Below are 57671 nucleotides of genomic sequence, written 5' to 3'. Positions count from 1 at the left end.
TTCCTCAGCCACGGCGACCTGTACGCGCTGAGAACCTACCTCGTGGGCCAGTGCGGAAAGATCGTCGCGCTGCGCGGCGGCACCCACGCCCTGGTGGAGCTGGAGGAGTCGGTTCCCGCTCCGGGTGGCCGAGCGCACCGCTTCACCTTCCACCTGGAGGACTTGGCCATCACGCCCGCCGCGCCTGAGCCCGCGCGCCCGCCCGAGTACGGCACCGCCCTGACCGGCGACCGCCTCCGGCACGCCGCGGGGCTCCCGCTCCGGCACCGCAACGGACCCGTGACCGCCGCCTGCGGCACCCGCGCGAACCTGATCCTGATCGGGGAGTGGTCACCGCCGTTCGACCCTGACCTGGAGCGCACCTGTCCTGCCTGCGCCACCGCCATCAACCGGCAGGAGCGTTCCCTCACCTCCGCCGCCTGACCGCGGAAGGAGACACGATGATCAATGGTGAGGCGTCCGCGCCTGCCTGGCCCACCGCCGCGACACGCCGCCCGCGCAGCTGGCCCTACCGCGAGCCCCCGCTGGTGTCGACGACCCTGTTCAGAGCGCACCGCGACTTCCTGCGATACGCCGCCGCCCTTCTGGTCGACTCCGGCATCGAGCAGTACCTGCAGGTCCCGTCCGGGCTGCTGGACGGCACCAGCGTGCACGAGATCGTCCAGCGGCGCCGCCCGGCCGCCCGGATGCTCTACCTTGACGACGAGGCCGAACCGCTGCGCTACGGCCTGGCCTACCTGACTCCGGCGGCCACGCCGTACGTGCATATGGTGCCGGGTGGTCTCGGTGACATCGCCGCGGCGCTGGCGCGCGAGGACGCAGCGACGGTGCTGGACTTTCTCCGGCCTATCGGAATCATCCTGGGCGGGATCACCGCCCACGAGCCCGAGCCGCGCGCGATCGCCGCGGCGCTGCACGAGCGTGCGGCACCCGGCAGCCGGCTGGTGGTCTCCCAGGCGGTCCACAACGACGCCGAGTCATCGGCCGAATCGTCGGCCAGGACGGTCAACGCCCTGCCCGCCCCCTCTGCCGAACCCCACACCCGTAAGTACGTCCGGGAACTGATGGCGGGCTGGGCGCTGCCGCGCCCGGGCATGACCGACGTGCGCGTCTGGCGGATGCCCGGCTACCGGCCGAGCACGTCGACTCATCGGCACTACCGGGTCGTCGGTGCCATCGGCAGGCGAGAGCCGTGACCGCCCGGCGCGTCTCGGGCCGGGCGCATGACCTCCGAGGCGCGGTCCGGGCTCCGCCCGCGGACGCCATGCCGCACCGCCGCCTCAGCGGGTTGACTGTGATATTGACTCTATGCGCTCTGACATGGATTGCTGTGGGAATTAGCGCTGAGGGCGAACCATCATGCCCGTCGCTTGGGTGCCCGCTCGCTGACTCTTTGAGACGAGATGTCGAAACCATCCTGATTTTCTTGTGCACTCACCTTTCATATGGCTTTGCACATGGTCCATAATTGCCACCCGTACGGACGATCAGGTGGTTTTCGTTAGCCATGGGAGTTGCCCGCATGAACTATCTCGCAGCGCGTCAGGGCATGCGCCGGGAGGCGGAGATGACGTGCGGTAACAGGAAGAGCGCGTTACCAGATGCACGGCAGGGGCAGCCCGGTGGACGCTTTTCAGCGACAGCCTCATCACCCTGAGCTATCCCCTGTCCTGACACGGCTGCCGGGCGTGATGCCGGTGCGGCTTCATCCACCATCATCACGCAGGCCGGTGGACGCCCGACTGCTCTGCGCATGGGATACGAATGACCGACAAGATATTGAACCTGAAAACGCCGAAAGCGCCGGTAAGTGGCGGTAAACGGGAGATTGACTCCCCTCTTCGCGTCCCCGAGCTTCCCGGCTGCCGCCTCACCACGGCAGCCTGACCTCCAGACCAGCGCGGCGGACGGACCCCACGGGGCCCGGCGCGGCCGCCGCGCTTCCCGCTCGCACGCCCCCGACAAGTTCGGCTCTCAGGGCGTGCGCGTGCGGGCCGGCCGACACCTCCCCCATGGTGTCGGCCGGCCCGCGTAACCCCGCCGCACCAGGACGGCATCACCCCCCAAGCACCAGCCGCGGCAGGCATGACACCGCGCCCGGCCCATCCGCTCTCGACCCCGAGGACCTCCCATGTCACATCTCCTGATCGAGGTGCTCCTCACGCTGTGCCTGGTGGTCACCGCAGTGGTCGCGGTGCGCCAGTGGCGCCTGTCCGCCGCCCTGCACCGCCGGCACGCCGAACTGCTCGGCGAGCTGCGTGCCCGCGATGAGGAAACCCGCCACCTGGTCGAGACCCGGCTTCCCGCGCTGGCCGAGTCTCTGATCCAGCCGTCGGTGCCGGTGCCCGGGCTGCTGCATCCCCATCTGGAGTCCTCAACGTTCGGCCGCAGCGTGCAGGCGGCGATGGGGCTGCTGGAGCACCACGTCCGCGCCGCGCTGGGCCGCGCCGACCAGGCGGCACGCGCCACACTGGCGGCCACGATGCGCGGCATGCAGAGCCTGGCCGGCGAGCAGCGCCACGCCATCTCCGCCATGCAGCGCCGCTACGACCACCCGGACATCCTCAGTGACCTGCTGGGAATCGACCACATGAACGCCCAGCTCGGCCGACGCGCCCAAGCGATCGCGGTCTTGTGCGGAGCCTGGCCGGGCCAGCAGCGCGGCGATGTCCCCCTGGAGAACGTGGTGCGCGGCGCCACCTCCCGCATCCGCGACTATCCGCGCGTGCGCACCACCGCACGGCCCGACCTGGCGCTCCTCGGCCGGGTGGTCGAACCCGTGGTGCTGGCCGTGGCCGAGCTGCTGGACAACGCCGCCCGCCATTCGCCGCCTACCACCGGTGTGGAGGTCAGCGTCTACCCGGTGCACACCGGGGCAGTCATCATGATCGACGACGGCGGCATCGGTATGCATGAGCACGAGCACCGGCACGCCACCGAGATCCTGTCCGGCGCGCAGCCGGTCGACGTCACCCGGCTCGGCGATCCTCCGAAGATCGGGTTCGCCGCCATCGGGGCGCTGGCCCACCGCTACGGCTTCCAGGTCAGCGTGGATTCACCCTCGCCCTATGGCGGTGTGCGCGCCGTCATCCTGCTGCCCACCGAGCTGCTCGCCCACCCCAGCGTCCCCGAGGTGCCCACCTTGCCGCCCCCGACTCCCGCCCCGGCCGCCTTGGCCGCCCCGGCGGCGGGCCTCTACCCGCAGCGGCGGCGCCGGGCCGCCGACCCGGCGCTTCAGCAGGCCCAGCCACCCGCCGCCGCCGCGCCGCCGCGCTCGCCGCAGCAGGCCGCCGCCGTCGCGGGTGCTTTTCAACGGGCTCCGCGCGAGGCCCGCACCACCGTCTCGCCGTCACCGGAAGGGAATCCGTCATGACCAACACCCCCGTTTGGATGCTCGACGATCTGGTGAACCTGCCGGGCGTCCGGCACGCGGTCGTCTTCAGCGCCGACGGCCTGATGCAGGCGCACTCGGCCGGGATCACCCGGGATGCGGCCGACACCTTCGCCGCGGCCGCCACCGGCCTGCAGTCCCTCAGCCGCGCCGCCGCACCCTTCAGCGCCGACAGCCCGAACGCCCTGTGGCGGCAAACCCTGGTGGAGTTCGACAGCGGCTACCTGATCGCCGTGGCCGCAGGCCCCGGCTCCTACCTGGTGGTCTCCTGCACCAGCGAGGCGGACCTGGAGATGATTCTCTTCCGCGTGCACCACCACGTCGGCCGGCTCGGCCAGGAGATGACCAGCCCGCCACGCAACGGCGCCCCGATTCACTCATGACCGGGGCCGGGCGCGATGACGATCTGGTGCGGCCGTATGTGGTGACCGGCGGCCGGGCCCGCAGCCGCATCTCCTTCGACGTGGTGACGCTGGTGGTCACCGTCGCCGGCGCACCCGCCGCAGGCCATGACGCGCACGCAAGCCCGGAAGAACGCCGGATGCTGGCGCTGTGCCGCGGCGGCGCCCTGTCGGTGGCGGAGATCTCCGCCTACCTGCACCTGCCCACCAGCGTCACCAAGGTCGTGCTCGGCGACCTGACCGAGGCCGGGCTCGTAGCCACCCGCGCGCCCGCACCCGTGGTCACCGGACCCAGCGTCGAACTCTTACAGGAGGTACTGGATGGGCTCCGCGCCCTGGTCTGAACGCCCCCAGGCGGCCTATCTCGGCGCCACGGTAGAACGCTCGGTGAAGATCCTCATCGCCGGGCACTTCGCCGTCGGCAAGACCACCCTGGTCGGCGCTCTGTCAGAGATCCCGCCGCTGCGCACCGAGGAGGTCATGACCCAGGCCGGCGCCGGCGTCGACGACCTGGCCGGGGTGAGCGACAAGGCCACCACCACCGTGGCGATGGACTTCGGCCGCCTGACCCTCAACCCTCACCTGGTGCTGTACCTGTTCGGCGCCCCCGGGCAAAAACGCTTCCAGCCGCTGTGGCGCGACCTGGCCTACGGCGCGCTCGGGGCGCTGGTCCTGGCCGACACGCGCCGCCTTCAGGAGTCCTTCCCGGTCATGGACATGGTCGAAGAACACGGCCTGCCCTACGTGGTGGCGGTCAACCAGTTCGACGACGCCCCCGCCGTCGACCTGCCGGTCCTGCGCCGGGCCTTGGACCTGCTGGAGGAGACCCCGCTGGTCGTCTGCGACGCCCGCCACCGCGCCTCCGCCGGCCAGGCCCTCATCACCCTCGTGCAGTACCTGCTGACCCGCGCCGTCAAGGAGCCCGTATGACACCCGCCCGCCACCGCCTCCCCGGCACCGAGGCCGCCCCGCCCGCCGGCACCGGCCCACCGGCGACCACCCGCGAGGCCGGCCACCGAGCCGGGGTGCCGCTGTACGGGCCCGAATTCGCCGCCGACCCCCACGACCTCTACGACCGGCTGCGCCGCCACTACGGGGAGGTGGCGCCGGTCGAGCTCGCCCCCGGCGTGCACGCTTGGCTGGTGCTCGGCTACTACGCCGCGCTGGAGGTGCTGCGCAGCCCGCACCTGTACTCCAAGGACCCGCGCACCTGGCGCGCCCTGGCCTGCGGTGAGGTGCCCGCCGACAGCTCCGTCATCCCGATGATGGGCTATCGGCCCAACGCCTTGTTCTCCGATCCGCCAGCGCATGACCGCTACCGCCAGGCCATCGCCGACAGCCTCGCCCGCATCGACGACCACGTGCTGCACACCTCCGTCGCACGCACCGCCGACCGGCTGATCGCCTCCTTTGCCTCCCGCGGCCGCGCCGACCTGCTGATTGAGTACGCCGCCGTGCTGCCGGTGCTGACCGTCAACGCCCTGTTCGGCCAGGCCGACGACGCCGGCCCGCGGCTGGTGGCCGCCCTGGCGAAGATGTTCGAGGGCGGCGAGGACGCCATCGAGGGCGACCGGCTGTTCACCCGGTACATGATCGACCTGATCGCCTCCAAGCGTGATCGGCCGGGCCCGGATGTGACCTCCTGGCTGATGGCGCACCCGGCCCGGCTGAGTGACGAGGAGATGATCCACCAGTGCACCCTGCTGATCGCGGCCTCTGCCGAACCGGTGCAGAACCTCATCGGCAACGCGCTGCGGCTGCTGCTGGCCGACGACCGCTTCGCCGGTGACCTGTCCGGCGGCATCATGTCGATCGAGGCCGCCCTGGAACAGGTGCTGTGGCAGGAACCGCCGATGGCCAACTACGCCGTCCACTACCCCCGCCGCGACCTCGTCCTGCGCGGCGCCACGCTGCGCGCCGGGGATCCGGTCGTCGTCAGCCTCGCCGCCGCCAACATCGACCCAGCGCTGAATCCGGCCGCCAGCCGGGCAGGCAACCGCGCCCACCTGGCCTTCAGCGCAGGCCCGCACGCCTGCCCCGCCAAAGACCCCGCCCGCCGGATCGCCACCATCGCCATCGAACGACTCCTGGACACCCTGTCGGACGTACGGCTGACCGTGCCCGCCACCGACCTGCAATGGCGCATGGGGCCGTTCCAGCGCGCCCTGACCGCTCTGCCCGTGCACTTCACTCCGGTCCATCCCCCTGCCATTGGAGACCCCACGTGGACACCGTCCCCGCTCCCGCCTGCCCCTTCCGCATCGACCCCACCGGCGCCGACATCCACGGCGAGGCCGCCCGCCTCCGCGCCGCCGGACCGGCCACGCGGGTGGAACTTCCGGGCGGCGTTCAGGCGTGGGCGGTAACCGACTACGAGCTGCTGCGCACCCTGCTGGCCGACCCGCGCGTCTCCAAGGACCCCAGCCGGCACTGGCCCGCCTTCGCCGCCGGTGAGATCCCGCAGGACTGGCCGCTGTTCACCTGGGTCGCCGTGAAGAACATGTTCACCGCCTACGGTGACGAACACCGGCGGCTGCGCCGCCTGATCTCCCCGGCGTTCACCCCGCGCCGCACGGAAGCGCTACGGCCGCGCGTCCAGCAGATCACCGACGCTCTCCTCGATGACCTGGCGGCCGTTCCGCCCGGCCAGACCGTGGACCTGCGCGAGGCATTCGCCTACCAGGTGCCGATGCGGGTCATCGCCGAGCTGTTCGGCCTGCCCGACAGCGCGCAAGATGACATCCGCCGCGTCGTCGACAGCGTCTTTCACACCTCCGCCGACGCCGAGGAGATCCTCGCCACCCAGCGCGACGCCTACGCCATCCTCAGCGGCCTGGTCGCCGCCAAACGGGAAAACCCCGGCGATGACATGACCAGTGACCTGATCGCCGCCCGCGACGACGACGGCGACTCCCGCCTCAGCGAGGAAGAGCTCGTCGACACGCTCTTCCTCATGATCGCCGCCGGACACGAGACCACCGTCAACCTCATCGACAACGCCCTGTACGCGCTGCTCACCCACCCCGAGGAGCTCCAGTCCGTCCTCGCGGGAAAGACCACCTGGGAGGACGTGATCGAGGAGGCGCTGCGCTGGCGGGCACCGGTGGCCAACCTGCCGCTGCGCTACGCCGTCGAAGACATCACTCTCGACGACCACGGCATCGTGATCGGCAAGGGTGAGCCGATCCTCGCGGGCTACGCCGCCGTCGGCCGGGATGCGGCCCTGCACGGCAGCGACGCCGACCAGTTCGACCCCGCCCGCGCGACCCGCCGCGAGCACCTGGCCTTCGGCTATGGCGCCCACTACTGCCTGGGCACCTCCCTGGCCCGCCTGGAGGCCGGCATCGCCCTGTCGTCGCTGTTCGCGCGCTTCCCCGACCTGGCCTTCGCCGTTGCTGCCGAGGACCTGCAGCCGCTGGCCTCCTTCATCGCCAACGGCCACCGCGCCCTGCCGGTCGTCCTGACGCTCGGCACCGACCCTCACCGGTAATCCCGCGCGTTCCTGGGGTCGGGCCGATCAGCCCGACCCCAGGAGCAGTGATCGGCCGGTCGACCTCACCCGAGCGGCGTACTCTTCGCAGAGTGACTGCTCAGGCGGCAAGCAGACAGGTGCCCGGCGGCGTCGCCGGTGATCTCGTCCATCTTGCGGAGGCGTTCGGGCTCGGGGAGATCCTCGAGGCGGTGTTCCTGCCCGCGGGGATGATGAACCGCAACTGGCGACTGGAGACCCCGCACGGGACGTTCGCGCTCAAGCAGATCACCGACGTGCCGGTAGAGCACGCCCGGCGCAGCCTGGGCGTGCAGCAGGCGCTGGCCGCCGCCGGCCTGCCGGTGTGCGCGCCCCGGCGCACCACGACAGGGCAGGCGGTGGCGGAAACCGGCGGCCGCGCCTACTGCCTGCTGCCCTGGGCCGGCGGGGAGCACCGCGCCGGGACCGACCTGGCGGCCGGGGAGGTCTTTGATCTCGGGGCGCTCGTCGGCCGCGTCCACCACGCGCTGGCCGCCCCCGCCGCAGGCCTGGACCCCGCCGCCGACGGGCTGCGGGTGAAGGCGCGCACACCGCAGGACGCGCTGGCCGAAGCCGACCGCTTCCTGGCGATCATCGCTGGCCGCACCACCCCGGATGCGTTCGACGCCGCGGCGGACGCCGCATTGCGCGGGCGCAAAAAGCTGATCATCACTCACGCCGGGCAGCGTCCTGAAAGCGCGATCGCGCGAGGGCCGGCGGGCTGGACCCACGGGGACCTGCAGCCGCTGAACCTCCTGTGGGACAACGGGGTGATCACCGCGGTGCTCGACTGGGACCGGCTGCGGATCCGCCCCTACGGTGAGGAGGTCGTGCGGACGGCGCGGGTGCAGTTCGCCACCGGCGACGGCTGGGACCTGGAGAGGGTGGCGGCGTTCACGACCGGGTACCGGTCCGTGGTGCCGATCTCCGCCGCGCAGGTCGCGGACGCGGTCGAGCGCCAGTGGTGGGCGTGCATGACCGAGTTCTGGCAGCTCCACTGGCACTACGACAAAGGCGATCACGGCCCTGACCACCTGTGGGCGCCGGGGGAGCGGTTGCTGCACTGGTGGAGTCAGCGCCGGGAGCAGGTCAGATCCGCGTTCACGGAAAGCCGGTAGAACCCGCAGCCAGACAGGGCGGTCCGGTGGCCGCAGCGGCATCGGCCACCCCGTCGCGGCCTGAAGTGGAGGAACCATGACCGATGCCGCTTCACCCTCTGATACGGCCACCGGTGACACGACCGCGGGCGTGACCGTGGGCGTCGCGGCCTTCGACGCCAAGGGCCGCATCCTGCTGCTGCGCCAAGCGCCCGGCAACATCCTGCCCGGCCTGTGGGAGATACCGCAGGGGCCCGTGGCCGCCGGACAGTCCCCCGAGCAGGCGGCACGACGCGCACTGCGGGACATCGGCCTGGCCGACGTCCAGGCGGCCACCTACGCCGGACACCTCGACTACCTCACCCCCACCGACAGCACTCGGCAGGTGGTGGTCACCACGCGTGTCGAAGCCCATCACCTCCGTTCGACCGGCATCACCCTGCCGCCCGGACACGATGCCTCCACCTGGCGGCACGCCGACGCCCTTCCGGCCGTCAGCGCGCACGCCCTCGACCTGATCCGCCGCATCGCCCCGCCGAAGCCGCTGCTGGACCCTGAGGAATGGCAGAATGCTCTGCCGCGCTGGCACGTCGGCGCCAACGCGCTCGTCCGCGACCAGCACGGCCGGATCCTGATCGTGCGGCCCACCCGCAGCCGCACCTGGCAGCTGCCCGGCGGCCAGGTCGATGCGCACGAGACGCCCCAGGACGCGGCCGGCCGGGAGCTGCGGGAGGAAACCGGGCTGGGTCTTCCCGTGGGGGCGCTGCTTGCGATCTCGTTCGAGCACCCGAGCCCCGGGTGGGACCATCCGACCCAGATCCTGCTGTTCGACCTCGGGATCATCGACTCGGCCGCAGCCCGGATCACCGCACACGATCCCGATATCGCCGAGCACCGCTGGGCTCACCCCGAGGAGGCGGAGCACCTCCTCGGCCCGGCGCGCACGCAGCGGCTACGCGCCGGATTTCTCGGCATCCGCCAAGGCCACCCGGTCCTCCTCACCATCACCGACCCGGAAATTTGAGGGGTGCCGATCCAGCACCCGGGCAGGCTAGCGCGGGCCTATCGTGCTTGTGATTTCTGCTTGGGCTCAACGGCGACCTCTGGCGGCAGCGGCGGCCAGGCATGACTGGGGGCTCCGTTCGGTGGGGATGCGCTGCTCACGCCGACCGAGCTGGGGATCGCGGCAAGCTGGACGTAAGGAGAGCGCCGCATCGGGCGGATCGACGAAAAGACAACGGGGGCGGAGGATGGGCGGGCCGAAGGCTGGCGGCGGTGATACGCGGCCAGTGGCGTACCTGCTGGTCGGGCCGACCGGTTCGGGCAAGACCACCTATGCCCGCCGGCGGCTGGAGCCGGCCGGGGCGGTGCGGCTGCCGGTGGACGAGCTCGTCTACGAGCGTCACGGCCGCTACGGCGTGGACTATCCCGAGCAGGAGACTTCGCCCGAGAGGCGCCGGTGCTCGCTGAGGTTCGCCAGCGCCTGGCCAGCCTGCTGGAAGCTGGCCAGGACGTCGTCGTCGACCACGGATTGTGGCTGCGGTGCGACCGCGAGGCATGGAAGAGGCTGGTGGAGCAGGCCGGGGGCCGGTGGCGGCTGTTGTACTTCGATCTGCCCCGTTGCGAACTGCTGCGGCGGCTGACTGAACGCAACCTGCGCGATGACGCCAACGCCTTGACGGTGACGCCCGAGGCGTTGGAGGACTTCTACGCCCGCTTCGAGCCTCCCGGCCCCGACGAGGGCGCCGAGGCCCCGCCCGGATGGTGAGCGCGGGCGTACGGGCCTGGTCTTCAGCACGACCCTGATGCGTGCGGCCACCACGGCGGCGTCGCGGCCAGTTAGGCCGGGCGGAAGGCGACCGCCCCGCCACGTCGATCCGCCCGCCATGGGCCTGCAGATGGTCCAGGATGGTCGTCAGCCAGGCGTCCGCGCGCAGCGTCGCGCTCGCGGCGATCGGGACGGCGAGATTGTGTAACACGTCGGTGTACGCGCCGCCGCTTATGGCTTGCGGCCGACGGGCCTTCTGCGCGGCGGTGGTCCTCTTCTTGGGCATGATCGACTCACGTCCCTGGCGGTCCCCCACGCCGACTGCCGGATCGTCAGATCCGAATCCGGGCAGCACGCAATCTGCGCGGGACTCGAAAGCCCTTAAAACCGGGAAGCGGTGTCGGCGAAGGCGTGGGACCTCATCGACGGCCCGGGGGCATGTGTGGCTTGCCCTGCGCCCATCCTAGAGTCCAGTCCCGGCGGGGCCGCTGGATACCGCCCGGGCAATGACCTCATCGTGTGTTCGATGTCGGCCGCGCCTTCCAGGCCCGTAGGCTCACCACGAACAGCGGCCGCGCCGGAAAAGGGAGCCACATCATGATCACAGTGGATGACCAGCTGATCGCCATACTGGCCGAGCGAACCGGACTTACCCGCGACGCCCTGTTCATGCCCGTGACGGGAACCCGCATCCAAGGGGCGTTCTCCTATCCCCTGCACGACGATGAGATCGAAGACGTCGTGCGCCGAATCGTCGAGGACCTGACCCGGGTGATCCCCCTCGGGTCTGCCACCGAGGCCGATCCGGCATCACGGTATGTATCGCTGCACGAGATGACCCCGTACTACGCCTCCGCGCAGACCCGCCTGGTCATCCTCCGCATCAGCAGCGCCGGTGAGATGCCGGCCCGGCGATCGCCAGGCGACGTCTACGACCCGCTGACCGACGGCTGGGACCTGGACCCGGAAGACTACGACGACGAACTCGTCCGGGCCGCGCAGCAGTGGACCTGGTGGAAACACGTGAAGGCAGCCGGCGCGCGCGAGATCTGGCAGATGCCGGAGCCGTACGTTGGAGCCGACAGCGATGTCCCGCTCGATCGGGCCCTGGACGAGCGCGACCGTACCGGTGACGAGGCCGCCTACCGGACGGCGCTGCAGCAGATCTGTAACGCGAACTACCGGGACATCGACGCCTGGGCGCACTCCGGACACGAAGCGCTCGCCCGCGCGAACGCCGTCACCGGCACCTCCCCCACGGCCAAGCGCCGGCGTTCCGCCGCGCTCAAGGAGGCACTGGGCTACTACCAGACCGGGGTCGCCGTTGGCGAGCTGAGCCTTCCAACCTGCTTCACCGGCGTTCTGCCCTGGTCATTGATCCAGAATCGCCCCTTCCTCCGCGCCCGCCACGGCCTCGCGCTCGCTTTGTGGCGACTCGGCGACTTCGACAACGCCAGCACGGTCCTGAGGACGAGCCTGTGGATCAACCCTGCGGACAATCAAGGGCTGCGCGACCTGCTGTCGCCCGTTGAGGCACACACTCCGTATGAGAAAGCCTCAATCGACTGAGTGCGCGGTCACGGCCCTTCAAGCCATGACCGTACTTGATCGAGTAGGGGCGCTGCGGGCGGTTCGCGTCGATCTCAGCCCACCTTCGTCGCTGACGTGCGGCCCTGTACGGGTTGAGCTGTACCCGCGTCGTCCGGGCCTTTGTCCGCGAGGCGCTGAGGCGCCCCGCATACGATGTCCCCCTGCCTGTTCCCGTGCTCTCGACGGGCACGTAGGAGACCGCTGCCTGACGCGACATGAGGAGCCCGCTGCCGTGCCCTACGCCCACGATGTGCCCATGTGCCGCCAGCTCGTCGATCCCGCCGAATGGGACCTGCACGGAGGATGGGTGCTGGGCGACCGGATGGAGTGGTCCAACCGGGCCTGCGGCATGGCAGCGCTACGGATGATCCTGCTGGCCTACGGCCGCGACGCACCGTCGGTCACCGAACTGCTGAAGCTCGGCGTCAAGCACGAAGCCCTGACCGAAAGAGGCTGGCTGCACTCCGGCATCGCCGAGATGGCCACCGGCTTCGGAGTCCCCGGCCGCGCCGAACCCGTGGCAGCCGAGACCCTGACCGGCGCTCTCGACGCCGCCCCCCTGATCATCTCGATCACCGAGCAGTTCCCCGAAGACGGCCGCAAAGGCGGCCACCTCGTCATCGCCCGCGGCTACACCAACGACGGCCCTGACCCGGACATCCTCATCCGTGACCCATCCGCCTGGGGACAGACCCGCGACCGGGTGCCGCTGCGCCGGGTAGCCGCCTCCTACACCGGGCGGGCCATCACCTTCGCCCCTCTGCCTGCCGGAAGGACTACCGCATGATCACGCTGACGCACGCTGAGATAACCAAAGCGGCCCGCGGCACCGCTCCCGCCTCCCAGCCGTGGGTGAGCGGCCGCAGCGCCAGTAACTCCCGCGAACGGGCACGGACCAGTGCGTCATGACGACGTGGCGGTCTTCACCCAATACATGAGCCCAGAGAAAATCGCGGCCATCGCCTACCAGGGCGCCGATGCGGCCGACGATCCGCGCTGGGAGGCCTCCGGCGCCCACTCTCGCGAGGAGTACGGCCGCTGGTGCCGGCACTGCTGCGGCATGGCGTGCCTGCAGATGGTCCTGCACCACCGCGACGGACACGCGCCGCCGTTGCTGGAGCTGGCCCGCACCTGCACGGCCTACGGCGGGTACATCGACGACGGCTCTGGCGGCATCCGGGGCTTGTTCTACGCGCCGTTCACCGCGTTCGTCCGCGCCGAGTACGGCCTGGACGCTGAGGTTCACCCGCACCTGACCATGGCAGAGATTGGTGAACTGCTGGCCAGCGGCCACCTGGTGATGGCCTCGGTGCACAAGGAGATCCGCCGCCCCGAGCGGCCCGCCCCCGGCCGAGGCGGACACCTGGTGCTCCTCACCGGCCACGGATGCGGCGTCCTACAGCTGAACAACCCCTCGGGCCACACCCCGACTGCCCGCCGCGCCGTCGTACCCATCAAGGTGTTCGAGACGTTCTTCGGCGGCCGGGGCATCGCCCTGGCACCGCGATAGGAGACCCCTGAAGACCTTGAAGGCGAGGACCTCACGGATCGTCAGCTGCCCACGTACAGGATGGGCATCCCGCCTCGCCATTTCCGGCCGGTCGAGCCCGCTCCGGATCAGCGGCGAGACGGTAGCGGCGGCGCGACGATGGCCGTAGCCTCCATGAGCATGCGGGATGTACGGATCAGCGCCGAGGTTCTGGCCGCCCTCACCCCGGACAAGGTCCGCGCCCTGCGCGCAGGCCCGGAGCCGGGACGCACCCAGTGCGTGCGCTGCGAGCAGATCGCCGACGCCGACCTCGACCCGATCAGCGTCGTGGTCATCCGGCACCCCACCCCCGGCGGCGGCACGGTCACCAACATCGTGTTCGCCCATGCCGAGTGTTCACCGTCCACGCTGTCCGACAGTGACGTGCCCGTCGACGTCGAACAGGTGATGACGCGCATGCACCTGATCCCCACCCTGGCCCACCGCCAGCCCAACGGCCCTGTCATCACCGGGCTGCTGATGGAACCGCTGATCCCTATCGTGGAAGCCGTCGAAGCTCCAGCCAACGCCTACCTGCAGACGTTCTTGAGCCACGGCCTTCCGCTCCTGGGACCGTATGACGTTGATATGGAGTACCTGGCGACGGTGCCCGACTGGCGAGCGGTCCTGGCCCCCGGGGAGTCGCCAGAGGAAACCCGGGTGACGATCCTGTGCGAGCGTCCCGGCGAGGAGCACCAGCCTCTCGCCGTCATCTCCGATCTTGTGGTCCGGCCAGGACCGCAGTGGCGGCAGGCCGCAGCCGCCACCGGCGAGCTCGCCCTGTATGCCGGACTCATCGGACTACGCCAGACCCGTGACCGGGACATGATGACGGTGGCGCGGGCGATCTTCGCCGCCGCCCGCGCCGGGAACCTGTGCGGCGGCCTCATCACCGCGGCCGTCATCAGCCCGTGAACCGGTCCCGACACCCGCACACCGTGCCTTGCTGGTGGTTACCGACCAGGTGAACGAGGGCCTGGATCGCTTGGCGAATCGGTTCGGCTGCGGGGGAACCCGGCGCATCAGCCATGATCAAGGAACGTTTTGAACCGCACTTCCCGGGACGCGGCCGCCCCCGGGAAGGAAGGGGATGCGCGGCCATCCGGCGGCGGCGAGCCCGCCGTCGACCATCTGATCCCAGCGCGAATCCAGTGGCCGGCTCATCGCCGCGATGATCTCTGTGCGCCGAGTGCGGGTCTCCACTGCAGGGCGCCTACCGCAACGCCAACCACATCTGCGCTCGCGGGCCTCGCCATGTGGAACGAATGCTCAGCGGCATCGGCTGTTCGTTGGCCAGCTCGAGGCCGTCGGATCGGTGCACAGCCGCGAGCGACCAGGCCGATGGCTCCACAGAGGGCCCCTGCCCAAGCAAATGGCTAGCCACCGGCCGGCGGCTCCTGGTTGGCTGGAACACATGAGAACCCAGCGGCGTGATTGGACCGAGCTGCCGGAGATCGTGAGGCAGGACGTCGAACACCGGCTGGGCGCCGCCGTGCAGAGCTTCGAGGAGCGCCCGGGCGGGTTCTCCTTCGGCGTTCTCGGAGTCGCCACGCTGTCCACCAGCGAGCAGGTGTTCATCAAGGCCGTCACCGACGATACGGCCAACGCGGACGACTACCGGACCGAGGCGGTCGTCGCGGCGGCGTTGCCGAACACGGTGCCCACGCCCCGGCTGCGATTCACCTGCGAGCAAGCCGGATGGCTGCTGCTCTGCTTCGACCTGGCGCCCGGCGGGCTGCCGCACGAACCGTGGCGGCCCGGCGAGCTGTCCGCCGCGCTGGAAGCGCTGGCCGTGTGCACCCGGCAGCTGACACCGGCACCGATCGGCGGCCTGCCGACGCTGGCCGAGCGGATGGCCGGACGGTGCGAGACGTGGCGGGCGCTGGAACGCCACGGCGTCTGGGACAGGCTCACCATCGACGGCATCGGCGGCTGGGAACGCGCCCACCTGCCCCGGCTCGCCGCAATGGAGGCGACATGGGCCGAGCTCGCCGTCGGCGAGACGCTCCTGCACTTCGATCCCCGCTTCGACAACATCCTCATCAGCCCCGGCGGCACCGCGCAGCTGGTCGACTGGGGACGCGCCTGCACCGGCCCGGCCTGGAGCGACCTGGTCTGCCTGCTGCTGCAGTCCGATCTCGGTGACGCCGACCCCGCAGAGATCTTCGCCGCTCACCCGGTCGGTCAAACCGCCGACCCCATGCACGTCGACGGGTTCCTTGTCGCGCTGGCCAGTTACTGGACCCACACGGCCGCCCTTCCGGGACTGGCGCACGCCCCGCATCTGCGCAACCGACGCGAGTACTCCCGGCAGGCGACGATCAGCTGGCTCCAACGCCGCTGGGCATGACATCACCCACCGCAGTGCGCTGAGACGGCACCAACCGATCGATGCCCCGCCGCTCAGCGGGGCGTAGATCGGGGGAGCCGGTTCCGCTTGACGAGCGCGGTGACCTCCTCGGGCGTGCCCCTACCGCGGGCCCGTCGGTGATCGTCTGCGTCCAGGTGAGTTCCCAGCGGGGGCATCACCACAGGCCCAGCATGGCTATCACATCGGAGGGCTGCGCCAGCGCCTGCGCGGGGTGCCCGCATGACGCAACCGGCACCGTCAGGCCGGTGCGCATCCATCCCCTGGGCGTTCCCCCCGGGGCGTGGACACCTGCTGGTTCGTGTGCGGTGGCGAGACTCGATTCCTCGCACCCGAGTGGTCCCAGGAGTGATCAGCCCTGGTCGGTGCGCCGGGAACCTCCCTGGCTGCGCCTATTTCCAGGGACGGCCGGACGGTGCGGAGCGGCAGGCCTGAAGTCGGCTGGTTCCCGGATGATCTCGGTGCGCAGGATGACGGCCTCGTCGTCGCCGTGACGGTCACGGAGCGCGGTGAGCATCTGCCCGATGCTGGGGCCGCAGGAGATCCATTTGCCAGCCAGCTCGAATCCGGCGTCTTCCGGCGGCAGGTCTGGCAGGGTGAATAGCTCTCGGATGGGCTCCTGCGCCGGGCCGGTGACGCATTCACCGACTGGGGCGTCGTCTCCGAGCAGGCGGTAGGTGATCCAGACATCCATGTCGTCGTCCGCCTTCCGTGGGTCCGGGTTCCAGGCTAGACGCGCAAGCCGTACCCGTTCCAGGGATCGCTTGAAGAGCCTGGACCTGGGGCGGAAGGCCGAGAGTCGAGGACTACCAGTCCAGCTCTCGGTCCCTGAGCATGGCAGCTGCGGAACCCGCACGCTGGGGACACTCAGGGGCAAGGGGCCGACCATCGCCGACGGGCATCCCGCGCGAGCTGTACCAGGTCGGGGCGCGCATGGTGCTGCGGATGCCATACGACGGGTGCTCTCGCTCAAAACCATCGCCACCACCTGACGATCGAAGGCGCCGAGGTGGGTGAGCTACTGGCCGACCACACCGCGCTCCGCCTCAGCGACCCCGCTGACCAACCGCTCGCCCACACCGACTCTGTCGCCGCTGACTTGGCGCAAAAGCGTTACGGCCGGTGGTGGAGAATCGCGGCCACGCCCCTCCTCCAGAGGGCGACATGCGCGAGCAGACGGACGCTCCAAGCAGGCATGACCGGACGGGTGGGAAAACATCCCGGTGAGGAACAGACGCAAAAGCCCCACTCCGAGGCGGGGCTTTCACGTTGCTTTACTTCACTAGTTGCAGCGGCGGATGCGCCGGTGAGGTCGTCTGGAAAACGGTCTCACCCGGGAGCGCTTTCACCGGTATCGCCGGCGTTAGGCCGAATACCTCGTCGCTGAGCTCGTTCAGCCTGATGTGCAGCGCGTCGGCGATCTGCACGGGGGTGACGCCCTCGGTACGCAGAGCCGCGAAGACCTTGGAGAGCAGCTGAGAGGACTCCCGGGCGATGCCCTCGGGTTCTCCGCGGCGATATCCCATGCGGGACAGGTTGGTCGCCAGCGTGCGATATCCCCACTCGGTCACCAGATTGAGCTCTTGAAGCCGGTAGGTCAGCGCCATCGCTGACACCTTCCAAACGGATCGGGCCGCCAGGACGCGATCCACAGTCGCATTGTGAAGCCGTCTGGCGATCACCGCTGGTTCGGGCATCAGGAACGCGGAGGCGAAACGCTGGGCCTGCTGCTCGGCATCCTTGCCGTGCGGAATCTCATGCTGGGCATGAAGCACCAGGTGGCCGAGTTCATGGGCGGCGTCGAACCGGCCACGCTCACCCGACTTCCTGGTGTTGAGGATCACATACGGGGTGCTCTTCCAGTAAAAGGAGAACGCGTCGACCTCCAAGCACTCCTCCGCCAGGGAGAACACCCGTATCCCGCGGGCTTCGAGCAGGTGCACCATGTTGCTGATGGGAGCCACACCCAGCCCCCACTGGTCGCGTACATGTTGCGCGGCCCATTCTGGATCCCGCCCGGGAAGGCTCGGCAGATCGGCGAGCGGAAGCCGGAACCGGTCCTCGATCCACTCGTTGATCATGATGGCGATGCGGGCCGCGGCTAAGGCGGCGTCTCGCTGGCCAGCGGTGAGTTTGCTAGGCGCCCGGAAACTCACCGCCTCTGCGGGGACCTCCTCGATCTCTTCCGCAGTGAGGAAGGCCACCGGCACCTCAAGGGCGCCAGCCAGCGTCTTCAGCGCCGCGGCGGTAACTCGTAGTTCCTTGACCCGGCCGTTTTCGTAGTCCGACAGCGTGCGGGTGGTGATGCCGGTGACCTGTTCCAGGCGCACCAAGGTCATGCCTCGCCGCTTTCGAGCCAGCTTCAGCCGGGATGGGGTATATGGGTATTTTTCTGTCATGGTGCCGTCTTTCACCCTCGTGGGCGTCAGCGGCGCTCAACAGCAACGTCGAAGCCCTGTCCGTCCTCGCCGGGCAGGTCTTTGTCGATGCGTTCGTCGCGCACGTCCTCGAAGGGAAGGAACGGGATCAAGATCCGCTCCCTCCAGCGGTCAACGTACCCTTGCGGCGTGATCGATCCGGCGAGGGAGAGTTCTGCGGCGATGCCGAGCACCGTGACGTGATATAGCAGAATCCAGGTGGCGCGTTTCGCCTCGACGACGTCGTGGAGCTTGGGACCGACCTCGGCGTCAACGAAAAGCGGCAGCTGGCCGTTGTCCTCTACGACCTTGTGATACGTCGCCCCCTTAGCGTACTTGGTCGTGGGGGCCGGCCCCTCCTCCTTGCCGGTCTGCGCGTCACCGGTGGTCGCGACGATGGCGAACCCGACCGAAGGATGGACCGTGAGCGGAAGACCGCCGGGGTTGTCATACGTCCACCCGTCGCGGCCTTTGCGGATGCGGAAATGCTCGTTGATCCGTCCCCAGCGAGCCATTCCGGGCATCACCCGGGGAGCGGCTTCCGACCATGACCGCGCTTCACCTTGGCCAGCGCTCAGCGCGGCGTGGATGTCTTCCACCGTCAGCCCAAGCTCTCCAAGCCGCTTGGCGCTTCCATCTCCCTGACGGATGACCACAGGCCCTCCCTGGTATCGGCTTCATGAAATCCTCCCTCAAATGAGGGAGGAAAACAAGAAGATCGACAGGTGTTGGAGCGGCATAGTTTCCTGTCCCGTGACGAAGAAGCGGTGGCGATACCGTGTAACTGTTCCAGTAGAAGGCAACCGGCAGCAGGACGGCGAGGCGGGCACCGAGATGGGCGGGGATGTAGATGCAAGCACATAGGCGGCGCACCGCCCTGACAACGGCGGCCCGATTCGGCGGCGCAGAGCCACACGCTGGCCGCTATCACCGTGTGGTGCCGGTTGCCCGGCATCAACAGTGACCTGGCCCACCTGGTGACCGCTCCGCAGGATAGGCGCGGTCACCACAGGTCCAGCGCGGTCATCACCTCGGCGGGTTTCGGTAGGTCGGAAGCAGGATGCCCGCACGGCAGCAGTGACACGACCAGGTCGGTGCGCAGCCGCACCATGTCCCGCCAGGTGAGCACCTGGGCGAAATGCTCTCTGACCAGCCGTCCGGCGCGGCCGGTCAGGCGGTCCGAGTCCGGAAGATCCTCGATGCCGAGACCGCCTTCCAGCAGGCGGGCGGCGGTCTTCGTTCCGATCCCGCGCACCCCGGCGATCCCGTCGGATGGGTCGCCGACCAGCGCGACCCGATCGCACCAGCGGCGCGGAGCCACCCCATAACGGGCCTCGATCTCCTTGGGGCCGATCACCCGGCATCCGGGGTGCATCGCGGTGTTGAGCACGCGAATGCGGTCGGTGACCAACTGGTAGAAGTCCCGATCGGAGGCCATGACCCACACATCCCGGTCGGGACCGGCGGCCGCCGCCAGCGTGGCGATCACGTCATCGGCCTCGGCGTCGTCGAACTCCACCCACGGCACACCCACGACTTCCAGGGCCCGTTTGACGTCCGGCAGCGTCCGGATCGGCGCCAGCGCCGCCTCATCAGCCGGCCGGTGCGCCTTGTAGGCGGGGTCGAGTGCGCGCCGCCCGGCCACGCCGTGCTCGCCGTCGAAGACAACGATGACCTCCGGCGGCGCAGGCAACTCGGAGCGGATCGCGACCCGCAACAGCGCCATGAACCCGAACCCGCCGGTAATGTCCCGGCTGCGGTCACGACTGAGGACGCGAGTGGGGAAGCCGAACTCGGCACGCCACAGCAGCCCGTGACCATCGACCAGCAGCAAGGGAACATCAGACATGTGATCACCCATCAGGCTTTCGTCCTCCGCACCGCCGGGCGAGCGGGCAGGTGTGATCTGCGGGATTCAGCCAGACAGCGCCACGGTCATGCAGCACCATAGCCTCACCCGATCTGTTCCCTCACCGAAACGACGCAGCCCATGACCGCCATCGCCGACCACACCACCTACTGGGACCGGTACGCGGCCAAGACCTCCGACCGGACGCCCCAAGATGCCCTCGAGGGCGCCTTCGGCTGGACGCAGTACCCCGGCCACGGCCCGGGCGCCGAACTGTTGGGGGATCCGGTCACCGCGCTGGAACTCGGCTGCGGCCACGGCGACGCCGTCGCCGCGCTGACCCTCAACGGCGTGGAGACAACCGGTCTCGACCTGTCAGCGGCCCACATCACCAGCGCCTATGAGACATGGGGACACCTGCCGAGGGCGCGCTTCCAGCAGGCCGACGCCATGGACTACCTCGCCGACACCTCTCGCCATTGGGAGGCGATCTACTCCATCTGGGGCGCGGCCTGGTTCACCGACCCCGAACAACTACTGCCGGCGGTCCACGACCGGCTCACCCCCGGCGGCCGCCTCGTCTTCTCCCACGCGCCCGCCATCCCGGGCAGCTACGGCTGCCAAGGCACCTACGGCGCGGGATACGCCGGCCCGCAGGTGTGGATCTACCGGTGGGCCTACGAACCCGAGACCTGGACGGAGATCCTCCACCGGCATGGCTTCCGCCGCGTCCACGCGCGTGTGGAGCCCGCGCCCGAACCCGATCACGTCGGCACTCTGCTGGTGGAAGCCGTCCGGCCATGACGGGTGCCGTCCATCCCCGCTCACCCACGCGTCCCCTCCCTGCCGGTGACCGGCCGCCCACTCTCAGATCACGGAGGTGTTCATGAGCACCAGCAGGTTCACCGGCGCCGCCCCCTACTACCGCCTGTTCCGCCCCGGCATCCCGCCCGAGGCCGTCGCCGTGCTGAACGCAGAGACCGACCGCCTCGGTACGGTCCGCCGGCTGCTGGACCTGGGCACCGGGACCGGGCAGGTGCCCGCGGCGCTGCACGCGGCCTTCACCGAGATCGACGCCGTCGAAGCGGACGCAGGCATGCTGACTGAGGCGGATGCGGTCCTGCGCGCCGCGGTGGGGGAGCGCACGGTGCTGCGCCTGCACCACCAGCACGCCGAGGACTTCACGCCCCCGTATCCGGGTTGGAGCGCCGATATGGTGACGATCTGCCGCGCCTTCCACTGGATGGACCAGCCCGTCGTGCTGGACGCCTTGGATCGGTACACGGCACCGGCCGGTGTGCTCGCCGTCATGGGCGACGGCAGCCTATGGACTGCCCGCACCCGGTGGACCGACGCCCTGCGCGAGCTCATCCAGGACCACCTCGGCCCGCAGCGCCGCGCCGGCACCGGCACCTTCACCTCTCATGACCGGTCGTATGCCGACGTGCTGGCCGACTCGCCGTTCCCCCGCGTGGAGAAGATCGTCATCCCGGTGCGCCGGGTCTGGAATCCGGAGCAGGTGATCGGCTACCTGTACTCCACCTCCTTCGCCGCGCAGCACTTGTTCGGTGAGCGTCTGGCAGCGTTCGAGACCGCGGCCCGGCGCCTGCTGGACGAGTTGGCCTGCACCGGCCCTCTGGTCGAGCCTGCCGAGTTCCAGATCCTGCTCGCCCGCCGCGAGGCGGCCTGACCGTGCCGGGCGGCCTCCCTTTCCCCGCCGGCAGCGGCCCGGCGGGAGCCCACATCGTCGAGACCCGCACACCCGCCCGCCACGCGGCCACCTCTGGAGGAGATCCCCGTCATATCATCCCAGCCATGGACGAGCGCGCCTCTGGTCGCGCTCGATCTGGAAGGCTCCGGCAGCCATGAACGCGACCACCAGGCGATTGTGGAGGTCGCGTTCATTCCTCTCACCCAGGGCCGCCCGAATGTCCAGCATGCCTACGAGACAATCGTGAACCCTGGACGACCCATCGCCCGCCGCCCTTGGTCCTCACCCGGTCTCACCAACGACGTCCTGGCATGCGGCGCCCCCTTGGAGGCCGTCCGGCCGCATCTGGCCGCCCACCTGGACGGGAAATGGATCGTCGGCCACAACGTTGGCACTGATGGGCGGCTGCTGGCGCTGCGCTGCCCCGAACTGCGCCCGGCCGGACTGATCGACACGCTCCGTCTCGCCCGGGCCGTCCACGCCCGCACCCGACAGCTGACCTTGACCGCGCTGCTGGCCCACTACGGCCTGGCCGATGAGGTGACCGCGCTCGTCCCCGGCCGACAGCCGCACCGCGCCCTATGGGACGCCGTGGGTGCCGCCCTGCTGCTCGGCGCGCTCATCCGTGATCTCCCCGATGCCGGCCGCCTCACCGTCACCGGCCTGTGGCACCTGGCGGGCATGCCCTACGGCGACGTCGGCGAGCAGCTTCCCCTGCCGCTGTAGCCGCGACCGCACCAGACCCGGACCCGGAGTCGCGGCCGCGACAGCAGCGGGAGCGGCGACCGCGGGGCTACGGCCGCCCGACGCTGAGGTAAGTGAAGCCGAGCGCGCGCATCCGGGCCGGATCCAGCAGATTCCGCCCGCCGAAGAGCACCGGCTGGCGCATCGCGGTGGCGGCTCGCGCCCAGTCCACGTCCTTGAGCTGCGGCCACCCGGTCACCACGATCGCCGCATCCGTACCTTCCAGGACCACCTCCGGACTCGTGTGACGGGTCGTCGACGTCCACGGCTCTACCTCAGCGGGACGGGCCAGCGGATCCCAGCACCGCACCCCGCCCCTCGGCCAGCAGCCGGGCCGCCAGCACCGTGCTCGGCGCCTCCCGCATGTCGTCGGTCCCCGGCTTGAACGGCCGTCCCCAGCAGCGCCACCCGCGCGCCGGTCAGCGTGCCGAGCTCGTCCTTGAGCCTCTGGATCGCCCGGCGTTTTTGCAGGTTGTTGACATTGATCACGGCCGACAGCAGCGGCAGGTGGTAACCGGTGTTGCTGGCCAGCTGCCGCAGCACCACCGCCTGAAATGCGCCTTTGCGGGCCGGATACCGCCGAACCGCGCACGGGCGATCAGATGCCTTGACGGCCTTCCCATCCGGTATCGGCCAGGCGGCGGGCGATCACCCCGGCCGGCTCGCCAAGCAATCCGGCGGCCCAGGCCAGCAGCGGATCGACGAGGTCGGGATGGTCACCGCGGCCCGCCGCCACCAGCAGTTCCGCGGCGGCGAACACCTGTACTTGGCGTCCGTGCGAGCCGGTCAGCTCATCGGCGAACACTGCCGCGACCTCATCGGCGACCTCGGGACGCAGCAGCGAGTAGGCGCGCAGCATGGCCGCATCCGTGCCCGCCGGTTGCATTCCCCATCCTTCCCAGTCCAGCAGCACGCATCCGGGCGCGGTCAGGTTCGCCCAGTGCACATCGGCGTGCCCGCACTCCCAGGCGGTGACGTTCGAGGTGAGCGCCCCGCCGCTGATCCACTCCAGCCGGCGCCCCACCAGGTCCTCACGGATCGCGACCCGGTCGGTTCGGGTCGCGGCCACGGCCGCCAGCGACACCCGCAGTTCCCGCCACCAGGCGGACGCCAGCCGCACCGGCGCCCGCAACTCCGGAGCCGCGGAGACCGACCGGGCCGTCACGAACGTCGACAGCTCCGCCCGCCACCGCAGCCGGTGATCGAACCACTCGCAGACGTCGAGCAGCTCCGGCCGGGCCACCCCGGTGATCGCCTGGGCGGCCTCCACACCCCGCCACAACCGGGTCTCGGCCTGATCGGCCGCAGCCGCCACAACGCGCAGCCACCGGGCGACGCCCGCGCGCTCCACGCGGCCGCTCACCGCACGGCCCCGCCACCCGGCCACCGTGTCTCCCGCGAGCACACAGGCGAAGCACACCGCGGCACGGGCGAAGGCCCGCCGCATGCGCCGGTGGTCATCGGCCACCGGTATCCGCACCCCGAGACCACCTTTCTGCCAGCCGCCGCACTCAACGGAACAATCCCACGGTGGCCGCCCCGGGGCGCGGCCACCGCTCCGATCCGGCAGTCCAGAGAGACGCAGGCGGCCTGCGGCCCCGTGCGGGCAGCCCGGTGGGGGAGGGGTAGCGTACGCGGGCGAATCATCACGGACGATGTCCGGCCTGACCCTTTTCGAGCCCCGCCATCCGGGAAGTGACGTGAAACTGCTCATCGTCGTCGTGGCTACAATCGCCGCGGCGGTCCACTGGTCCGGCAGGGTCCGGCCGTACCGGATCGAGTCCTTCACCCACCGCCACTACGTCGCGATCACCCCGGTCACCGAACCGGTCATCCGACACTACCTGCGGCTCACCCGCAGGTGGCGGTCGACGGGACTGGCCGCTGGAATCCTCCTGCCCGTCGTGATGCTCGGCTCTGACCTGCCTCCGGTCGGTGATCACCTGGCTTTCGCCGCCTGGCCGATCAGCCCGTTCACCGGCTGGTTCCTCGGCGCGATCGGCGCGGAGCTGGTGCTCGCGTGCCGGCGGCGCACCGGTCCCGGCGCGACGCCGGCCTTCCTGCCCGCGCTCATCTCCCCTGCCGCGACCTGGTCGCTGCGCACCGGGATGGCCCTCGCCGGAACCTCCCTGCTGGTGTGGGCCGCCGGAGCGGCCTCCGGTACCGGGCTGCTGGACGGGCTGCCGGTCGGACTGAGCGTGGCAGGGGCGGGCATGGCGGTACTCCTGGTCCGGTCCCTGCGGGAGCGTCCGATCCCCTTCGCCCCGCTTGAGGCGCTCACTGCGGTGAGCGCTACCCGGTCCCGCTCAGCGCACGTGCTGGCCGCCGCGTCCCCCGTCTTCGTCCTGTGCTGCATGGCGCCCGTGGTGGAGCTGCGCATCTGGGGCGAGCCCGCCGTATTCCTAATCCTGCCTGCGGCGGGGGTCGCCGTCGTGAAGGTCGCCACGCCGCCGTGGGAATTCTCCATGCGGTACCCTCTTGCGCTGGAGATGCTCCAGGCCGACGAGCCGCCCGTCGCACAGACGCCGGACCCGGCCGGCATGGACGAGGAACTGTGGCGCCTCCACGGTGAGGCCTGGTGGGGCGGGACGGAAGAGGACCCCGCGGAGGATCCCGGGGAACCCACGACGCAGGCGCCCACCGATCAGTAGAAGGCCAGGAAAGTGCAGCAGGCCCATCGCATCGCGTTCTCGGCGCATACGCGATCCGCCCTCTACCTGACCGATCCGAAATGACCCACCCTTCGCCCCCCCGCGATACGGCCATGAGCGGGACCGTACCGCAGCGGGCGAGGGCTGATCGCTGACGATCACTGCGGGGTACCGAACAGCGTCTCGGCCACGATGTCCAGCCCGATCTCCACCATGGCCATGGCGTCTTCGACCTCGTAAGGGCTGGCGATCTGCGGCCAGTAGCGACGCAGCGCGTCAAGGGCTCCGCGGTCTTGCGCCAGCGGTGCCTGCCGGGTCGGGCGCTCAAGCGCCTGTGCAGTGAAGGCAACCACGATCCCGATGATCACCGGCCACAGCGAGGCGATGAACCGGTCCGGCTCCGGCCCGACGGCAGGCCCCTTCTCAGCTCCGATGAGTTCTTGCCAGCTGTCGTTCTGGGTTGTGCGCACACGCTGGCGCAGGTGCGGATACGCGGCGTCGACGGCATCGACGAGCACGTCCAGGCGGGCGCCCGGTCCCAGATGCCGCAGCGCGGCCGGCCGCTGCTCGGCCGCAGGAAGCCAGATCCAGGCCGCACCGGGATCAGACCACCGCTCGTAGGCGAGGAAGGCCACCCCGCCGCGCTGGGCGGTGGCGTGCATGCGCTCAACGAGCCCGTCCCCGGCGGCACAGGCCAGCAGCGCGCCCATGGCGCTCCACCCGGCGGGTACGGCCAGATCGGCGAACTCCAACTCGTTGATCTGCGTGGCCAAGTGGACGAGGTCGGCGTCGAAGACGTCACCGTCGAAAATGCATAGCGGACACAGCAGCATCTCAACGGCACGGCTCGGCGTCAGCAGGTGTGCTCGCGGGTAGGCCTCACCGCAGATGGAGCAGGTGCTGTCGTCGCAGACGGCGGCCAACGCCGCGCTCCGGCCGGCGGCCAGCAGCTGCCGGGCTTGAGCGACCAGTTCAGCCGCCGGCAGATCACCGGGCAGGGTGAACTCGACGATGCGCGCGAAAGGTTCGGACGGAGCTGCCATGAAGACCATCGGCGGCCGCGTCAGATCAAGCGCCGCATCATCGGGATCCTCGTCACCGGACCAGGAGACGCGCTGATCGTTGCGACTGATCACAACGCACAGCGGGCCGAAGTAGGACAGGTACTCGCCGAATTCGACGGCCGCTTCCATCTCGACCGGCCAACCGTCCATGCGGAACGCTGCAGCCAGATCGGTGTGCAGGTCCCGAGCACGGACGATCTCTCTAGCGGCCGGAGTCGCGGCCCGCTGGAGGTGACGGCGAGCGGCGGCGTAGGGTTCACCGCTGGCGCGGCTTCGCCGCCGGATGGCCTGCTTACGCGCTCTGTCCCTGGTCATGTGCGGATCCTTCACGGCCAGCCCACGCACTGCGCCGTTGGTCGAGAGCACATACCAGTCAGCGACGTCACGGGAATCGGTGATCCTTGGCCGACGCGTCCGGTGGCGGCGTGGCACCGATGGACGCAGGCTCGGGCGGCCGTGATCCGCCCAGTGCAACTATAGCGACCTCACCTGGGTGATCGCTGGTTCTTACCCAGAGCCACGAGCTCCCTGGCTGCTCCGGTGATCGCTGGGGCAGCACGAACGCCCCGCCACAACGTGGTCTTGGCCTGATCGGCTGGAGTCGCCATGACGCGCGGCCCCTGCCTTATCTCGTGCTGCGTGGCGTCCATCCTCAGTGCGGAGCGCGCTTTCACCGGGCCGTGCGGGCAGGCGCGTACTCCTCGTCGCCGAGGGCGTCCAACGCCTCGGTGACCACTCCGTCGATTGCGGCCACGGCCTCTTCCTCAGCAGCGCCAGCCCGCGCCAGCGACGCCTCGGCCGGAGAAAGGGAAGGGGGTACCGGCTCAGCCGGTGACCTCGGCGGGGGCGTCAGCAGACTGGATGAGCAAGCAGACGCCGCCGTCGTCCAGTGCTCGGCGAATGACGCCGCTTAACGGTGAGTACCTGGGATGAGATGAGGCCCCAGGCTGCTTCGCTGGCCAGTGACATATTCTGACTTGAGGGTGTAACGGCCGGTGGCCGCACGATGATGAACGAGAAGAAACGATCAGTGAATCCATACCGGCCGGCGCGCCAGGCCGATAGCGTGCTTTCCCACGAGATCCAAAAAAATCGTGAGATACGGGCGGGGATGGACGTCTTCAAGGTTCATGAGCACCTGATCGCTGACTATGCGGCGTTCACCTCGGGGTTCACGGAGATCCAGAACCGGCGGATCAGAGAGCACGTGGAGCGGCAGCAGGCCGCCGGCGAGCAGTGGCCCGACCCCTACCTGTCGCTGAACCCGAACTTCGCCCCCGGCGGCTCCGTCTCCGACCTGGTGCAGCGCGGTCTCCTCACTGCCGAATGCGAGCGGATCTTCCGCGTCGGCAAGGACGACGGTAACCCGGGGCAGATCCTCAACCTGCACCGGCACCAGCGCCAGGCCGTGGAGATCGCCCGCACCGGCGCGAGCTACGTGCTGACCACCGGCACCGGCTCGGGCAAGAGCCTGAGCTACATCGTGCCGATCGTCGACTGGGTGCTGCGGCAAAAGGAGAGCGGCGCCTACCGGCCGGGCGTGAAAGCGATCATCGTGTACCCGATGAACGCGCTCGCCAACAGCCAGGTGCACGAGCTGGAGAAGTTCCTTCAGCGCGGGTACGGGCCCGGCCGGGAGCCGGTCACCTTCCGCCGCTACACCGGCCAGGAAAAAGGGGAGGAGCGCAAGCGGATCCTCGCCGACCCGCCGGACGTCCTGCTGACCAACTACGTGATGCTGGACCTGGTGCTGACCCGCCCCGGCGAGCGCGAAAGCCTCATCACCGCCGCCCAAGGGCTGCACTGGCTGGTCCTGGACGAGCTGCACACCTACCGGGGGCGGCAGGGCGCGGACGTGGCGATGCTGGTGCGCCGGGTGCGTGACGCATGCGGGGCCACACAGATCCAGTGCGTGGGCACGTCGGCGACGATGACGACCGAGGGCAGCCAAAGCGTCCGGCGGCAGAAGGTGGCCGAGGTCGCCGGTCGGCTGTTCGGCGTGCCGGTGGCGCCCGCCCACGTGATCGGCGAGACGCTGGAGCGTGCCACGACCGGCGACCCTGAGGCCGTCACGGCGCTGACGACCCCGGACGGCTACGAGGAGTTCATCGCCGACCCGCTGGCCTCCTGGGTGGAGACCCGGTTCGGGGTGACCGAGGAGCTGACCCGTCCGCCCCGGCCGCGGACCGTGCCCGAGGCCGCCCGCGATCTTGCCGAGCTGACCGGGCGCCCGCATCAGGAGTGCGCCACCGCGATCCAGGACGCGCTGAAGCGGGGGGCGTCCCTGACGCATCCGCGGACCCGGCGGCCGGTGTTCGCGTTCCGGCTGCACCAGTTCCTGTCCAAGGGCGACGACGTGTATGTGAGCATCGAGCCGGAGGCGACCCGCTACATCACCAGCCGCTACCAGACGGTCGTCCCCGAGCCGGGCAAGGAGGACCACCTGCTGGTCCCGGTCTCGTTCTGCCGCGAATGCGGCCAGGAGTACCTGACGGTGCGGCGGATCGAGGAGGCGGGCGCCACCCGCTTCACCTCCCGCCGCGAAAGCGACGCCAGCGGCGAGGAGCTCAACGGCTACCTGTACATCTCCGAGGACTTCGCCTGGCCCGACACGCTGCAGATCGCCATCGACGAGCAGCGGCTGCCCGAGTCCTGGCTGGAGACCCTGTCGGACGGCACCCCTGATGTGGTGGGCGCGAAGAAGCGATACCTGCCCGAGGTGGTGCACCTCGCCCCCGACGGCCGGCTCGACGCCGAGGGCGCCAAGGCCGCCTACGTTCGTGCGCCGTTCACGTTCTGCCTGCGCTGCCGCACCTCGTATGAGCAGGTGCGCGGCAGTGATTTCGCCAAGCTGGGCTCACTGGCGGTGGAGGGGCGCAGCTCGGCCACCAGCGTGCTCAGCTCCACGGTGGTGCGCACCCTGCGCGAGCACGACCCGGTCTTGGACAAGGAGCAGCGCAAGCTGCTGGCCTTCACCGACAACCGCCAGGACGCCAGCCTGCAGGCCGGGCACTTCAACGACTTCGTCCAGGTCGTCCAGCTGCGCGGCGCGCTGTACCGGGCCCTGTTGAACGCCCCCGACGGCCTCACCCACGAGGTGATCGCGCAGAAGGTGACCGACGCGCTCAACCTGACCCTGGCCGATTTCGCGCAGAACCCCGAGGTGCGCTTCACCGCCGAACGCAACACGTGGAAGGCGCTGCGCCAACTGATCAGCTACCGCCTGTACATGGACCTGGAGCGCGGCTGGCGGATCACCATGCCCAACCTGGAGCAGACCGGCCTGCTCAAGGTCGACTACCTCGACCTGCCCGACATCGCCGCCGCTCAGGACCTGTGGGACGGCGCGCACCCCGCGCTGCGCGACGATGTGCCCGAGCACCGCGAGGAGCTGCTGCGCATCCTGCTGGACGAGCTGCGGCGGGTGTTGGCCATCGACGTCGACAGCCTGACGGCGACCGGGTTCGAGCAGATCAAGGAGGAAAGCCGCCATTATCTGAAGGAACCGTGGTCGATGGAGCCGACCGAGCAGGTCGTGCCGACCGCGGTCGCCTACCCGCGCGCGGGCCGCCAGGGCAGCCGCGACCTGCACCTGACGGGTTACGGCGTGTACGGCAAGCACCTGCTCAAGCAGAAAGAGTTCGCCCGCCACGGCCTGGTCCGCGACGACGCCACCGCGATGATCCGCGACCTGCTGAGCATCACCGAACGGTGCGGGGTGCTGACCATGGAGCGGGACGGCTACCAGATCAAGGCCTCGTCGATCCTGTGGCGGCTCGGTGACGGCAAGGGTGCCGAGGACCGGTTGCGCAAGCAGGTCGCCGCCGACAAGGGGCCGCGGGTCAACCCGTTCTTCCAGGACCTCTACCGGCAGAAAGCGGCGAACCTGGCCGGGCTGCAGGCCCGCGAGCACACCGCCCAGGTCACCAACGAGGCCCGCGCGCTGCGCGAGGAGCAGTTCCGCGACGGTGACCTGCAGGTGCTGTACTGCTCACCCACGATGGAGCTGGGCATCGACATCGCCAGCCTGGGTGCGGTGGCCATGCGCAACGTGCCGCCCACCCCGGCCAACTACGCCCAGCGCGCCGGGCGGGCCGGCCGGTCCGGGCAGCCCGCGCTCGTGGTCACCTACTGCGCCACCGGCAACGCGCACGACCAGTACTACTTCCGCAAGCGCGACCAGATGGTCGCCGGGTCGGTGGCCGCCCCGCGCCTGGATCTGACCAACGAGGACCTGATCCGCTCGCACGTGCACGCGCTCTGGCTGGCCGAGACCGGCCTGGCCTTGGACAGCTCCATCGCCGGCATCCTCGACATCGACGCTCCCGGGTTCCCGCTGCTCGCGGAAGTCGCCGCGGCCGCTGTCCGCGTCGATGCGCGCTCGCGGGCCGCTGAGCGGGCCCGGTTCGTCCTGGCCGAGCTCGTCGGCGAGCTGGAGGCCACCTCCTGGTGGCATCCGGACTGGATCGACCGCGCCGTCCAGGACGCGCCCGGGGAGTTCGGCGCGGCCTTCGACCGCTGGCGCGACCTGTATCGGACCGCGCAGGCCGAACGCGAAGAGCAGCACCGCATCATCGGCGACCACTCCACCGGCAAGAGCGCCCGCGATATCGCGACCGCGCGCCGCCGGGAAGCCGAAAACCAGCTCAAGCTGCTGCGCAACGAGGACTCCTCCGACTTCCAGACCGACTTCTACTCCTACCGCTACCTGGCCTCCGAGGGGTTCCTGCCGGGCTACTCCTTCCCGCGCCTGCCGCTGCGGGCCTACATCTCGGCGCGCAAGGGCAAGAACACCGAGGTCGAGTTCATCCACCGCCCCCGGTTCATCGCGATCCGCGAGTTCGGCCCCGACGCGCTCATCTACCACGAGGGTTCGCGCTACCAGGTCAAGGAGGTCCAGCTCACCCCGACCGAGCAGGGCGGGGGCGGCCTGGACACCCGGGCGGCGCGCCGCTGCGAGTTCTGCGGCTACCTGCACGATTCGCAGGTCGGCACCGACGTCTGCGAGTCCTGCGGCGGCCGGCTGGGCAAGACCATGCACCGGCTGCTGCGCCTGCAGACGGTCAAGACGATCCGCCGCGACCGGATCTCCTCCGATGAGGAGGAGCGCCGCCGCGCCGGCTACGACCTCATCACCTCCTACCGGTTCAACGACCACGGAGTGCGGCCCGGCCGCCTGGACGCGGCGGCCGTTCACGGCGGGCGGGCGGCGCTGGAGTTGCAGTACGGCGACACGGCCACCGTGCGGGTCACCAACATGGGCCGCAAGCGGCACACCACCGACGGGTTCTGGATCAACGTGCGGACCGGCCGGTGGCTGTCGGAGAGCAACGCGCTGACCCCTGACCCGCACCCGGTCGACGACGCGGGCCTGGTGCAGACCAAGCAGCTCGTCATCCCCTACGTCGAGGACCGCCGCAACATCCTCATCACCCGGCTGGAGCGCCCGGTCACCGTGCAGGAGGCGACCAGCTTCATGTACGCGCTGGAACGCGGTATCGAGGCCGAGTTCCAGCTGGAGGACAGCGAGCTGGTCAGCGAACTGCTGCCCGATGATGAAAGCCGCGGGCGGGCGCTGTTCATCGAGAGCTCCGAAGGCGGCGCCGGCGTGCTGCGCCGCCTGGTGATGGAAGACGACGCGCTGGCCCGGGCCGCGCGACGGGCGCTGGAGATCGCCCACTTCGACCCCGACACCGGCGCCGACACCGGCGGCGCCATCAACGACGAGCGCTGCGCCAAGGCCTGCTACGACTGCCTGCTGTCGTACGGCAACCAGAGCTACCACCAGCTGATCGACCGGCACCTGGTCCGCGACCTGCTGCTGGCCTGCGCCCGCGCCCGCGTCCCCGAACCTGCCCTCACCAAGCCGCACGAGGCGTGGGAGCCGGTACGGCTGGGCGTCGAAGGCGACGATCCGCGGCACGCGTTCACCGCCTGGTTGCAGGAGCACGAGTACCGCGCCCCCGACAGGATCAGCCCGGAGCCGGCCGGCTGCCCGGCCCGCCCGGACCTGCTCTACGGCACCGTGGCCGTCTTCGTCGACGGCCCTGACGACGCCGGCGCGCCCGGCCGGGACGCAGACGCCGAGGACGAGCTGCGTGATCTCGGCTGGAGCGTCATCCGCGTCCCCTACGGTGAGGACTACACGCAGATCGTGAGCAAGTACCCGAGCGTCTTCGGCGCCAGCAGGAGGAAGTGACGTTGCCCGTCTTCACCCCCGGATCCCTGGTCAACGCCCGAGGCCGCGACTGGGTCGTGCTGCCCGACAGCGACGAGGGCTTCCTCATCGCCCGACCGCTCGGCGGAGGCGACGACGAGATCGCCGCCATCCTGACCGGCGTCGAAGACGTCACCCAGGCGACGTTCCCGCCGCCCCCGCCCGGCGACGCCGGCAACGCGGTCGGCGCGGGCCTGCTGCGCACGGCGCTGCGCGTCGGTTTTCGCGCCACTGCCGGACCGTTCCGGTCCCTGGCCGGCCTGGCCGTCGAACCGCGCCCCTACCAGCTGGTGCCGCTGCTGATGGCGCTGCGCCAGGAGACGGCGCGGCTGCTGATCGCCGACGACGTCGGCATCGGCAAGACCATCGAGGCGTCCCTGATCGCCACCGAACTGCTCGCCCAGGGCAGCGCCACCGGCCTGACCGTGTTGTGCAGCCCGGCGCTGGCCGAGCAGTGGCAGCAGGAACTCGCCGACAAGTTCCGCATCGACGCCGAACTGGTGCTGCCGACCACCGTCAAGCGGTTGCACAAGAACCTCATCGGCGACGACCAGTCGATCTTCGACTTCTACCGGTACACGGTGGTCTCCACCGACTTCATCAAGTCGCCCCGGCACCGCGACGACTTCGTGCGGGCCTGCCCCGACCTGGTGATCGTGGACGAGGCGCACACCTGCGTCGCCGACGACTCGACCGGCGGCGGCCGCATGCTCCGCTACGACCTGGTCCGCAAACTCGCCGCCGACCCCGACCGGCACCTGCTGCTGGTCACCGCCACCCCGCACAGCGGCAAGGACGAGAGCTTCCGCAACCTGATCGGCCTGCTCGACCCCACCCTGGCGAAGTTGAACCTCGACGAGGCCAAGGGCCGCGAGCAGCTCGCCCGGCACATGGTCCAGCGCCGCCGCGGCGACATCCGCACCTACCTCAAAGAGGACACCAAGTTCCCCTCCGCGCGCGAGACCCGCGAGGAGCGCTACCACCTCACCGACGACTACCGCGCCCTGCTGCGGCAGGTCCTCGCCTACGCCCGCGAGACGGTCCGCGACACCTCCGGCGGGCAGCTGCGCCAGCGGGTCCGCTACTGGTCGGTGCTGGCGCTGCTGCGCGCCCTGGCCTCCTCGCCCCGCGCCGCCGCGGCCACGCTGCGCACCCGCGCCAAAGGCGTGGAGACCGAGACCCCGCAGGAGGCCGACCGGATCGGCCGCGCGACCGTCCTGGACATGGCCGAAGACGAGGCGGCCGAATCCGTCGACGTGATCCCCGGCTCCGACGACCTCGACGAGCACGACCAGACCGAACGGGCCCGCCTGGTCCGCTTCGCCAAGGCCGCCGACGCCCTGGCCGGACGAGGGGACACCAAGCTGAAGGCGCTGGGCGGCGTGGTCCAGGGGCTGCTGGCCGACGGCTACGACCCGATCGTGTTCTGCCGGTTCATCGACACCGCCGAATACGTCGCCGAGCACCTGCGCACCGCTTTGGGCACGGCCGCGACCGTCGCGTGCGTCACCGGGACGCTGCCGCCCAGCGAACGCGAGAACCGCATCGACGAGCTGCGCGCCGTCGAGGGCCGCCACGTGCTGGTCGCGACCGACTGCCTGTCCGAAGGCGTCAACCTGCAAGACGCCTTCCAGGCCGTCGTCCACTACGACCTGGCGTGGAACCCCACCCGGCACGAGCAGCGCGAGGGCCGCGTCGACCGGTTCGGCCAGACCGCCGAGAAGGTCCGCGCGGTCACGATGCTCGGCGCCGACAACCTGATCGACGAGATCGTCATGCGGGTACTGATCCGCAAGCACGAGGAGATCCGAAGGAGCCTCGGCGTCAGCGTCCCGGTGCCGAACTTCTCCAACCAGCTGGTCGAGGCGCTGATGGAGGAGCTGCTCACCAGCAGCACCGAGACCTGGGAGCAGGTGCCGCTGGAGGGGTTCACCGCCACCGACCTGCACGCCGAATGGGACAGCTCCGCGGCCAAGGAACGCACCTCCCGCACCAAGTTCGCCCAGGCCGGCATCAAACCCGACGAGGTCGCCCGGGAACTGGCCGAGATCCGCGCCGGCCTCGGCTCCTCGACCGAGATCGAGACCTTCGCCCGCGAGGCGCTCGACGCGCTCGGCTCCTCCATGACCGCGCGGGAGGACGGTTTCGCGGCCGTCACCGCGACCCTGCCGCCCGGGCTGCGCGACGCGCTGCCGCCCGGCCACCCCCAGCCGCTGCCGTTCCACCGCGACCTGCCGGTGCCGCGCCGCCACGCCCACCTGGACCGCACCGACCCGGCTGTGGGCGCCATCGCCCGCTACGTGCTGGATGCCGCACTCGACCCGAAGACACCCGGACCGCGCCCCGCGCGGCGCTGCGGCGTCATGCGCACCAATGCGGTGCAGCGCCGTACCACGCTGCTGCTGGTCCGCTTCCGCATGCACTTGACCCTCCCCGGCCGGCAAGGGCCCCGGCCGCTGGTCGCCGAGGAAGCCCGCGTGCTGGCCTTCCGCGGCCGGCCGGACAACCCCGAGTGGCTGCCGCCGCAGGACGTGGAGGCGCTGCTGGCTGCTGAACCCAGCGGCAACATCGCCCCCGACCTGGCCCGCGACGACCTGGAGCGGCTGCTGGCCCTGGAGACCCGCCAGGCACCCGATCGCGAGCCCGCGACCAAGCCCCGGCTGCTGTGGCACCTGGAAGACGCACTCGACGCCGAGGCCGACGCCGCAGCCGAGCAGCTACGCGACTCGCACGCCCGCGTCCGGGAGGCCAGTCGGCAGAGCGGCACCAGCAAGATCACCGTCATCGCGAACAAACCCGCTGACCTGCTCGGCGTCTACGTCTACATGCCCGCCGCCGCCGGAGGCCTGCCGTGAGCCGCTCCCCCTTCCCCGCCGTGCGCATCGCGGGCGGCCTGCTGCCCCCCGACCTGTTCACCCGGGCCCTGGCGGACAAGGACCTGCCCGGCCGCGAACCAGACGCCTACGGCCTGTCGCCGCACGAGAGCGTCCGCGAGGCCGCCGCCCGCGCGTTCGACTACCTCAACGGCGCCTGGCAGGCCTTCACCCGGGAACGAGGCAAAGCCGCCCAGGAGGGACGTTCACCGCGCACCCGCGGCCACTGGCTGCTGCCGCTGTTCGATAAGCTCGGCTACGGTGTGCTGCAGCCTTCGGGCGGGTTCAGCGTGGGCGACACCGATTTCCCGGTCAGCCACTGCTGGGGGCGCGTGCCGATCCACCTGCTCGGCTGGGACGCCGATCTGGACCACCGCACCAAGGGCGTCGCCGGTGCGGCGCACAGGGCACCGCAGTCCATGGTCCAAGATCTCCTCAAGCGCAGCGACGACCACCTGTGGGCGATCCTCGCCAACGGCGGCAAGCTGCGGCTGCTGCACGACTCCCGCGCGCTGGCCGGCTCGGCGTATGTCGAGTTCGACCTGGAGCTGATCTTCTCCGAACAGCTCTTCCCCGACTTCGTGCTGCTCTACCGCCTCGTCCACGCCACCCGCTTCGCCGTCCCCGAAGGCAAGACCTCGGCCGACTGCTACCTGGAGCAGTGGCGCGCCGACGCGGCAAAGAGCGGCGAACGCGCGCTGGCGCGGCTGCGCAAGGGCGTGGAGCTGGCGATCAACACGCTCGGCACCGGGTTCCTCCAGCATCCCGCCAACGACCTGCTCCGCAAGCGGCTCGCCGGGAACGCCACCGCAGACGACCTCTCCTCATCGCCGCTCTACGGCACCGAGCAGAAACGCGACTTTTACGGCGACCTCGACAAGCTCACCACGCTGAGCAAGGAGGACTACAACCGGGCGATCCTGCGCCTGGTCTACCGGCTGCTGTTCTGGTTCGTCGCCGAAGACCGCGACGTGCTACTCGAGCCGGTGACCGCCGACGAGTCCGCTCCCATGCTGCTGGCCGCACGCGACCGGTACACGAAGTACTTCTCGGCGCAGCGCCTGCGCGACCGGGCCCTGCGCGGCGGCGCCGATCCCCACGACGACCTGTGGCAGGCGGTCAAGTTGGTCTTCGACGGCCTCGGAACCCAGACCGGACTCTCGCAGCTCGCCGTCCCCGGCATCGGCGGCCTGTTCGAGCGGATCACCGAGCTGCCCGACGGCACCCGCTGCGAGCCGAGCCTGCCGGACGAGCTGGACGCGCCCCTGGAGGGCATGCGGATCTCCAACAGCCGCCTGCTGCAGGCCGTGCGCCACCTCGCCGTGGTCGACTCGGGAACGCAGCGGCGGCCGGTCAACTTCCGCGAGCTCGACTCCGAGGAACTCGGCAGCGTCTACGAATCGCTGCTGGAACTTCACCCCGACCTCGACGCCGACGACCGCACCTTCACGCTGCGGCGCGCGGCCGGCAACGAACGCAAGACCACCGGCTCCTACTACACCCCGTCGTCCCTGACCGAGGCGCTGCTCGAGACCGCGCTCAACCCGGTGCTGGACGAAGCTGCCCGCGGCGCCGAGCCCGCCGAAGCGAAGGTCGAGGCCCTGCTGGGTGTCACCGTGTGCGACCCGGCCTGCGGTTCGGGCCACTTCCTGGTCGCCGCGGCCCGCCGGATCGCGCGACGCATCGCAGAGGTCCGCTCGGGTGAGGACGAGCCCTCCCCGGATCTCGTACGGCACGCGATGCGCGAGGTCGTCTCCCGCTGCATCTACGGCGTGGACATCAACGAGATGGCCGCCGAGCTGGCCAAGGTTTCGCTCTGGCTGGAGTCGGTCGAGCCCGGCAGACCACTGGCGTTCCTCGACGCCAACATCCGCGTCGGCAACGCCCTGCTCGGCGCGACGCCTGCGCTGATCAGCCGGGGCATCCCGAAGGAGGCGTTCAAGCCGATCGAGGGCGACGACAAGAAGGTCGCCTCGGCGGTGGCGAAAGAGAGCGAGACCGAGAAAGCCCAAGCCGCCAAGGGCGTCATCCAGGACAGCCTGTTCGGTGAGGAGGCGATCGACCGGTCCAACACGCGCCTAGCGGCACGCACTCGCGAACTCGTCGGTGAGCTGCCGGAGGATCTGGCCGGTCTGGTCGTGCAGCGGCGCAGGCTCCGCGCCCTCGACGCCGAACGCCGACCGATGAAGCGGGTGGCCGACGCCTGGTGCGCCGCGTTCGTGCAGGAGCTGACCTCCCAGACCCGACTGTCGGCGATCAAGCACGGCACCCTGGCCTGGATCGGCGGCGACGATCTCGACGAGCGGCAGCGGACGATGACCGAGAAGGTCGACGAACTGGCCCGCGACTACCGGTTCTTCCACTGGCACGTGGAGTTCCCGCATCTGTTCCGCGTCCCGGAGAACGGGCCGACCGACCCTCAGACCGGCTGGGACGGCGGGTTCACCTGCGTCATCGGCAACCCGCCGTGGGAGCGGGTGAAGATCCAGGAGAAGGAGTTCTTCGCCGCGAGGAACGAGGACATCGCGAGCGCCAAGAACGCCGCCGCGCGGAAGAAGGCGATCGCGGCGCTGAAGGACAGCGAGGAGGAGGCCGACCGGCGGCTGTATGCCGAATTCGTCGGCGAGCTGCGGCAGGCCGACGGCGCGACGCTGCTGCTGCGCGACTCAGGACGGTACCCGCTGACCGGCCGGGGCGACATCAACACCTACGCGGTATTCGCCGAGACCGGCCGAACCCTGCTGGCCCCGCACGGCCGAGTCGGCATGGTGCTGCCCACCGGCATCGCCACCGACGCCACCACCCAGTTCTTCTTCAAGGACATGGTGGAGACCAAAACCCTCGCCTCGCTCTACGACTTCGAGAACGAGGAGAAACTCTTCCCGAACGTCCACAACCAGTTCCGGTTCTGCCTATGGAGCGCCTCAGGCCGGCGCGCTCCGCAGGAGCACATCCGCCTGGCGTTCCGGCTCCGGAAGAAGCAACAGATCACCGAGCGCGAGTTCGTCCTCACCCCCGGAGACATCGTCCTCCTCAACCCGAACACCGGCACCTGCCCGGTCTTCGACCACAAGCGGAACGCCGACATCACCGTCGGTATCTACCGCCGCGTGCCGGTGCTGTGGAGGGAACCCACCCAGGATGGTGAGGGGCTCAACCCGTGGGGTCTGTCGTTCATGGCCATGTTGCACATGGCGAATGACTCAGGCCTGTTCCGGCCCAGCGCCGCCAACGGCGAGACGCTGACAGGCATGCTCGACGAGGGATGGGAGCTGAAGGGCAACGTCCTCATCCGGAACGGCGAACGGCTGCTGCCGCTGTATGAGGCGAAGATGCTCCACCACTTCGACCACCGGTTCAGCACCTACCTCAACGCGACCCAGGCCCAGCTCAACAAGGGCACGCTCCCCAGATCCACGCCTGAGCAGAAAGAGGATCCGGCCTACGTTGGAATGCCCGAGTACTGGGTGCCAGAGGAGGCAGTTGAAGATCGTCTTTGCCCGCAGGACGCTGTTCGAGGTGACCGCCGAAAGCGGAGGTGGGAGCACGGTTGGCTGCTGGGCTGGCGCGACATCTGCCGCAGCGCCGATACCCGTACCGTGATCAGTACAGCGCTCCCTAGGGCAGCGGTAGGTGACAAGTTTCTTCTCGCCCTACCGGAAAGAGACGGCGCTCTTCTTCAGGCCAACCTGACCTCGCTCGTTCTCGACTTCTGCGCTCGTCAGAAGATCTCCGGCACGTCCCTCAAGTACTTCATCTTCAAGCAGCTTCCGGTACTGCCGCCTGAAGCCTACGAACGGGACTGCCCGTGGTACCCGGACGAACGCCTCGACCGGTGGGTCCGGACGCGGGTGCTGGAGCTGACCTACACCTCCTACGACATGGAGGCCTTCGCCCGCGACCACGGCGACGACGGCCCGCCGTACCGGTGGGACGAGGAGCGGAGGTTCTGGCTCCGCGCCGAACTGGACGCCGCCTACTTCCACCTGTACGGCGTGACCCGCGACGACGTCGACTACATCCTGGGCACCTTCCGCGCCTTCCAGAACGTCTCCCCGGACCTGTTCGCCCGGACCAGGAAGGCGATCGGCGAGATCTACGACGCCATGGCCGACGCGATCGCCGGGCGCGCGCCGTACCGGACCGTCCTTGACCCCGCGCCCGGCCATGGGCCCCGCCATCCCGCCCGACCGGCCCTCGAGGCACCTGGGAGCAGCTGACCGTGACCGATTCCGTCCGCATCGAAGCCATCTTTCGTACCGCGATGGAAGTGCTGCGCGACAGCGTGGAGCCGCTCTCCAAGCAGCAGGTCGTAGACGCCGTCGCCGGACGATTCGACTTCACGCCCTACGAGGCCCACCTCGACGAACGCGGTCGTCCACGCTGGCAGGTGGCGCTCGGCTGGCGGAGCGGTGATGCCGCGACCATCGGCTGGATCATCAAGCGGGGACACTGGTTCCTCACTGAGGCCGGGATCGAAGCCCTGGCGACCTATTCGGAATCGGAGCTCTTCGCCGAACTCCTCCGCAGATATCAGGAGATCCGCCGCCACCGCACCCATGCCCTCAAGCAGCTGTCCGGCAGTGAGCAACTGCTCGTCGAGGCGCTCGGGTCGGTACCGGCCGGCGCATGGACCTCATACCGTGACCTCGCAGAAGCGACAGGCCTGCCCGAGGACCAGCTGCCTCACTTCCTCGCCCAAGTCGACGTTCCCGGGGCCTACCGCGTGGCCTACGACGACGGCACGCTTCCCGGCGAAGGCATGCGCCACTTCAGATACCGGGGCGGCGACATCGCTCAACGGCTCCGATCGGAGAGCGTGACCTTCGACCCCAGCGGCCGTCTCTCCCAGACGGATCGGGTCCAGGGCTGGGAGATCAAGGAGCGGCTGGAGGAGCTCCCGTCCCTGAACCCCGAGCCGGGGAACCGCCGGGCCTGGCTGGTGCGCGGATCGTCGGTGGACGGGCGGGATCTGGTTCCGGTGTGGCTGCACAGAGGGTCGGTGTCGCTGGCCGCCTCCAGCCTTCGCGAGATCCCCTCACCGATCGAACGTGACCTCCTCAAGACCGCCATCGAGGAGGACTACCAGCACAAGTCGTACGCGGTGCGGCAGGCCAAGCTGGCGGAGTTCGACGCGTTCTGCAACCGGATGCGCCCCGGTGACTACGTGCTCACCACCACCCAGGGCAAGGCGTACGTCGGCCGGATCACCGGTGAAGCCGTCTACGTGCACTCCTCCGATCAGCGCTCCAACCTGCGCCGCGCGGTGGCGTGGCTGAACGAGACCCGGCCGGTGCCGTTCGCGAACCTGCCCCACCCCCTGCCGGCGAAGCTGCACAGCCAGTCCGACGTGGTCGAGCTCACCGAGAACCTCACCGCGGTCGAAGAGCTGCTGACCGCGCTCGGCGTCGAACTCGACGATGCCCAGGCCGGACCGCCGAAGGACCTCGCCTTCGGCGAGGTCGGCGAGGAGCTCGCTGAGGAGACCTTCATCGACCGCGCGCAGCTTCAGCGCCTGGCCGACCTGCTGTGGGAGAACAAGCAGATCATCCTGTACGGGCCGCCCGGCACCGGCAAGACGTTCCTGGCCCGCAAGCTCGCCGGGCGGCTGGCCGAGCCGAGCGCGGTCAAGCTCGTGCAGTTCCACCCGTCCTACACCTACGAGGACTTCTTCGAGGGGTTCCGGCCGGTGCAGCGGGCCGACGGCCAGCTCGCCTTCGAACTGCGGCCGGGGCCGTTCCGGCAGCTCGTCGAGGCGGCCCGCCAGCACCCCTCCGACCCGTACATCCTCATCATCGACGAGATCAACCGCGCCAACCTGGCCAAGGTCTTCGGCGAGCTGTACTTCCTGCTGGAGTACCGCGACGACGCGATCAGCCTGCTGTACTCGGCCGAGGCGGACTTCACCCTGCCGGAGAACATCTTCGTCATCGGCACGATGAACACCACCGACCGCTCCATCGCCCTGGTCGACGCCGCCATGCGGCGCCGGTTCCGGTTCGTCGAGCTGCACCCGGACCTCGTCCCGGTGCGGGGCCTGCTGGGCCGCTGGCTGGAACGGCTCCGCGAAAGCGATCCTTCGGCCGTGCACAACCTGGACGCCCCCGCGCTGCTGGAGGCGCTCAACGCCCGCATCGAGGACCACGACCTGGCGATCGGCCCGTCCTACCTGATGAAACCCGGCATCTACCATCGCGTCGACGGCCTGGAGACGGTCTGGGAGACCTCGATCCTGCCGCTGCTGGCCGAACACCACTACGGCAGCCCGCCCAGCGTCCTGGACCGCTACCGGCTGTCGGCGCTGCGGCAGGCGGCCGCCGTACCGAAATGACCCGGATCGAGGTACCCGAGACCGGGCAGGTCCTGGCCCGGCTCTCCGCCGAGCAGGGACGGCACCTGGCCGGCTCCGACGTGGTCGACGCCCGGCCCTCACCGTACGAGGAAGGCGTGTGGGAGGTCACCCCGCGCGGCAGGGTCGGAGTCGCGCTGATCGGCGACGTTGAGGTGTGGGTGACGCCGAAACTCGCCATCGACCGACTGCTGTTCCTCGTCGGGTACGCGGCCGACCCCAAGGGATGGCGGCAGGAGACCATCGGATTGGACGCCCGCGACGGGCTGGTGCCCGCGGTGGCCCAAGCGCTGTGGCGGCAGGCCGAGCAGGCGCTGCGCCAAGGACTCCTGCAGGGATACCGGACGGTGGAGGAGTCCTCCTACGTGCTGCGCGGGCGGCTGCGGGAAGGGGAGCAGCTGCGGCGCCATCACGGGCGGGTGATCCCGATGGAGATCCGCCACGACGACTTCACCGTGGACGTCGCCGAGAACCGGATCCTGCTGGCCGCGATCACCCGGCTGCTCACCGTCCCCGGTATCGACGCCGAATCCCGGCGGCGCCTGACCGCGCTGCGGGGACGGCTGGCCGGAGTGACCAGCCTGGTCGGCGGCACGGTGCTCCCGCACTGGCAGCCGTCCCGGCTCAATGCCCGCTACCAGGCGGCGCTGCGCCTGGCGGAGATCATCTGGCGGGCCACCTCGCCCGAGCACACCCCCGGCGCCATCGCCGCCAACGGGTTCCTGTTCAACCTGCCCAAGGTGTTCGAAGACTTCGTGACCGTCGCGATCTCCGAGGAGCTGCACGCTCGCCACGGCGGGGCCGCCCGCCCGCAGTACCCCTGTCACCTCGATGACGCGCTGGCGGTGCGGATGCGCCCGGACCTGGTGTGGGAGCTGCACGGGCGACCCGCCGCGGTGGCCGACGCCAAGTACAAGCGGGAGAAATCCGCCGGCTACCCTGACGCGGACCTGTACCAGATGCTGGCCTACTGCACGGCGTTACGGCTCCCGCAGGGCCATCTGGTCTACGCCAAGGGAAACGCGGCGGCGGCCCGGCACGCCGTCCGGCACACCGGCATCGAGATCATCTGCCATGCCCTCGACCTCACCCTGCCACCGGAGCAGTTGCTGACCCAGGTAGGAGGCATCGCGGCCGAACTGGCCGGCAGGCAGAGCGCCCCCTGAACGGCATGGCCCAGCTCCCGGTGATGCCCGGCACGGTGGTTCCGCTTCGTCGAGCGGGGTTACCGCAGGTCCCACATCCGGAGTGTGGCGTCGGCATTGGCTGAGACGGCGACGAGCCGGCCGTTCACCTGCCCGGCGGCCACGGACATGACCTGGATGAGACCGCCGAGCGGAAGTTCGCTGAGCTGCTCGTGCGTGGTCAGGTCCCACACCCGCACGGTGGCGTCATAACCGCCGGAGACGGCGACAGGCCGGCCGCCCAGTGTGCCGATCGCCACCGAGGAGACGATGTTGCCGTGGGTGAACGGGCGGCCGAGCTGCTTGCGGGTGGCCAGGTCCCACACCCGGATCTGGTTGCCGGTGTCACCCGACACCGCGATGGGCCGGCCGTTCAGCGCTCCGACCGCCACGGAGGGCACGAGGTTGCGATGGCCGGTGAACGGCCGCCCGAGTTGTTCGCGGGTGGCCAGGTCCCACACCCGGACGGTGGTGTCCCAGCTGGCCGAGACGGCGACGGGCCTGCCGTTCAACCGGCTCAACGCCACCGAGGTCACCGCTTGGCGGTGGCCGGTGAACGGTTCGCCCCGTTGTTCGCCGGTGACCGGATCCCACACCCAGACCGTGCCGTTGTCGCTGCCGGCGACGACGACGGCTCGCCCGTCCAGCTTGCCCAGCGCCACCGAGTAGATCGCGGTGTAGCCGTCCAGCGGCCGGCCGAGCTGCTTGCGGGTGGCCAGGTCCCATACCCGGACCATGCCTCTTGAGTCTCCGGAGACCGCGATGGGTCGGCCGTTCAGCTGCCCGGCTGTCACCGTCATGATCGGCACGGGCCGATCCCCGCCGGGGGGCAGTTCGCCGAGCTGCTCGCGGGTGGCCAGATCCCAGAGCCGGATCGTGCCGTCCCAACTGCCGGAGACCGCGATGGGGCGGTTGTCCAGCCGTCCGATCGCCACCGAGGAGACCAGGGTACGGTGGCCGGTCAACGGTGCGTCCGGCGAGGTCGTGTCGGTCGCCGGTCCGGGCAGGGAGCCCGCATCGGAGGGGGCGTTCGCCGCGCGCATGACGAGCACGACGACCACCATCGCCACGCAGGCCGTCACCGCGGCGAGGGTCAGGACAAGGGTGCTGCGTCCACCTGGTTCGCGCAACCGTCTCCTCCTTCAGCGTCGGCTGCCCGGATGGTCGCGGGGAGCTGCTCCCGGCGCCCTGACGCCGCCACCCCGTATCGCGCGTTCTGGCTCATCACGGTCACGGTCGCGGCACCCGACAGGATCATCCCTTAATCGAGGGGAACTGGACAGGAGTATGAGGATGTGGCCAAGGCCGGGCCGTAGCCGGGGATCGCGTGCCGCACGTCACGGACGCAGGCGACGGCGGCCCCGCTCAGGGCCAGGGCGGCGCAGCCCCACAGCGTCGGCCGCACCCCGGCCAGGTCCGACAACGGGTCGGCGAGGGCGTAGCGGACCGGCGTGAGCAGCGTGTCGAGCGCCGTCGTGGTGGCGAGGACGCGACTGAGTTGAACGTCGGGAATCCTCCGCTGGAGGAAACTCATCCAGGTGATCAAGCTTGATGTGCCGGCCGCTCCGGTCATCGTGACGGCCGGAAGAACCAGCAGCAGCGGCGCGTCAGCGGCCATGGTGATCAGCAGCAGCCCTTCAGGGACGGCCGCCGCGCAGCCGATCGCATCGGCCCGATCAGGGCGCGTCGGCAGCGATGTGATCGAGCCTATGATCAGGACCTCTCCGGCAGGTGCAAGGCTTCCCGCTGCTCGGGACGGCCGGAACGGAGCGCGAGCACCATCAGGACCACCGCGGCGAGCTGGTAGAGGTCCCCGCCGACCGCAGAGAAGACGGGCCACTGCGGGCCCCCGTCCATGAACTCCGCCGACCCCTCCACCAGGAAGAGCACGAGATGCAGGCTGTACATCGGGACCAGCGCGGCCGCGAGGAGTCCGGCGGCGACCCGGCCGGTCCGCGGCCGGCCCAGCCGGGCGCCGAGCAGGCACATCCCGAGCCCGAGCAGCACGTACGGCGCGACACCGAGGATCCCGGTGAACTGCACCTGGCGGATCAGCACGAACGCTTTCAGGCGGAAGCCGCCGGAGAAGAACTGGACCATCCCGTAGATGTTCCCGTCGTACTCCCCCAGGGGAGCCGGGAGAGCCGGCGGGGTCAGCAGTTCCTGCAGCTCCAGCCAGGCCAGGTAGGCGGCCGGAACCGTCGCCCACAGCAGGGCGGCGGCCCACAGCATCCGAGATCGTCGTGTCACGCCGGGCGACTCTAACGGTGCGCGGCGACAGTTCCGTCACAGCCGCGTCCAGCCGGCGATGGCGGAGGTCTTGATCACGTCGGTGCGGCACCTGAAGATCGTGTTGGTCCTGTAGCTGACCGGGTAGACCTTTGCGTCTGTTCGGGTGATCTCGCCGTCCGGTGACGGCTTGAAGGCCGTGCCCTTCGAGCTTGGCAACCCGTGACACCAGCGGCACCCGACGGGCCGACACGCGGCCTGCCGTGGCCGACGTCGTCCGTGCTGTGCGGGGCCGGTGATCCAGAAACCGGCGGGAGTACGCCGTCTCACCGGAGCCGGTTGTGGACGTCACGCACCGTACAAGCGCTGACTTTCACCTCGAGGTTCCTCAATCCCCATGTCGGACTGCTCCGGGATGGTCTCTCGAGCGGCGGCCTCGACGGTGTCCTCCGACTTGCGGTTCACCCTCGACTTGAGGTCGTTGAACCTGCTCTTGACGTGCGGCGCGGCCTTCGACGCGACGACGCCCACCACGACGCCCGCCGAGACGCATACGGCTGCGCCTACCTTGATCGCGGCTTCAGCCGGTAAGAGCTTGGCATGTTCGACAAGCGTGTTGTCATCATCCCGCACGAGAGCGCTGAACCTTCCAGGAGTACTCGACTGCGAGAGGTGCATTCCGGACGAATACTCAACCCACATCAAGGTCCGAAGCATTCCGAGCAGGTCGTCAAAGGCCATGGGGCAACAGTAGAGACCGTCACCGACGCCGCGGCGGGAAAACCAGCAGATACCCCGCCAGTGTCCGTGGCCATGCCAAGACGTTCTCAAGCTGGCGTTCTTCGTCCACGCTGTCTCCTGCCGCAGGGCACATCACCGGGCCGATCTTGTGTCCGCCTCGTCTTCCCGCTCTACCGGCCCTGGTCGAACTGCCGGTTGTAGAACGAGCCCGGCCCGTTCCCCGACGGCAGTGGCCGGTTCGGGGCGGGGCGTGCACCACCGCGCTGGCCATGAACTGACCGGAAGATCACCGCCAGGGCGGCCGGTTGTCCTCGTCCTCCTGGCGCTGGCTCGTATACCGGTCGGCCCGTGACCGCGCTTCGCGGTCCAGCCGGTCGCGGGCGCTGGGGGCGTCGGGGTTCTTGACCGTCGCGGACCGCACCCGGATGGCGGCTTCCTTGTCCCATCGCGTGTTCTTGCCCATGCCTCCGCCCTACCCGCTCCTGCTGCCCTGTTCCCAGCTCATCCGAGGCTCGCCGCACGGTTCGCCTCACGCGCATCCCGAGAAGAGGACGATTCCGTGGGCAGTAGCGCTGCCTGGTGGATCAGCGGCAGACTGCGCCCAATACCGGCGCATCCGCTTGTAACACCTCGCCTTGGCGACACCCGGTGGGCCTGGGATGATGCGAGCGTCCCCTCGCTTCGCCCCCTGACCAGGACCCTCCCCTCGTCCTGGCCGAAGTGCGGGGCCAGAAAGGGACACTCGCCATGCGACGAGTCGTCACCGCCGCCGGTGCCTGCCTGAGCGCCCTGGCCCTCACCATCCCCCTGACTACGACCGCGGCGTCGGCCACCCCGCCGAACATCCCCACCGCGAGCACCGCCGCCACCCGGCTGGCGGCGCTGACCGTCAAGGCCGAATCCAACGCCGGTTCCTACGACCGGGACCTGTTCCCTCACTGGATCACCATCAGCGGCTCCTGTAACACCCGCGAGCAGGTCCTCAAGAGGGACGGGACGAACGTCGTCGTCAACTCCAGCTGCGCCGCGACCTCAGGGAGGTGGTACTCGCCGTTCGACGGCGCCACCTGGGCGGCTGCCTCCGACGTCGACATCGACCACATCGTGCCGCTGGCGGAGGCGTGGCGTTCCGGCGCGCATGCCTGGACCACGAGCAAGAGACAGTCGTTCGCCAACGACCTCGGGGGCCCCGAGCTGTGGGCGATGACGGACAACTTGAATCAGAGCAAGGGGGACAAGGACCCGGCCGCCTGGCAGCCGCCGCAAAACCGGTGCCTGTACGCGCGGGCGTGGATCCAGATCAAGTACCACTGGGGCCTGACCCTGCAGAGCAGTGAGAAGACCGCCCTGCAGAACATGCTCGCCACCTGCTGACCCCCGTACACGTCGGCGGCCCCGCCAGGAGATGCTTCCTGGCGGGGCCGCCGACATATGCGTGTACCGGTGCGCGGGGTCGCCTCTCGGCGAAAGGCACAACGCGGCTCCAGCCGAACGGTCGTCCGCGAAGGCAAATTAGGTGAGGCCCGGGGACACCGAGCACACCGGCCACGAAAGAACACAACCATCGACCGGCGGCGGATGTTCCCGCTGCCGCGTCCGAACCGGCCGCTCCACCGACCGTGCCGGTTCCCGCACTGCTCGTCGGCATGACCGGATGCGGACCACCCGCCAACCAGGCTGTCCCGTCCGGCGTCCTGTTTCCCGTCCGTCCTCCTCGTCTCGGGAGTCGCCCGTGCTTCGCCGTCATGCCGTCTCCGCCGTCCTGGCCGGCTCGCTCCTGGCCGTTCCGGTCGCCGCGCTGCCCGCCTCCGCCGCGGCGCCTGCCGTGGAGATCGTCAAGGTGTACTACGACAGCCCCGGCGCCGACCGGCGTTCCAACAGCAGCCTCAACGCCGAGTACGTCACGATCAAGAACATCACGCGGCGGACGATCGACCTGGAGGGCTGGACGATCCGCGACAAGGCGGCGTACCGCTACACCTTCGGGCCCATCGTGCTGAAGCCCGGCAAGACGCTGACCCTGCGCACCGGCCAGGGCGACGACGGCACCAGCTCGGTGTTCTGGAACCGGCGAGCCTACGTCTGGAACAACGACACCGACACCGCATCCCTGCGCAACGCCAGCGGCAAGCTGATCGACTCCTGCTCCTACAACAGCACCCGCTACGACTACACGAACTGCCGCTGACCGGCAGGCGGTCAGCGCAGAGGGACGAACCCTCTGCGCCGACCTGTTCCCGAGCGAACCTGCGTCCTGCGGTGGCCGGCGATCTGCGCGCTAGCTGGCACGCGTGGGGAGGAGTTCGCCATACCGCGAGAACGCCTCACGTGCCTGCCGGCTGCTGGCCGCCCGTGGCGCGGTGCTCTTCCTCCCCGTCGAGGTAGGCCCTGAGTTTGCCGAGGAAGCGTTCCAGGCCCAGGTCGTAGGCTCCCTCCGGACAGGCGTGCCGGTCGTCGATCGGCACCCACTGGACTTCCCTGACCTGCCGCCGAACGGGACCGACACCTGACGAAGGCAGCCGATGTCGCAGGTCTCATCACGTATCTTCAAGATCACCGATACGGCGATACCGGTGTCCTCACGATCGAGGCCGCAGTACGACTGAGTGATCTGGTTGTGCGGTCGGGTGCTGCGTTGCATCGGCGCCCCTGGCATGACCGCGACCGGACCAGGGTCAGTCGTACAGGCGCCCCAGTAGGGCTCCCTGGCCGGACTGCAGGATATGGGCGGCCTCCAGCGGGATCCAGAAACACTCGAAGTGCGTGGGCTCCTGCTCGCCGTCGTGGTCCTCCTGGCTGGCCCACCGCTCCGCGGTGGGCTCGGTCACCTCCAAGCGGAAGACGTGACGGCGCTGGATCTCGAATCGGTACGGGCTCATGTCGTAGGTGGCCTCGCCGAGCTTCCGCACGATCGTGAAGTCCTTCAGACCGGTCTCCTCGCCAGCCTCACGCAGAGCCGCCGCCTCGGGCGTCTCGCCCGCGCGGATGCTGCCGGCCGGAACCTGGATGCCGACCTCCTCGTAGCTGTAGTCGGTGTGGCGGAACACCAGCAGCCGACCGTCGCGCACGATGTAGCACAGCGCCTTGTCCTTGGTGACCTTCTCGGGCATGGAAACCCTCCTTGTTATTCGCCGGGAACGGGATGGCAGTCATCACGGATCGGACGGTCGAGCGGCGGTGCCCTCATCGACTCCTGCTCCTACCGCGGCACCCGGTACGGCTACACGACCTGCTGACACCCTGGGTGGTGGGCAGCTCCGGCACACCACACGCCTGCCGCCCTGCAAGCGGTGCGTCCTCTCCGTCTCCGTGACCGGACGATGGTACGGCGCGTGCCGCGGCGGAACGTCGCCGGTGGCCGGTCGTTTCAGCCGGTGAGCTCGACCGGGCGGGCCGGGGCACCATTGGTGAGATACCCGGCCATGAGAGCGGCGAGGCCAGCCGGATAGACGGTCTGATCACTGGAGGTCAGCTCGGCCAGCGTCCACCAGCGCCAGTCCGGATCTCATCCGGCTGGGTCGCCGCGCCGGGCCGGACCTTGTCGGCGGGTATCCGGGCGAGGTAGTACCGCTCGACCTGGCGCACCGAGTGACCGCCGACCAGGTGGTCGCTGCTGCGGACGGCGAGCTGCGGGCCGAGGGCGACGTCGCCGACACCGAGTTCCTCGCGCATCTCCCGCACGGCGGCACCGGTGTGGTCCTCACCGGGTTCCAGGGAACCACCGGGAGTGGGCCAGAAGAAGAATCCGCTGTGCTCGTCGTAGCGCAGCAGCAGGACGCGGTCGTGCTCGTCGAGGACGATGACGCGGGCGGCCTGGCACAAGGTCGGCGCGGGCATGCAGCCGATCGTCTCAGTACTGCGGCCCGGATGTGAGGCGATGGCCGATGCGCTGTTCGACGCCCCGCCGTGACCAGCGGTGCGGAGGGCCTCCTCAGCCGCCCCGCACCGGCACCTGCCTGCCCGCGGGTCCGCGGACCCGCGAGCAGGCAGGAGGATGCCGGTCAAATCCAGGTGTAAGTGGCGTCCGTGATCGGCGGCAGCCACGGGTTCCCCACAGGTGCCTGCGGGCGAGGTGTTGCGAACCGGTCGGCCTGAATAGGCGACCGGCCTGCCGCACGTTCCGCCCCCCGTGGCGATGCCCCGCCCGGAAACACTTCTCTTACCCGACGGGAACGATTTTCTGCACGCCCTCAAAGCCGCCGATTGAAGATTGGGGGTTCTTTTATCGGAGCGGCGTGCTTATATCTCTGTTATCCACCGGGGGCGCAGAAGAATTCCGTTACGGAAGGAGCGTTCATGTCCAATGGCAGGTATTACCGGCGAGGTCATTGGGTGAACAAGCGCAGCCCGAAAGCCAAGCAGACCTCCGGCTGGGTCGTCGCGGCCGTCGTCGCGGTCCTGGCCGTGCTGTGGTTTGAGGCACCCGATGGCCCCGGGCCGGTTCACCAGCCGCCTCAGGTATCGGAATCGGCCGTACCGGCCGACGACCCGGTCGCTGACCGGCCCGTATCCTCCGATGAGGAGCCGCCCGAGCCGGTCGAGGCGCCGTGAGGCGCCGGCGCCGGGAGGTGCTGGCGCGCCTGCCCCGGCCGCGCATGCCCGTCGGCCGGACCGAGACGATCGCCGCCGCCCTTGTCGCCCTCGCCGCGGTTTACGCGGTGATCGTAATCGTCCGCACCGCCGCCGAGCTGATTTTCGGGCACTGGTATATCGGCATTCCGGCAGCGGTGTTCTCCGGTGCGCTCCTCACGCTGGGATGGCGGTGGAACATCGTCGCGGCACGCCGCCGCGCGGCCCGGCTGGCGGGTCTGCGGTTGACGCTTCCGGAAATCGATCTCATGGGTCATACGGCATTCGAGTACGCCGTCCGCGATCTCATGATCCGCGACGGCATTGACGCCCGGCGCATCGGCGGGAAGAACGACATGGCGGCCGACGTCATCGGCAAGGACCGCACCGCCCGCACCGCGAACGTCATCGTCGTGCAGTGCAAGCACACCACCGTCGGCGGCAAGGTGGGAGCCCGGGTGATCCACGAGGTCAACGGGACCGCCCGCCCCGCCCACGGCGCCGATCTCGCCGTGGTCGTCACCAACGGCTCCTTCACCCGCGGGGCCCGTCAGCGCGCCGCGATGTGGGGAATCGGACTGATCGGCCGGGACGAGCTCAGCCGCTGGGCAGGCGGCGAAACGAGCGTTCACCGGCTGCTGCGGACGACCTGGCCCGGATACCACAGGCGGCGGCTGCGCCGCCGCCTGTGGTATCCGGCCGCTTCCCCTGGCCATGACGTTCCCGCGGCGTCCTTTCCGGAGTGAACATCACCGTCAGCGGGCGATGCAGAAAGCGTTGATACAGCGCAGCCGAACCCCAGTCATGATCACGGTCCGCCTTCCTCGAAAAGGGACAAGTATCGAGGAAAGTCTCATCGGCGCCGATCGGGCCGATTCCGCCGGTTGATCAGTTCCAGGAAGTCCCGGACCATCGCCACATGCCGGTAGGCGGTGAGATCCGCCCGCAGCCCGCTCAGGCTGTCGGCGGCACGGGCCGAGGCCACCCCATTGGCCATCGTCAGGACCCGTGAGGCGGCGTCCACGGCGGCGTCGAGGTCGCCGGAGGCCAGATGCGCCTGCGCCCGGCGGGCCAGGTAGATCATGACGCCGCGCGTTTCCCGGTTCTCATCGTAAGGATCATGGTGTGACAGGGCGGCGTCGAACTGCGTTAGGGCGCGGCGCGGGTCGCCGAGGGTCAGCGCGGCATTGCCGGCGGACTGGTGGATCTCCCCGGCGCTCACCCAGGACAGGCCGGGCCGGTCTTCGGCGGCGGGCCCGGCCCGGTCGTAGGCGTCCACGGCGTCCTCGATCGCCCGGTAGGCGGCGGAGGGCTGCCTGGCGACGGAGCGCGCGCGGGCCTGGCGGACGTGCAGCAGCGCCAGCGCGCGGGGCGAGGTGATGCGCCGCCGGGTGGCGAGCGCCCTGTCGATCAGGTTCAGGGCGCCGCCCGGATCATCGTGGACGTAGCGCAGGTTCGCCCAGAACGCCAGCACGATCGCGCTGGTGGTGGCATCATCCGCGTCGGCCGCCGCGCGCAGCGCGGTGCGGAAGTGGCGCTCGGCGGCGGCGGTGCGTCCCAGGTCGTGTGCGCACCAGCCCGCCAGCCGGGAGACCTCGGCGGCGGCGGCGAACAGGCGGCGGCCGATCGGTTCGGCGTAGGAGCCCTCGTCCAGAACCTGGGTGATCATCTGTAGTTCGGTGGTCGCGGCCTGGTAGGTCTCCCCCGCCCCCACCTGGTCGTCCAGGTGGCGCAGCGCCTTCAGCCGCAGGTCGAACAAGTCGGCGGCATCACGGCCGACGCGCCGCCCGGCAATCGCGGCGGCGGCGGGGGCGCCGGTCCACTGCGCCAGCGGCGCGGCCAGCACGGCCGATGAGGTGATCAGGAAGCTCCGGCGATCCACTGGCCCTCCCGGGTGCCGTCGTGCCTTCACCGTACTCCCGGGGGGTCAGGGCGACGCCAGAGCGGTGCGATCACCATGGGAAACCGGGGTGCCACCGACACCGCGGGGGCGGCGCCGGAGACCTTTCAGATGCCTGTGGCGGGCATGCGCCACTGGGCATCGGCGGCCAGCGCGTCGCGTACCGCCGTCTCGCGGACGCCGACCCGGCGGGCGAGCTCGGCCGGGGCCCCGCTGCCGGGGTCGGCGTCACGGATCGCCCGCAGGTGCAGGCCGAGCAGCATCTCCAGCCGGACCACCCGGGCGCGCGCCGCTTCCAGTTCCCGGGCGGCGGCGTGGCGCACGTCACCGTCGAACGCACCGAGGCCGTCGTGTCCTTCGGCCGCGTGCTCGCGGGCGGCCTCGGCGCGCAGGTGCGCCAGGTGGATCTGGTTGTACTCGTCGATCACCGCCACGTCGTCGGCGAAGGCCCGGCCGGGCCGGATCCCCCTCCGGGCCGGGCACCGGGCGGGCGGGTTGCACACCGCGGCCAGCGCGGCCTCTGCTGTGGGGAAGAGCCGGTGCAGCGCATCGTCAGCCTCCATGGGAAAGAGCATGTACGGCGGGTCGTCACCACCGTAGGCGGGCCGTACCTCGACGACCGTCGCGGATGGGCCCAGCGGCCGTCCGCCGACGCCCCGTACTGGACGTTCTGGCTCATCATGGTCGCGGTCGAGGTACCTGGCATGATCAACTCTTAATCGAGGGGAACCGGGCGGGAGCGCGGGGACGCGGTCGAGGCCGGGCCGGAGCCGGGGGGCGTGTGCCGCACGTCGCGGACGCAGGCGGCGACGGCGGCCCCGCTCAGGGCCAGGGCGGCGCAGCCCCACAGCACCGGCCGCACCCCGGCCAGCTCCGACAACGGGCCGGCGAGGGCGTAGGCGACCGGCGTGAGCAGGGTGCCGAGCGCCGACGTGGTGGCGAGGATCCGGCTCAGCTGAACGTCAGGGATCGTCCGCTGGAGGAAACTCGTCCAGGTCACGAGCTGAATCGTCCCGGCGGCGCCGGTCGCACCGGCGGCCGCCGCGATCACCGGCAACGGCGCCCCGGCGGCCAGACTCACCAGCAGCAGCCCTTCGGGGATCGCGGCCGCGCAGACGACGACGCCGACCCGGGCCGGGCGCAGCAGCAGCGCGGTCACCGAGCCGGTGATCAGTCCGATCCCGATCGAGGAGTTGATCAGCCCCCAGCTGATGGCGCCGTCCAGATACCGCACGGTGTAGATCGGCCCCAGCACCGTCAAGGCGGCCCAGCACGCCGAGGTGACCATGCTCAACATGGTGAGCACCCACAGCCAGCGGCGGCCGGTGAACGCCGTCCAGCCCTCGGTCAGGTCCGTCCAGAACCGCGGCCGCCGCCGTGCACGGTCTGCGGGAGGAAGCCGTAGCGTGCGAAACACCACGGCGGCGACGGCATACGTGAAGGCGTCCCAGGCCAGCACCCAGTGCGCCCCGCCGACCGCGATCACGAGCCCGGCCAGGGCGGGCCCGCCGATGGCGACCAGGTTGCTGCCGATCTGGATCAGGGCGTTCGCCTCGACCAGCGCCTCGGGGGCCACCAGGGCGGCCAGTACGCTCTTCATCGCCGGCTGGAAGCAGGCCGCGGTGGCGCCCGCGATCACTCCCAGTCCGGCCAGCGCCGCCACCGTGGCGGTCCCGGTGGCCACCAGCACCGCCGCCGCCGTCTGCAGGCAGGCGTTGGTGACCTGCGCGGCGATGATGATCTTCTTGCGGGGCAGCCGGTCGGCCAGCACCCCGGCGACCGGTGTCACCGCGAGGAACGCCAGGAGGTCGGCCAGCAGGACACCGCTGAGCGCTCCGGCGCCGCCCCCTCCGGCGATCACCGCGAAGGCCAGCCCGAGCGGGGCGACCGTCGTGCCCAAGGTCGACGACAGGCGGGCCGCGGCGTAGCGGCGGTAGGGCGCGTTGGTGCGCAGCAGCTCCACCGAACCGGCCAGACGCCGGGGGATCACGCTCTCCTCCACGGCCGGAGTGAACGGCCCGCCGTACCGCGGCGGCGGGCTACGAGGGCCGGAGCCGACTCAGCGGGGCCGTGCGGCGACCGCACCGGCCGGTGGTCCGCCGCGGCCGTGGCGGTGGTGGGTGCGGTCATCGCGGCTCCCGGGTGGCGCGGATCAGACAGCAGGAGGTCGGGTCACCGTCGGTCTGGCTGTCGAGGCGGTCGATGACGATGCCGGTGAAGCCGTGCTCGGCGAGCAGGCGCCGCCACAGCTGGGGTGCGAGCACCCACCGGTACACCGTCTCCGGTTCGCCATCCCCGAGCCGCAGCCGCTGCGGTGACGGTTCGACCGTCCCTGCCGGGCCTTCGCCGAGGTCGTTGGTGTGCAGCACGGAGGCCACCAGTAGGCCGCCGGGCCGCAGCGCCGCGAAGAGGCCCGGGAGCAGCAGGTCCGGTGAGGTGAAGCAGAGCGCTCCGTGCACGCTGATGATCACGTCGAACTGCTCGGCGCTGCGCAGGTAGTCGACGGCGTCGGCGTGCACCAGCGTCAATCCGGGCAGAGCGCCGTAGACGGCGACGGCGCGCTCGTACTGCGACGGCGAGTTCTCGACGCCGGTGACGCGGGCGTGATGGTCGCGGGCGAGGTGGGCGGCGTAGCGGCCGGTGCCGCAGCCCAGCTCCAGTACCCGGCGGCCGGTCAGCGGCCCGAGTACCGCGGTGCCGGGCCCGGGGTTGCCGAAGCCCCAGGCGATGGTCTCCGGGATCGGTACGGCCGTCTTCCTGGCCAGGTGGTGGTTGCCGTAGCGGTCCCACGCTCGGCCGTTGGCCCTCTGGACTTCGGTCATCGCGCCGCGTCCTCCTGAGCCGCGGGCGTTATGCGATCTTGCTGCAGGAGCCACAGGTCGCGAAACAGCCCCGGCCGGGCCGTCAGCTCGGTGAACGTCCCCTGCGCGATGACGCGCCCGCCCTCCATGACGACGATCCGGTCGGCGACCGCGGTGTTGGCCAGGTTGTGGGTGACCAGCACGACCGCCCGGTCGTTTGCGAGCGCGCGCAGCCCGGTGAAGATCAGGTGCTCGGCGCGCGCGTCCAGGTCGGAGGTCGGCTCGTCCATCACCAGCAGACCGGCGTCGCGATGGATCGCGCGGGCGACCGCGATGCGCTGCCACTGGCCCGAGGACAGGGCCTGGCCGTTCCACCATTCCCGCGCCAGCAGCGTGCCCAGGCCGCTGCGCAGCACCGTGATCACCGCGTCGGCGCCGCTGGCGGCCGCCGCGCGGTGCACGGCCGCGTCCCCGTCCGGTTGGGGCTGGCCGAGGGTGATGTTCTCCCGGGCGGTCATCGGCCAGCGGGCGAACTCCTGCGGCACGACCGCGCACTCCTTCCACAGCGCGTACGGGTCCAGATCCCGGGTGCTGATCCCGTCCCAGGTGACCACCCCGGCCGTGGGCAGGTTGAGGCCGCACAAAAGCTTCATCAGGGTGGTCTTGCCGGAGCCGTTCTCGCCCACCACGGCGACGATCTCCCCTTGGCGGACCTCGAAGTCCACCTCGCGCAGGGTGTCGGACTCGGCTTCGGGGTAGCGGTAGGTGACCTGGTGCAGGGCCACGTGCCGGGGCCGGTCCGGGGTGAGGGCACCGCGGTCCAGGCGCTGCCCGGCGGCCTCGTCGATGAAGGACTCCCAGTCGTCCATGTAGCGGCCGGTGCGCATCAGGTCGGCGCCGTAGCCGACGATGCCGTGCAGGCCGCCGGAGGCCGAGCGCAGCGCGAACACCAGCGTGCCGGCGGCGGCCGCGCCGATGTGCCCGGTGCCCAGCAGCACCATCACCCCGGCCCACATCAGGGCGGCGGCCAGGCCGCTGGCGGCCGAGCCCACCAGGCTGATCTTGGCGTGCTGCCAGGTGGTCTCGTCGACGGTGCGGTCCACCCGGACGCCGCTGGCCCGGTACTTGTCCAGCAGGTAGGAGGCCAGGGTGTCGGTGCGGATCTGGTCGGCCTGGTCCTTGTGGGACAGGTACCAGCGCAGCATGTTCAGCATCCGCTGATCGCGGAACGTGCGCAGCGTCGCCAGGTAGGTGACGCGCTCACCCGCGACGGACGCCAGCGCCTGCGGCAGGGCGGTCAGCACCAGCAGCGGCAGCAGGACCGGCGCCAGCGCACCGACGACCACGGCCGCGGCGATCAGCGTGGCCGCCGAGGAGACCAGGTTCTGCGACTCGCCGATCATGTCCCGGCTGACCTCGACGCCCCGGTCGGCCTTGTCGTAGCGGTCATCGAATCCGGGGTGGTCGTAGGCGGCCATCTCCGCGCCGGCGGCCGCATGGAGCATGCGGTATTCGGCCTCCCGGGCGATCCGCAGCCCCAGCCGGTTCGACAACCCTTGAATCGCGATGCCCAGGATCGCGCGCAGCCCGGCTGTTGCGGCCAGCATCAGCACGGACGGCAGGGCCGCGGTCAGGTGCGCGGGATCGCTGGCGGACTGGATCAGCGCGCTGAGCGCCGCAGTGGTGGCGAACAGGCCGAGTGCCTCCAGCAGACCGGAGATCACCTGGCAGGCCAGCAGGGCGATCGTCGAGCGCCGGTCCACCGCCCAGGCCAGGACGAAGGAGCGGCGCACCAGTTTGGGCAGGCGGCTGATCAAGCTGCGCCAGGTCAGGTGCCGGGCCAGCTCGGCGCTGTCGCCGCCGTTGTAGACGAACTCCAGCTCTTCGCTGTGCGGTCGGGGGGCGGCGTCGGTGTCGGCGGTCTGGTCAGCCACGGGCGACTCCTCATCCAGAGGCCGGAAGACGCCTGCCCGAGCAGGCAGGCGCGTTATGCCACGCTGGCCGCCGCTCTTTCATCCAGGTGAGCACAGCCAGGGTCCGCCGCAGCACCCGTCCGGGTGCCGCTGGCGGGCTCAGTCGATGCGGCCGTGCCGGAGCTTGTCTCTTTGCCGGGATCGGCAGGTGGCCCCGTCTGCGGTGGTCCGGTCATGGACCCCGTGGGAGGGGATGTGGCCGATCGTCGGCCAGGTGCGGCGAACCTGCTGGGCTTGCTGGGACCACGACACTGATGTCTCTCCCTCAAGCAGCGATGGATGATCACGCGCTGGTCGGGAAGGCCGCAGCAGCCGGACGGGACGGGGCCGCAGTCTTTTCCCGAGGTGGGGAATGGTGCGTGGCCTGCGACAGGCGCAGACCACGCACCATTCGGGATCGTTACCGGCCGACGTAGGCGAACGTCGGGTGCGGGTGCATGAGGAAGTCGTGGTGGGAGATGTTCCAGGCGTAGGCGCCGACCATGGCGAACTCCACCACGTCGCCCGGCTCCAGCGCGATCGGTACCTTGGCCGACAGCTGGTCCTTGGGGGTGCACAGCTGGCCGACGAGGGTGATCGGTTCTCCGGGCGTGCCCGGCACGACCGGCTGGTCGTGGCCCTTGGTGGCGGGGGTGCGGATGTGGTGGGTGCCGCCGGCCAGCACGGCGAACAGCTGCCCGTGTACGCGCTTAACGTCGATGACGCGGGTGGCGTAGCGGCCGCAGTACACCGTCACCGAGCGGCCCGG

51 protein-coding genes and 2 pseudogenes (2 of these 53 cut by a window edge) are annotated in these 57671 nt (G+C 70.2%); 30 read left to right on the top strand and 23 right to left on the bottom strand.

The genetic code is table 11. The features are described from left to right. From HS045_RS30220 to HS045_RS30150, 17 genes and pseudogenes are all read left to right on the top strand, one after another. Positions 1–423, top strand: the 3' portion of a protein-coding gene (locus HS045_RS30220) for a hypothetical protein (RefSeq protein ID WP_196455018.1). It extends 291 nt beyond the left edge of the window; the window shows 423 of its 714 coding nt (coding positions 292–714); the start codon falls outside the window, past its left edge; its stop codon occupies positions 421–423. Positions 424–440: 17 nt separating this feature from the next. After that, positions 441–1196 carry an SAM-dependent methyltransferase gene (locus tag HS045_RS30215; protein ID WP_196455017.1) on the top strand — a complete coding sequence of 252 codons (756 nt, stop codon included), beginning with the start codon at positions 441–443 and terminating at the stop codon, positions 1194–1196. Between the two features lie 935 nt (positions 1197–2131). Further along, positions 2132–3373, top strand: a complete 1242-nt coding sequence (locus tag HS045_RS30210) for an ATP-binding protein (protein ID WP_196455016.1) — start codon at positions 2132–2134, stop codon at positions 3371–3373. Beyond that, positions 3370–3774 (top strand): roadblock/LC7 domain-containing protein, encoded by a 405-nt coding sequence (locus tag HS045_RS30205; RefSeq protein ID WP_196455015.1) that lies wholly within the window; start codon positions 3370–3372, stop codon positions 3772–3774. Before HS045_RS30210 ends, HS045_RS30205 begins: the two co-directional genes overlap by 4 nt. A gap of 26 nt (positions 3775–3800) precedes the next feature. Next, on the top strand, positions 3801–4136 hold the full coding sequence (locus HS045_RS30200) for a DUF742 domain-containing protein (RefSeq protein ID WP_307827802.1): 336 nt from the start codon (positions 3801–3803) through the stop codon (positions 4134–4136). Further along, positions 4114–4722, top strand: coding sequence for an ATP/GTP-binding protein (locus HS045_RS30195; protein ID WP_196455013.1), 609 nt, complete (start codon positions 4114–4116; stop codon positions 4720–4722). The genes HS045_RS30200 and HS045_RS30195 overlap by 23 nt, the downstream gene beginning before the upstream one ends. Next, positions 4719–6158 (top strand): cytochrome P450, encoded by a 1440-nt coding sequence (locus HS045_RS35065; RefSeq protein ID WP_230885098.1) that lies wholly within the window; start codon positions 4719–4721, stop codon positions 6156–6158. The genes HS045_RS30195 and HS045_RS35065 overlap by 4 nt, the downstream gene beginning before the upstream one ends. Continuing rightward, positions 6122–7282, top strand: coding sequence for a cytochrome P450 (locus HS045_RS30190; protein WP_307827804.1), 1161 nt, complete (start codon positions 6122–6124; stop codon positions 7280–7282). Before HS045_RS35065 ends, HS045_RS30190 begins: the two co-directional genes overlap by 37 nt. A 92-nt stretch (positions 7283–7374) precedes the next feature. Next, positions 7375–8418: a phosphotransferase gene (locus tag HS045_RS30185; protein ID WP_196455011.1), complete on the top strand. Its 1044-nt coding sequence runs from the start codon at positions 7375–7377 to the stop codon at positions 8416–8418. Positions 8419–8494: 76 nt separating this feature from the next. Continuing rightward, on the top strand, positions 8495–9421 hold the full coding sequence (locus tag HS045_RS30180) for an NUDIX hydrolase (protein ID WP_196455010.1): 927 nt from the start codon (positions 8495–8497) through the stop codon (positions 9419–9421). A 127-nt stretch (positions 9422–9548) separates the two neighbouring features. After that, positions 9549–9767: pseudogene (locus tag HS045_RS36475) on the top strand (hypothetical protein); the annotation flags it as partial. An 89-nt stretch (positions 9768–9856) separates the two neighbouring features. After that, positions 9857–10165: an AAA family ATPase gene (locus HS045_RS35060; protein WP_307827801.1), complete on the top strand. Its 309-nt coding sequence runs from the start codon at positions 9857–9859 to the stop codon at positions 10163–10165. A 597-nt stretch (positions 10166–10762) separates the two neighbouring features. Next, complete coding sequence (locus tag HS045_RS30170) at positions 10763–11734, top strand: hypothetical protein (protein WP_196455009.1); 972 nt, start codon at positions 10763–10765, stop codon at positions 11732–11734. Positions 11735–11987: 253 nt separating this feature from the next. Next, positions 11988–12542 (top strand): C39 family peptidase, encoded by a 555-nt coding sequence (locus tag HS045_RS30165; protein WP_196455008.1) that lies wholly within the window; start codon positions 11988–11990, stop codon positions 12540–12542. Between the two features lie 147 nt (positions 12543–12689). Then, complete coding sequence (locus tag HS045_RS30160; protein ID WP_196455007.1) at positions 12690–13265, top strand: C39 family peptidase; 576 nt, start codon at positions 12690–12692, stop codon at positions 13263–13265. A gap of 159 nt (positions 13266–13424) precedes the next feature. Then, positions 13425–14198 carry a hypothetical protein gene (locus HS045_RS30155; RefSeq protein ID WP_196455006.1) on the top strand — a complete coding sequence of 258 codons (774 nt, stop codon included), beginning with the start codon at positions 13425–13427 and terminating at the stop codon, positions 14196–14198. A gap of 499 nt (positions 14199–14697) precedes the next feature. After that, positions 14698–15633, top strand: a complete 936-nt coding sequence (locus HS045_RS30150) for a phosphotransferase (protein WP_196455005.1) — start codon at positions 14698–14700, stop codon at positions 15631–15633. A gap of 370 nt (positions 15634–16003) precedes the next feature. Here HS045_RS30150 and HS045_RS30145 read toward each other — a convergent pair whose 3' ends face one another. The 4 genes from HS045_RS30145 to HS045_RS30130 all read right to left on the bottom strand — a co-directional run bounded on the left by HS045_RS30145 (position 16004) and on the right by HS045_RS30130 (position 19917). After that, positions 16004–16345, bottom strand: coding sequence for a hypothetical protein (locus HS045_RS30145; RefSeq protein WP_196455004.1), 342 nt, complete (start codon positions 16343–16345; stop codon positions 16004–16006). Positions 16346–16925: 580 nt separating this feature from the next. Next, positions 16926–18065, bottom strand: a complete 1140-nt coding sequence (locus HS045_RS30140; RefSeq protein ID WP_196455003.1) for an ImmA/IrrE family metallo-endopeptidase — start codon at positions 18063–18065, stop codon at positions 16926–16928. 11 nt (positions 18066–18076) lie between these two features. Next, positions 18077–18724, bottom strand: a complete 648-nt coding sequence (locus HS045_RS30135; RefSeq protein WP_196455002.1) for a hypothetical protein — start codon at positions 18722–18724, stop codon at positions 18077–18079. Positions 18725–19071: 347 nt separating this feature from the next. Further along, the gene (locus HS045_RS30130) at positions 19072–19917 is read right to left on the bottom strand and encodes a 5'-3' exonuclease H3TH domain-containing protein (protein ID WP_196455001.1); all 846 of its coding nucleotides are present in this window, start codon (positions 19915–19917) and stop codon (positions 19072–19074) included. A 141-nt stretch (positions 19918–20058) separates the two neighbouring features. Between HS045_RS30130 and HS045_RS30125 the strand changes: the two genes are divergently transcribed. From HS045_RS30125 to HS045_RS30115, 3 genes are all read left to right on the top strand, one after another. Further along, complete coding sequence (locus HS045_RS30125; protein ID WP_196455000.1) at positions 20059–20721, top strand: trans-aconitate 2-methyltransferase; 663 nt, start codon at positions 20059–20061, stop codon at positions 20719–20721. An 82-nt stretch (positions 20722–20803) separates the two neighbouring features. Then, positions 20804–21607 carry a trans-aconitate 2-methyltransferase gene (locus tag HS045_RS30120; RefSeq protein WP_196454999.1) on the top strand — a complete coding sequence of 268 codons (804 nt, stop codon included), beginning with the start codon at positions 20804–20806 and terminating at the stop codon, positions 21605–21607. Between the two features lie 93 nt (positions 21608–21700). Continuing rightward, on the top strand, positions 21701–22354 hold the full coding sequence (locus HS045_RS30115) for a 3'-5' exonuclease (protein WP_307827803.1): 654 nt from the start codon (positions 21701–21703) through the stop codon (positions 22352–22354). Between the two features lie 67 nt (positions 22355–22421). Here the strand turns inward: HS045_RS30115 and HS045_RS30110 are convergent, their stop codons facing one another. Genes HS045_RS30110 through HS045_RS30100 form a run of 3 tightly spaced genes read right to left on the bottom strand, consistent with a single transcriptional unit; the run spans position 22422 to position 23840 of the window. Beyond that, the gene (locus tag HS045_RS30110) at positions 22422–22682 is read right to left on the bottom strand and encodes a UDP binding domain-containing protein (protein WP_196454998.1); all 261 of its coding nucleotides are present in this window, start codon (positions 22680–22682) and stop codon (positions 22422–22424) included. Further along, positions 22643–22918, bottom strand: a complete 276-nt coding sequence (locus tag HS045_RS30105) for a hypothetical protein (protein WP_196455062.1) — start codon at positions 22916–22918, stop codon at positions 22643–22645. Before HS045_RS30105 ends, HS045_RS30110 begins: the two co-directional genes overlap by 40 nt. A gap of 52 nt (positions 22919–22970) precedes the next feature. Then, positions 22971–23840 carry an aminoglycoside phosphotransferase gene (locus HS045_RS30100; protein WP_196454997.1) on the bottom strand — a complete coding sequence of 290 codons (870 nt, stop codon included), beginning with the start codon at positions 23838–23840 and terminating at the stop codon, positions 22971–22973. A gap of 232 nt (positions 23841–24072) precedes the next feature. Between HS045_RS30100 and HS045_RS30095 the strand changes: the two genes are divergently transcribed. Continuing rightward, positions 24073–25023 carry a hypothetical protein gene (locus tag HS045_RS30095; protein WP_196454996.1) on the top strand — a complete coding sequence of 317 codons (951 nt, stop codon included), beginning with the start codon at positions 24073–24075 and terminating at the stop codon, positions 25021–25023. Between the two features lie 158 nt (positions 25024–25181). On the opposite strand, the gene HS045_RS30090 is transcribed toward HS045_RS30095, so the two are convergent. Continuing rightward, a complete protein-coding gene (locus HS045_RS30090) occupies positions 25182–26402 on the bottom strand; it encodes a hypothetical protein (RefSeq protein ID WP_196454995.1) in 1221 nt (406 codons plus the stop codon). A 796-nt stretch (positions 26403–27198) separates the two neighbouring features. On the opposite strand from HS045_RS30090, the gene HS045_RS30085 reads away from it, so the two are divergent. The 5 genes from HS045_RS30085 to HS045_RS30065 are packed head-to-tail and all read left to right on the top strand — an operon-like array spanning position 27199 to position 42692. Next, entirely contained in the window at positions 27199–32286 is a 5088-nt protein-coding gene (locus HS045_RS30085; protein WP_196454994.1) for a DEAD/DEAH box helicase, read from the top strand. Continuing rightward, a complete protein-coding gene (locus HS045_RS30080) occupies positions 32283–35159 on the top strand; it encodes a helicase-related protein (protein ID WP_307827800.1) in 2877 nt (958 codons plus the stop codon). Before HS045_RS30085 ends, HS045_RS30080 begins: the two co-directional genes overlap by 4 nt. Continuing rightward, a complete protein-coding gene (locus HS045_RS30075; protein ID WP_196454993.1) occupies positions 35156–39397 on the top strand; it encodes an Eco57I restriction-modification methylase domain-containing protein in 4242 nt (1413 codons plus the stop codon). Before HS045_RS30080 ends, HS045_RS30075 begins: the two co-directional genes overlap by 4 nt. Before the next feature lie 2 nt (positions 39398–39399). After that, the gene (locus tag HS045_RS36300) at positions 39400–41508 is read left to right on the top strand and encodes an AAA family ATPase (RefSeq protein WP_196454992.1); all 2109 of its coding nucleotides are present in this window, start codon (positions 39400–39402) and stop codon (positions 41506–41508) included. Beyond that, positions 41505–42692 carry an McrC family protein gene (locus HS045_RS30065; protein WP_196454991.1) on the top strand — a complete coding sequence of 396 codons (1188 nt, stop codon included), beginning with the start codon at positions 41505–41507 and terminating at the stop codon, positions 42690–42692. The genes HS045_RS36300 and HS045_RS30065 overlap by 4 nt, the downstream gene beginning before the upstream one ends. A 59-nt stretch (positions 42693–42751) precedes the next feature. Here the strand turns inward: HS045_RS30065 and HS045_RS30060 are convergent, their stop codons facing one another. From HS045_RS30060 to HS045_RS30035, 6 genes are all read right to left on the bottom strand, one after another. Next, on the bottom strand, positions 42752–43840 hold the full coding sequence (locus tag HS045_RS30060) for a WD40 repeat domain-containing protein (protein WP_196454990.1): 1089 nt from the start codon (positions 43838–43840) through the stop codon (positions 42752–42754). A 131-nt stretch (positions 43841–43971) separates the two neighbouring features. Continuing rightward, positions 43972–44328 carry a hypothetical protein gene (locus HS045_RS30055; RefSeq protein ID WP_196454989.1) on the bottom strand — a complete coding sequence of 119 codons (357 nt, stop codon included), beginning with the start codon at positions 44326–44328 and terminating at the stop codon, positions 43972–43974. 95 nt (positions 44329–44423) lie between these two features. Beyond that, entirely contained in the window at positions 44424–44960 is a 537-nt protein-coding gene (locus HS045_RS30050) for a hypothetical protein (RefSeq protein WP_196454988.1), read from the bottom strand. Positions 44961–44996: 36 nt separating this feature from the next. Then, complete coding sequence (locus HS045_RS30045) at positions 44997–45158, bottom strand: hypothetical protein (protein ID WP_196454987.1); 162 nt, start codon at positions 45156–45158, stop codon at positions 44997–44999. Positions 45159–45287: 129 nt separating this feature from the next. Next, entirely contained in the window at positions 45288–45680 is a 393-nt protein-coding gene (locus HS045_RS30040; protein WP_196454986.1) for a hypothetical protein, read from the bottom strand. 286 nt (positions 45681–45966) lie between these two features. Next, positions 45967–46143: a hypothetical protein gene (locus HS045_RS30035; RefSeq protein ID WP_196454985.1), complete on the bottom strand. Its 177-nt coding sequence runs from the start codon at positions 46141–46143 to the stop codon at positions 45967–45969. A gap of 284 nt (positions 46144–46427) precedes the next feature. Here HS045_RS30035 and HS045_RS30030 point away from each other — a divergent pair, with 284 nt between their 5' ends. Continuing rightward, positions 46428–47054, top strand: a complete 627-nt coding sequence (locus HS045_RS30030) for an HNH endonuclease family protein (RefSeq protein ID WP_196454984.1) — start codon at positions 46428–46430, stop codon at positions 47052–47054. A 358-nt stretch (positions 47055–47412) separates the two neighbouring features. After that, positions 47413–47868, top strand: coding sequence for a lamin tail domain-containing protein (locus tag HS045_RS30025; RefSeq protein WP_307827798.1), 456 nt, complete (start codon positions 47413–47415; stop codon positions 47866–47868). Between the two features lie 136 nt (positions 47869–48004). Here HS045_RS30025 and HS045_RS30020 read toward each other — a convergent pair whose 3' ends face one another. The 3 genes from HS045_RS30020 to HS045_RS30010 all read right to left on the bottom strand — a co-directional run bounded on the left by HS045_RS30020 (position 48005) and on the right by HS045_RS30010 (position 49517). Further along, positions 48005–48145: a hypothetical protein gene (locus HS045_RS30020; protein ID WP_196454982.1), complete on the bottom strand. Its 141-nt coding sequence runs from the start codon at positions 48143–48145 to the stop codon at positions 48005–48007. A 210-nt stretch (positions 48146–48355) separates the two neighbouring features. Continuing rightward, positions 48356–48790: an NUDIX domain-containing protein gene (locus HS045_RS30015; protein ID WP_196454981.1), complete on the bottom strand. Its 435-nt coding sequence runs from the start codon at positions 48788–48790 to the stop codon at positions 48356–48358. 358 nt (positions 48791–49148) lie between these two features. Next, positions 49149–49517: an NUDIX domain-containing protein gene (locus tag HS045_RS30010; RefSeq protein WP_196454980.1), complete on the bottom strand. Its 369-nt coding sequence runs from the start codon at positions 49515–49517 to the stop codon at positions 49149–49151. A gap of 459 nt (positions 49518–49976) precedes the next feature. Here HS045_RS30010 and HS045_RS30005 point away from each other — a divergent pair, with 459 nt between their 5' ends. Next, positions 49977–50231, top strand: coding sequence for a hypothetical protein (locus HS045_RS30005; protein ID WP_196454979.1), 255 nt, complete (start codon positions 49977–49979; stop codon positions 50229–50231). A gap of 17 nt (positions 50232–50248) precedes the next feature. After that, complete coding sequence (locus HS045_RS30000; protein WP_196454978.1) at positions 50249–50995, top strand: restriction endonuclease; 747 nt, start codon at positions 50249–50251, stop codon at positions 50993–50995. A 107-nt stretch (positions 50996–51102) separates the two neighbouring features. Here the strand turns inward: HS045_RS30000 and HS045_RS29995 are convergent, their stop codons facing one another. The 6 genes and pseudogenes from HS045_RS29995 to HS045_RS36470 all read right to left on the bottom strand — a co-directional run. Continuing rightward, positions 51103–52131 carry a hypothetical protein gene (locus HS045_RS29995; protein WP_196454977.1) on the bottom strand — a complete coding sequence of 343 codons (1029 nt, stop codon included), beginning with the start codon at positions 52129–52131 and terminating at the stop codon, positions 51103–51105. Between the two features lie 125 nt (positions 52132–52256). Next, a complete protein-coding gene (locus HS045_RS29990) occupies positions 52257–52712 on the bottom strand; it encodes a hypothetical protein (RefSeq protein WP_196454976.1) in 456 nt (151 codons plus the stop codon). Positions 52713–52864: 152 nt separating this feature from the next. Beyond that, positions 52865–54139: an MFS transporter gene (locus tag HS045_RS29985; protein ID WP_196454975.1), complete on the bottom strand. Its 1275-nt coding sequence runs from the start codon at positions 54137–54139 to the stop codon at positions 52865–52867. Positions 54140–54275: 136 nt separating this feature from the next. Continuing rightward, the gene (locus HS045_RS29980) at positions 54276–54971 is read right to left on the bottom strand and encodes a bifunctional 2-polyprenyl-6-hydroxyphenol methylase/3-demethylubiquinol 3-O-methyltransferase UbiG (RefSeq protein WP_196454974.1); all 696 of its coding nucleotides are present in this window, start codon (positions 54969–54971) and stop codon (positions 54276–54278) included. Continuing rightward, positions 54968–56884 (bottom strand): ABC transporter ATP-binding protein, encoded by a 1917-nt coding sequence (locus HS045_RS36295; RefSeq protein ID WP_196454973.1) that lies wholly within the window; start codon positions 56882–56884, stop codon positions 54968–54970. The genes HS045_RS29980 and HS045_RS36295 overlap by 4 nt, the downstream gene beginning before the upstream one ends. 439 nt (positions 56885–57323) lie before the next feature. Then, a pseudogene (locus HS045_RS36470) lies at positions 57324–57671 on the bottom strand (alanine racemase); its annotated part runs 657 nt beyond the window's last position; the annotation flags it as partial.

This window comes from Planomonospora sp. ID82291 (assembly GCF_015711645.1).
Taxonomy (GTDB): domain Bacteria; phylum Actinomycetota; class Actinomycetes; order Streptosporangiales; family Streptosporangiaceae; genus Planomonospora.
This window is presented reverse-complemented; position numbering and strand designations above follow the sequence as displayed.

Coding starts and splice junctions, on each gene's coding strand:
- HS045_RS30005 (WP_196454979.1), top strand. CDS start 49,977: ATGTCCAATGGCAGGTATTACCGGCGAGGTCATTGGGTGAACAAGCGC.
- HS045_RS30120 (WP_196454999.1), top strand. CDS start 20,804: ATGAGCACCAGCAGGTTCACCGGCGCCGCCCCCTACTACCGCCTGTTC.
- HS045_RS30150 (WP_196455005.1), top strand. CDS start 14,698: ATGAGAACCCAGCGGCGTGATTGGACCGAGCTGCCGGAGATCGTGAGG.
- HS045_RS30055 (WP_196454989.1), bottom strand. CDS start 44,328: ATGGCCGCTGACGCGCCGCTGCTGCTGGTTCTTCCGGCCGTCACGATG.
- HS045_RS30205 (WP_196455015.1), top strand. CDS start 3,370: ATGACCAACACCCCCGTTTGGATGCTCGACGATCTGGTGAACCTGCCG.
- HS045_RS30010 (WP_196454980.1), bottom strand. CDS start 49,517: ATGCCCGCGCCGACCTTGTGCCAGGCCGCCCGCGTCATCGTCCTCGAC.
- HS045_RS30210 (WP_196455016.1), top strand. CDS start 2,132: ATGTCACATCTCCTGATCGAGGTGCTCCTCACGCTGTGCCTGGTGGTC.
- HS045_RS30085 (WP_196454994.1), top strand. CDS start 27,199: ATGGACGTCTTCAAGGTTCATGAGCACCTGATCGCTGACTATGCGGCG.
- HS045_RS30145 (WP_196455004.1), bottom strand. CDS start 16,345: ATGGATGTCTGGATCACCTACCGCCTGCTCGGAGACGACGCCCCAGTC.
- HS045_RS30160 (WP_196455007.1), top strand. CDS start 12,690: ATGAGCCCAGAGAAAATCGCGGCCATCGCCTACCAGGGCGCCGATGCG.
- HS045_RS30215 (WP_196455017.1), top strand. CDS start 441: ATGATCAATGGTGAGGCGTCCGCGCCTGCCTGGCCCACCGCCGCGACA.
- HS045_RS29990 (WP_196454976.1), bottom strand. CDS start 52,712: ATGGAGGCTGACGATGCGCTGCACCGGCTCTTCCCCACAGCAGAGGCC.
- HS045_RS30015 (WP_196454981.1), bottom strand. CDS start 48,790: ATGCCCGAGAAGGTCACCAAGGACAAGGCGCTGTGCTACATCGTGCGC.
- HS045_RS35065 (WP_230885098.1), top strand. CDS start 4,719: ATGACACCCGCCCGCCACCGCCTCCCCGGCACCGAGGCCGCCCCGCCC.
- HS045_RS30195 (WP_196455013.1), top strand. CDS start 4,114: ATGGGCTCCGCGCCCTGGTCTGAACGCCCCCAGGCGGCCTATCTCGGC.
- HS045_RS30125 (WP_196455000.1), top strand. CDS start 20,059: ATGACCGCCATCGCCGACCACACCACCTACTGGGACCGGTACGCGGCC.
- HS045_RS30130 (WP_196455001.1), bottom strand. CDS start 19,917: ATGTCTGATGTTCCCTTGCTGCTGGTCGATGGTCACGGGCTGCTGTGG.
- HS045_RS30030 (WP_196454984.1), top strand. CDS start 46,428: ATGCGACGAGTCGTCACCGCCGCCGGTGCCTGCCTGAGCGCCCTGGCC.
- HS045_RS30155 (WP_196455006.1), top strand. CDS start 13,425: ATGCGGGATGTACGGATCAGCGCCGAGGTTCTGGCCGCCCTCACCCCG.
- HS045_RS30040 (WP_196454986.1), bottom strand. CDS start 45,680: ATGGCCTTTGACGACCTGCTCGGAATGCTTCGGACCTTGATGTGGGTT.
- HS045_RS30170 (WP_196455009.1), top strand. CDS start 10,763: ATGATCACAGTGGATGACCAGCTGATCGCCATACTGGCCGAGCGAACC.
- HS045_RS30035 (WP_196454985.1), bottom strand. CDS start 46,143: ATGGGCAAGAACACGCGATGGGACAAGGAAGCCGCCATCCGGGTGCGG.
- HS045_RS30065 (WP_196454991.1), top strand. CDS start 41,505: ATGACCCGGATCGAGGTACCCGAGACCGGGCAGGTCCTGGCCCGGCTC.
- HS045_RS30090 (WP_196454995.1), bottom strand. CDS start 26,402: ATGACCAGGGACAGAGCGCGTAAGCAGGCCATCCGGCGGCGAAGCCGC.
- HS045_RS30180 (WP_196455010.1), top strand. CDS start 8,495: ATGACCGATGCCGCTTCACCCTCTGATACGGCCACCGGTGACACGACC.
- HS045_RS29980 (WP_196454974.1), bottom strand. CDS start 54,971: ATGACCGAAGTCCAGAGGGCCAACGGCCGAGCGTGGGACCGCTACGGC.